We start from the raw sequence: 56,624 nt of genomic DNA on the forward strand, positions 1-56,624 counted from the left end.
ACTGCGATATGCTGGTGTTAGGGAAACACTGATCTGCCCTCGTGTAATTGGCGGGAGTAACTGCGGCGATTGTGTTGTCACACGCCTTGAGGAGAACGTGCAGTTCGCCGGAATCCCGCATGGCGGTTGAATCTGGCGGCGCCTGGAGAAGGAGCCCAAAACATGAAACGACCACAACACTTTTTTTGGGGTTTTGCATGCGTTGCCGGCCTGCTACTGGCGGGGCCGGCGCTGGCCCAGGATGCAGATTCCGCGTCTGACAGGCCGGGTGCCATGCACGCGCCCACTATCCCCGGTCCCTATGGCTACCCGGGAATGCACGGTCAGGGTGGACATCCTGGCGGGCCGGGCATGATGCATCGAGAGGCGGTCCCGGGGCCGTATGGTCAAGGCCCCCGGGGGGCTGGCCATAGAGGCATGATGTACGGGCCCATGGGTTCGGGCCCCCATGGTTCCGGGCATGGCTACGGGCCTGGTTACGGCTATGGCTACGGGTACGGCTATGGTCCCGGTTACGGCCAGCGGCCACATCACGGTCCCTATCACGGCGGGCCGATGCAGTACGGCATGCCGTATGGCCCCGGCGGGAAGGAGCGCATGCGCGACTTTGACCCGGACTTCGATCCCGAGGACCGCGAGGCGATGCGCGAGCACATGCGCGAACGCCAGGCCGAGCACGAAAAAATGCGCGAAGCACACCGCCAGGCTGCGGAGCGCGCGCGCGAGGTCTATCGCGAGGAAATGCGCCGTCACCGCGAGGCCATGCAAGAGCAGCAAGACGACGCCAACGGATCCTGAACCCTGGCGCGACCTACGGGGGCCGGGCGTTCGTCCAGCCCCGAATTCACATAGTCAGCTCCGACGGAGGTTTCGTCATGAGCCAGTCACGCAGTCTTCTCAAGGCCGGGGTCTTTGGCGCCCTGATGGCCGTCCCCTTCGCCGTTTCCGCGCAGTACGCACCTGGCGACAACTCTGGCCTTGCGCCTTACTCCGGGCCTGCCGGTCTGGGTGAGCGCCCCGCCTTTGAGAGCGAGCGGGGCCACGGTCTGGATCAAGCCCAGGCACCTGGTGGTGGTTCGGGTGGCGACCCGGGTGGCCCGGCTGGCGGTGCCCCTCCGGGTGGCGAGCCAGGGGGTCCCCCGGGTGGAGCGCCTCCGGGCGGTACCCCGGGCGGTGCACCGCCGCCTGGGCAGGACCGAGGCGGAATGCCGGGGCAGGGCGAACCGCCGCAGCAACGAGACCCGCAGCAGCGCGATGTCGAGCCGGGCGAGCCCCCGGGCGCGCGTGATCCCCAAGGTCGTGACCCGCAGGGCGCGCCGCCAGGACAAGGGCCGCAGGGCCAGCCGCCCCAAGGGCAACCGCCTCAGGGCCAGCCTCCGCAGGGTCAGCCACCTCAGGGCCAGCCTCCGCAAGGGCAACCGCCCCAGGGCCAGCCGCCGGGTGGTCAGGGCATGCCCCCTCGTGATGCCGAGCCCCCGGGTGGGGCCAGCGGGGATGGCCCCGGCGATCCTCCCCCTACCGAGGGTGGTATGGGTGATGAACCGTCCTTTGACGACGACACTGACCTGACCCCGGAGATGAACGATTGACCGTTCCGGGCGAATAACGCGCGGTGCGGACCGGCCGCTACAGAGGATGTAGGATTGAACTGGAAGGTAAATCGAAAGGTGACGCATGGATAACGCAGACAAGCCGCGAAGCTTTATCAACCGCTACTTCATCGTGATCGTGATCGTGCTCTGGTTCATCGCCTGGTCGGCACGTGACGTGCTGGCCCCGAGCGCCGAGGCGGTCCCCGAGGACGAGACCGCCGAGCAGGCCGACGCAGTGCCCGCCGACGATGCCGATGCGCAGGACGAGGCAGCCGCGAAGGATGAAGCCACGGAGGACGATGTTCGCCCTGGCCCGGCCCGTGAACTCGATGACGAGGGGGACCCCGATCCCATGACCGGGGCTGCGCATGATCAGCCGTACGTTCAGGAGGACGCGGAGGATGAGGCGGCTGCCGACCTGGCTACCGAGCGCGAGCCCGCGTTCGAAGGTGATGCAGCGGTCGAGGTGGACGCCGAGCGTGCCGCGCAGTCTGCCCAGGCGGCTCTGCAGGCTGGGCGTGATGCCTACTGGCGTGCGGGACCGCGCGCGGCGGTAGCGGTACTGCGCGAGGGGCTGGAGGCGCTGCCTAAGGATTCGGTGCAACGTGCGGATCTGTATGGCGAGCTCGGCAACGCGTTGTTTGCCATGCGCGATTTCGGGGCCGCGATGGATGCCTGGGAAGGTGCCCTCAAGGTGCTGCCCGAGAGCGAGCGGCAGCGTATGATCGAGCGCCTCGCCCCGGTTTACGACCGTCATCATGAGGAGGGTGCGGCGCACCTGGATGAGTATCGATAGAAGAACGTGAGCCAGTAAGCGTTTCTTCGGCGTTTTCGAACCTTTGTGAGGGAAACGCTGGATCGCCAGCGTTTCCCGGGGTCGTAACCCATACCGCGGACCACACAGGCGTGGGCGCAATGGGTATGATGAATGGAGCCAATTCACATCGCGGAGGCGTCCGGGCACGGAGTAGCTGTGTCTGCCGGGTGGCCGCCGCCGCAACGGAGTCCCCATGTTTAATCGTCCTGGTCGCCGCGTGCGCAAGCAGCTCAAGCTGCTGAGCGATCGCCTCGCCGAAGAAAATCCAGTCCTCAAAGGGGTTGTCGACCCCTTCCGTGATCTGGATCGAGTCGGCTATGCCTCGGGACTGTTGAATCCTCAGGAGGATTCTTACGCCTTTACGATCTCCTGGTGGCCGATGATTGCGGTGCTCGGGACGTTCTCGTCGGGCAAGTCGACGTTCATCAACGAGTACGTCGGGACCACTGTTCAACGCAGTGGTTCGCAGGCGGTGGACGACAAGTTCACCGTCATCAGCTATGGCGGCAGCGAGCGGGTGCAGGAGCTTCCGGGGTTGGCGCTGGATGGTGATCCGCGCTTCCCGTTCTACCGCGTCTCCGACGAGATCGAGCGTATTACCGATGGTGGTGGCCGCACCGTGGACCATTTCCTGGCGATGAAGACCGCCAATTCCGAGCGCCTGCGCGGGCGTATCCTGATCGACTCGCCCGGGTTCGACGCCGACGAGCAGCGTGCGACGATCCTGCAACTGACCGACCACATCATCGATCTGTCCGATCTTGTGGTCGTCTTCTTCGATGCGCGGCACCCGGAGCCGGGCGCGATGCGCGATACGCTGGAGCACCTGGTTAATCGGGTTGCCGAGCGCAACGACTTCAACAAGTTGGTGTTCGTGCTCAACCAGATCGATACCACCTGGCGCGAGGACAACCTGGAGGAGGTCGTCTCCGCCTGGCAACGTGCGGTCGTTCGCCAGGGGAATGCCACTGGCCGTTTCTACTGCATGTTCAACGAGAGCGCCGGGGTCGAGATCGGCGACGAGCAGGTGCGCGAACGCTACGAGGAAAAGTCGCAGCGTGATCGCGCGGAGATCCACGAGAAGATCCAGGAAATCAGCTCGTCACGCTCGTATCGTATCCTCGGCTCGCTGCAGGCGATCGCCGAATCCATCGAAATGGATGCGTTGCCTGCACTGCGAAGGGCACTGGAGCGGTGGCGGCGGCGGGTGTTTCAGTTCGATGCCGCCATGTTTGCGGTGATTGCCGTGATCCTGGGTGTGATCGGGTACAACACGGCGGGCGGATTCGGGCCCTGGATGGACGGTTCGGCCTGGGCGTCGATGGGCGAGCACCCGATCTGGACGTCGACCGGCATTGTTGTATTGGTCCTTGTGCTGGCCGGGCTCCACTTCTTTAACCGCCGCTGGATCGCCCGGCGCATCGCGCGCACGCTGCCGACCGAGTCGGCCGCCGGTAACTGGCGGGCGGCTTTCGAAAAGAACACGCGCCCGTGGCGCTGGATGCTGCGTCGCGCACCGCTGGGCCTGGGACGGCGCAAGATCGGCCGCCTGCATGCGTTGCGCGATCGCGCCGAGGCCTATATCCAGCGCCTGAACAACCAGTTCGTCGATGCCCGGCCCGTATCGCGTACGGGGGGCCGAGCCTCGGCTGCCGATGTGCATCGCTCGGCAGAACAGGCACAATCGGATACTGTATCGGAGTCGACCGGTGATGCTGTACATCAGTCAGCGGCCGCCGAGACGCCAGGGGACCTGACCGCGGAGCGCCCCGAAGCGCGTTAGTCAGGAGGACGCCGAGCGGCGTTTCCTTGTTTAGTCCGCGATGCATGGTTTCCTCGTCGGGGGGCGAGGGCCATGACGGAGTATCACCATGACGGTTGTCGCCTGGATGCTCTTCGCGCTGGCCATGATTCTGGTCCCGATCTCGGTCTGGGGCAGTTTGGCAGCGCTCGGGGTATGTGCGGGGTGTGCATTGATCCGGGACTGGCGCAAGGCGCGCCTGGCCTCGAAATAGCCAGCCCGCACTAGATCGAAATATTGGGGTCGCACGGGGCGGCCCCGATCCACAGGGGGGTGGGGTTACGCGCAGGGGGCTGTGGCGGACCATCCTCCACCACCAAGGAGGAGTGAATGAGCGATACCAAGAAATTGGCCATCATTGCGACCAAGGGCAGTCTGGACTGGGGCTATCCCCCGTTCATTCTGGCCTCGACCGCTGCCGCGCTCGGCTATGAAGTCGAAGTGTTCTTCACCTTTTACGGGCTGCAGCTGCTGCGCAAGAAGATGGATTTGCAGGTGACGTCGCTGGGTAACCCGGGGATGCCCATGCCTATGCCCATGCCGGTCATGCTCCAGGGGCTGCCGGGCATGCAGCGCATGATGACGACGATGATGAAAAAGAAGATGAAGGCGAAAGGCGTCTCCGATCTCGAGGATTTGCGGGAACTGTGTCAGGAGGCCGAGGTGCGCATGATCGCCTGCCAGATGACGGTGGATCTGTTCGATATGGACACCAGCGAGTTCATTGACGGCATCGAGTATGCCGGCGCCGCCGCGTTCTTCGAGTTCGCCGGCGAGTCGGACATCTGTCTGTTTATCTAGGCGGATGTGAAGCCCCGGGCGGCCCGTCCGCCTGTCCCGGCCCCGCGGCATCTGCCCGGGGCCGTTTTCGTTCTGGCAGGCCAAAATACTCCCGTGCCGGAACTTCTGGCGCGTTCGGCGGGACCACGTGGGTAAGGTTCCGAAGGATAGCCGTCGCATGGCGAGAGTCCCGAATCAGCGTTCGCGCCGGTCGTTTCTGCAGTGGATGGCCGGTTCGGCCATTGCCGCCGGTACCGGCTGGCCGCTCGCAGGCGCGGCCGGCGAGGGACGCGAACCGAACAGGAAGGCGATTCCCTCCTCGGGCGAGGAGATCCCCGTGATCGGCATGGGCACCTGGATCACCTTCAACGTCGCGGATGACCCGGATGCCCTCGCGCTGCGCACCGAGATTGTCGATACCTTCTTCCGGCGCGGCGGCGGCATGATCGACTCCTCGCCGATGTACGGGCGCGCGGAGGCGGTAGTGGGGCACTGCCTGCAGGAGCTGGGCCACCCCGAAGGGCTGATTTCGGCGACCAAGATCTGGACAGGTAGCACCGGCACAGGGCGCAACCAGCATGCGAAGTCGCTGGACCTGTGGGGCGTGGATACCCTGGATGTGCAGCAGGTGCACAACCTGCAGAACTGGGAGGCGCATCTGGAGACGATGCGCGAGAAGCGCGAGGCGGGCGAGATCCGCTATATCGGGGTGACCACCTCCCACGGGCGCCGCCACGACCAGCTGGAGCGCATCCTGGAACGCGAGGACCTGGACTTCGTACAGCTGACCTACAACATCCTCGACCGCGAGGTGGAGGAACGCCTGCTGCCGCTGGCCCGAGAACGCGAGGTGGCGGTCATCGCCAATCGCCCGTTCCGCCGCAAGGAGCTGATCAAGCGCTTCGAGAGCGAACCACTGCCCGATTGGGCGGGGGAGATCGACTGCGAGAACTGGCCGCAACTCCTGCTCAAGTTCATCGTCTCGCACCCCGATGTCACCTGTGCGATCCCGGCGACCTCGGTCGTGGAGCACATGCGGGAGAATATGGGAGCCCTCTACGGCCCGATGCCGGATGACGACATGCGCCAGCGCATGATCGAATACGTCGAAGCCCTTTAAGTCTCAAAGTTTACCGGGAGTGCGGATGCTGCCATTTGCCGCCGAAACCCTGCTGTCGATCTTCGGGCAATACAATCGCGCCATCTGGCCGCTGCACGGGGTCGCGGCCCTGATGGTGCTCGTTACACTGGCGCTGGCCCTTGTAGGCGGGCGCGGGGCCGGACGCGTCGTGGGCCTGCTGCTCGCTGTGATGTGGGTCTGGATCGGGGTCGTGTTCATCGGGGGTGTGCTTGCCGAATTCCATTTCTGGGCGGGCCGGCTGGCGGGCGTGTTCGTCGCGCAGGGCCTGATGCTCCTGTTCGCCCTCACGCTGCTGGGGCGCCACGGCTTTGGCTGGCCGGGTGGTGTGGCCGGCCTTGTCGCGATCGTGGTGATGGCCTATGCCATGGTCGGCCATGCCCTGCTGGAGGTCCTGCTCCTGGGGGTGTCCTGGGCCCAGGCCCAGTACGTGGGTGTCGCGCCGGGACCCACCATGCTGTTCACCCTCGGCATCCTGCTGCTGGCCCAGCCGCGCCCGTCGCTGATCCTGGCAATCATTCCCTTCCTCTGGACCCTGGTGACCGCCTACATCGCCTGGGAGCTGGGCATTTGGCTGGAGTATCTACCGGCCGCGCTGGGCCTGATCGCTTTCGTATTGTTGCTCGTTCGCCGGCTTTACCCGGGCGAGAGGGGCCTGTTTCGCTCCGATACTTTTGGCGCCCGGTCGCGGTCCCGTTAGGCTTGCCATTTCCCCCAGACAGAGGAGACCGTCATGTCCATCGAAGTGATCCATCGGCCGGAGCAGGACCATCTGGAACGCCTCGGCGTATTCGACTGGCCGGTCTGGGAAAAGGAGGTCTCGACCTTCCCCTGGCACTACGACGAGCGCGAGGTCTGCTACATCCTGGAGGGGCAGGTGACGGTCACCCCGGACGGTGGTGGCGAGCCGGTGACGGTCGGTGAGGGCGACCTGGTGACCTTCCCCGAGGGCATGGACTGCACCTGGGAGATCCACCGCGACATCCGCAAGCACTACCGCTTCGGCTGAGTGTATCGTCGCAGGTCCGACACGGACGCTACGACGTGGTGTGTCCGGTGGAGCGTGCTTGCGCACGAATGCAGGGCCTTTTCCAAACGGCGTAGGGTGCCGTTGAGCGTAGCGAAACGCGCCATTCCCCACGCCTTGTCCGACCCCTGATGCGTTTCGCTGCGCTCAACGCATCCTACGAGTAGGCGGTTGGTCGAACAGCGTTGCGAATCAGGTCGGTCAGTGCGTCTTGCCGGCCTTTGTGGGGTTCGCCGGTGCCTGCAGATGCGCCGGTGGTGAAATCAGGTTTCGTGTTCGCGGCCGAGGCCGCTCCCACAGGGCCTTCAGCGGGCGAGCCACTGGCTGTCGAGGCGGGTGCTGAAGGTTTCTTCGACGCGGCGCAGGTAGTAGAGCATGTCGACGGGCAGGTTGATGCCGTCGTGCATTTGCAGGGGGTAGAGGTCGGCGGCGATTACGCAGTCGGCGATGGAAGGGTGGCCGAGATAGAAGCGACTGGCCGCCAGGTGCTTCGCCAGTTCCGGCAGGCGGCTCAGTTTCGCGAGCTGGTTGTAGCCGTCGTAGCGGTCGTTGGCGAGTTCTTCCAGCGACAGGCCGAAGCGGTGCTGCACCTGGGCCTTGTAGTCGGCCAGGGTTTCGGCGCTCTCGCCGATGCCGTGGAAGCCCGGCGCCAGCGGGGCGTACAGCCGATCGAGCACCACATCGACCTTGCCGCGCCAGTCGACCAGGGCCTGCCAGGCATCCTCGGGGATTACGCCTTCCGCCAGGGGCTCGCCGGTCGGGAACAGGTGGTCGATGTCGCGCAGCGCCGTGAGCGTGTCGGTTACCAGGGTACCGTCATCCATCTGCAGGACCGGCGACTGGCGGGCCACGCCCAGCTCGAAGAAGGTCTCGTCGTCGAACCAGTCCAGCGCGACGGTTTCGAGCTCCACACCCTTGTAGCCACAGGCCAGGCGCAGGCGGTCGGCCTTTGCGTCGTGCGGGAAGTGGTAGAGCGTGGCCACGCGGCTACTTTCCGCGCTGGGCGTGGCTCAGGATGAAGTCCCACTGCTCCTGGGTGATGGGCATGACCGACAGGCGGTTGCCGCGGCGGACCAGCGGGCAGTCCTCGAGCTGCGGCTGCCGCTTCAGCCAGTCGAGGGTGATGATGTCGCCGAACTTTTCCTCGAAGGCGACGTCCACCCGCAGCCAGCGCGGGTTGTCCGGGTCGCTCTTCGGATCGTAGTGCGGGTCCTCGGGGTCGAAGGCGCAGGAGTCCGGGTAGGCCTCTTTCTCGATGCGCAGGATGCCGACGATGCCCGGTGGCTTGGCGTTGGAGTGGTAGAAGAAGGCCAGATCACCCTTCTTCATTTCGTCGCGCATCATGTTGCGCACCTGGTAGTTGCGGATGCCGTCCCAGGGCTCCACGCCCACGCGTTCCAGGTCATCGATGCTGAACTCGTCGGGCTCGGATTTCATCAGCCAGTAGGCCATGCGGGCTCCTTGTGCCGGATCGGGCGTGTGGGTCAGGTGTGCGTATTGTGCCGCGCACGGCGGGGCAGCGCATGCCAGCCGTCCTCGGTGACCACGCCGTCCAGTGGGACGTCCCATGGCTGGCTGGGGAGGGCCTCGACCCCCTGCAGGGCATGGGCCACGCCGATCAGCTTCGGGCGGTGGATGCCGAAGCGGCGACGGGCGAAGTAGCGGTCGTAATAGCCCGCGCCCATGCCCATGCGGTTGCCGGCATGGTCGAAGGCGACCAGCGGCAGCAGGACCACCTGCATCTCGCGGCGCCAGATGCGCGGGGCATCGGGGCAGGGCTCGGCAATGCCGAAGCCGTTCTGGCAAAGCGGCACGTCTGGCCCCCAGGCGTGAAAGTGCATGCGCCCGGGGCGTTTGGCATCCATCACCGGCAGGGCGATGCGGGTGCCGCGCCGGGCCAGGGACACGGTCAGGGGGGTCAGATCCACCTCGCCGCGCAGGCCCCGATAGGCACCGATGCAATGCGGTTGCCAGCGCTGGAACCAGCGCAGCAGGTGATCGCAGATCAGGGCGGAATGAATCTCGAGCCGCTCGTCGGACAGCGCGGCGCGCTCGCGGCGCAGGCGCAGTCGTAGCTGGCGCAGTTCGTCAGGCGTGAAGGAGGTCTCGTCCCTGGACATACGATCCGCAAAATAATGAGGTGGACGCGCCCCGCGGGCGCCGAAGTGACCATCGACCTTGAACCAGAGGTTCAGGTGGGAGAAGCCTCCGAATCTTAAGGCTTTCCGCTCGATGACGGACATGCGCAACGAAACGGAAGTGCTCGGTCCCGTGGTGAAGAATTAAGGCTCAAGGGTACCACCAGGCCACTTTCGCACGCCGCAGCGACGCGTCCGCCACCATTATGAACCAATCCCCCGGGGGTGTGCGCAACCATGATCACATCAGGGTTGCACGATCCACCCAGGACGGAATCCGGCCGCTTGGGAGACTCGCCGGTTTGGATGGGTTTTAGCAATCACGCTCGGGTGACGTAGGATTCGCGTTTTCCGGATGGATGCGAGCGGGCGGTGCGCGATCGAGTACCGGCCTTCTCCGGACTGTGCAGAGGAGCTCTATGGAATCGCCGCAGAAACTGATCCCGGGATACGCCAACGCCAAGGCGACGCGCCGGTATGCGGAGCACTACATCGCCGAGGGCAAGGCCGCCGAGGGCCACTACAGCGAGTTCTCGCGCGCCAAGATGCGCCTGTCCAGCCTGGGCATTGGCACCTTTGGCGGCGCCGCCACAGCCGAGGTGGATGCCGCGATCTCCGCCATCGTCGCCCGCGGGCTGACCGAAGGCATCAATGTCGTCGACACCGGTGCCCACTACCGCTATGGTCGTTCGCTGGCGGCCGTTGGGGCAGGCGTGCGTACGGCCCTGGAGGCTGGGGTCCCGCGCGAGGCGATGTTCCTGATCTCCAAGGGCGGATTCATGACGCTGCGCGGCGGGCCGCCGGACGACATGGATGCCTGGTTCCAGCGGGAGATCGAGTCCCAGGGCATGGGTACCCGGGACGATCTCGCCAAGGGCGCGCACCTGCTGACGCCAGAGTACATCCACTATCAGATGGAGCTGTCGCGCTCGCTGATGGGGGTCGAGACGCTGGATGCCTTCGTCATTGATCAGCCCGAGGTCCATATCCACGAGATTGGCAAGGAGGCGACCAACCGTAAGCTGGAGCCAGTGTTCCAGATGCTGGAGCGGGCGGCGCGGGAAAAGAAGATCCGCGCCTACGGGATCTCCACGTTCGAGGGCTTCCGCGAGGAGACCGATGCCGCCGTGTTTCAGTCGCTGACCTCCATGCAGGGGCTGGCCGAACGTGCGGCCCAGACCGTGACCGGCGACGACCACGCCCGGCACCACTTCAAGATCGGGATGCTCCCGTTCAACCAGGTGATGCTGGAAGGCTTTACCCGCTTCAACACCGCGACCGGGCAGGGCAATGTGGCCAGCCCGTTGCAGGCCGCGCACCAGCTGGAGGTGTACATGTTCGCCTCCCACTCCATGCTGAAGGGACACCTCGCCCAGCAGTCGGTGGAGGTGGTCGAACAGCAGCTGGCGAACCTGCCCAATCCGGCGCAGCGCGCGATGCAGTTCAACCGCTCCACGCCGGGCTTGGGCACCTCCCTGGTTGGTATGAGCACGCCGGAACACCTGGACGACATGCTGGCGGTGATGCGCGAACCGCTGCTGGAGAAAAAGGCCTACCTCGGGATGTTCAAGAAGGCCGAGGAGTAAGCCGGAGTCTGGTCTTCCCCTTGTGGGAGCGTGCTTGCACGCGAAGCCCCTGCCAAAGCCGGATGCAGGCAGGGGCTTCGCCGGCAAGCCGGCTCCCACACACAGGGTCCCGGGCTCCGGCTGCAATAGCGAATTCATGCACAAGGGTATGTCATGCAGGTTGATCTGAAGGCCCTCGAATTCCCCGCGATCCAGCGTCTGCTGGAGCGCCTGACCGCGACGCCCTACGGCGCGGATGCCGCGCGCGGGCTGGAGCCGGCACCGAACCTGGATGCGGCGCGCGCACTGCAGACCGCGGTGACCGTTGCGCGCCAGCGTCTGGATGCCGGGACCCTGCCGCGTCTGGGGCAACTGCCGGACGTGCGCGCGGCGCTGCGCCAGGCGTCCAACCCCGGGGCTGCGCTGCCGGTGCAGGCCCTGCACAACCTCCAGACAATCATGCGTCAGGCCCGCGAGCTGGCGGATCAACTGGCGGACACCCCCGAGATCTATCCGGCGGACCTGAACAAGCTGTATCCGCCCGAGGGGCTGGAAGAGCGCCTGTCGGCGTGCCTGAACCCCGGCGGGTCGCTGCGCGAGGACGCGAGCCCCGCGTTGATCGAGGCCTTCGAGCAGCGTGGGCGCCTGCGCTACGAGGTCGAGGCGGTGGTGAAAAAGCGCCTGGCGGCCTCCGATGTCGCGCAAAAGGGCGAGGACGCGCTGAAGGTGCAGTGGCACCAGGAACGCGCGGTGATGGTGCTGCGTGGCGAGGCGGCCAATGCGGTCAAGGGTGTGCGTCGCGGCACCGCGATGGGCGGGCGCGACCAGATCGTCGAGCCGATCGAGGCGGTGCCGCTGAACAACCAGTTGGATACGGTCAACAGCCAGATCAATACCGAGCAGCAGCGCCTGCTGCGCGAGCTGACCGACGTGGTGCGCCAGTATGGCGAGCCGCTGGAACTGATGCTGACCGCACTGACCTGGATCGACCTGGCATCCGCCGCCGCGCAGCTATCCGCACAGATGAATGCCCATGCCCCGCGGTTGGAGGCGGAGGCCGGGGTGGAGCTGATCGAGGCCTACCACCCGCTGCTGCTGTTGCAGTTCGCCGAGGGCAACGGGCCGCAGCCGGTGCCTCTGTCGATCCGGCTGGATGGCGAGCAGCCCCTGTTGCTGATCACCGGGCCGAATACCGGCGGCAAGACGGTCGCGCTGAAGACGCTCGGGCTGCTGGTCACCATGGCCTGGTGCGGGCTGCATATCCCGGCCGAGCAGGACTGCCGCATCGGGCGCTTCGATCAGGTGATGGTCGATGTCGGCGACCATCAAAGCCTGTTCCACCACCTGTCCACGTTTGCCGGCCATGTGGAGGTTCTGAAGCGGATTCTTGATCACGCGGGGTCGGAGACCCTGATCCTGCTGGACGAGCTGGGTACGGGCACCGACCCCGACGAGGGCGCGGCACTGGCGATGGCGATGCTGGACGAGTTGCGTGCGCGTGGCACGCGCGGGATTGTGAATACCCACCTGGCGCCCCTGAAGGACTATGCCGCCCAGCACGCGGGCATCGTGAACGCCTCGATGCAGTTCGATGCCGAGACGCTGTCCCCGACCTACCGGCTGCTGATTGGCGAGCCGGGTGTGTCCTTTGGTCTTACGATTGCCGAGAAGAACGGGCTGCCGGCCCAGCTGGTTGCCCGTGCGCGCGAGCATTTCGCCGAACTCCCCACCGCCCAGGCCGGGGGCGATGCCGGCAAGGCGTGAGCCCCGAGCGAGGCGTTACCACATGAGGTCGTCGGGGACGACGTAGTCCTTGTACGGGTCGTCGGGATCGGGCTCGGAACCGCCGCTTTCCTCGGCCGGGATAACCAGCGGCCATTCGGCATCCCGCTCGCGGATCTTGTCCGCTATATCGCGCGGGATTACGCGGAACCCCTTGCTCGGGTGCAGCTCCAGGCCGGCCAGCGCCGCGCGGCCGTCGACCAGGCGCTTGCGGGTGTCCTCGGTCACCGGCAGGTGGCGGACCTGCCCGTCGAACTGGAAGTGATAGTCGATCGCGGCGTCGCCAGTGGGGATCGGGGCCAGGTGCTGGTTCACCAGCTCGCGAATCTGCGCCCGGCGCGCGCGGCGTTCGGCCTTTTCCTGCCGTTCCTGGTTCTTCTCCCGCGAGCGTTGGGCCTGCTCGGCTTGACGAGCCGCAGCGGCGCTAGCCTCGGCGTCGGCGGGCTTGCCCTTTTTCTTTTTCGGTTGTGTCTTCTGGGCCTTGTGCTTCTGGCTCTTGGCCTTGCGCACCTGTTTTTCGTCCACCAGTCCGGCCTTCAGGAGCTGATTGCGCAGATCGTCCGACATGCCGCTTGCCTGTAGAAAATGTGTCGGGAGGATAGCCCGAACCTCTGCTATGTGCAGCCGACGTGTGTAAGTTCGGGTAATCCGTCCAGGATCTCGGTCATGGGAAGGGTGGGAAACAGCAGGTGTAAACGCCGCGCAAGATCGGGGGTCGCAGCGGGATTGCCCAGCGCCTGCGTGCGCTGACACAGTCGCATCGCAGCCGTGCGCTCGCAAGCCAGCTCCAGCCCTTTCACGGCGTCGTACAGGGCTTGGCGTTGTCGCTCATCGGGGCTGTTGGGCTTGAGACGGCGGCGCAGGGCGCGCACGCGCGAGGTGGTTTGCTCGCGCCAGCGCGCGGCGGCCTGCATCAGCGCCTGCCAGTCGTGTGTGTGTACTCGCCGTGGGTACCACAGGGCGAACAGGGCGAGGATGGCATCGACGTCATGGGCGTCCTGCCAGTGCAGCAGGCGTTTCCGTGCGGGGGCGCAGGCCCATATCCGCAGGGCGAAATCCCAGAAGCAGTCGAAGTCGTGTGGCCGGGCGGCCTCAGGCACTACTGGCGGCGGGCGTAAAGGTCACGCCGGCGGTGCTGCGCAGGGTCGTCGGCTCGAGGATCTCGAGATCCCGGGTGTGCAGGTTGATTACGCCCTGGTTGCGCAGCTGTGTGAACAGGCGGCTGATGGTCTCCTGGGTCAGCCCCAGGTGGTTCGCGATGTCGGCGCGCGACATCGGGAGGTAGAAGCGCTCGGTGGACAGGCCCCGTGCACGATGCCGCTCCGACAGGGTGACGAGGAATGTGGCCAGGCGCTGCTCCGCCGTGCGCTGCCCGAGCAGGGCATGCAGGCTTTCGTCCTGAGCCAGCCCCTGGCTCATCACGTTCATCATGTGCTGGCGGAATGTCGGAAGCCTGCCGGCGAGGTCGTCCACATGGGTGTACGGGACTGCGCAGACACTGGTGGATTCGAGGGCGACCGCGCTGACCGGATGTTTTCTGGAGTGGATCGCATCCAGCCCCAGCAGATCGCCTGCGAGGGCGAAGCCGGTGATTTGCTCGGTACCGTCGTCGCCGATCAGAACGGTCTTCAACGCCCCGGTGCGTACGGCAAACAGGGTGTCGAAGCGCTCGCCCATGCCGAACAGCAAGGCCCCCTTTTCGATCGGACGGCGTTGCTGCACGATCTCGTCGAGTTGCCAGAGTTCGTTTTGTGGCAGCCCCATCGGCAGACAGAGCTGGCGCAGGGTGCAGTGTTCGCAGGCTTGGGTCGGGCGCAGTGTCATGTGCTCAGGTTAGCGGTTTTGCCATCGGTGAGGGAAGGTGTGTGAGGCCCCCGTATAGAGGTTGCCCGTATGAGGAATTCCGGTATTGTGAGTGTGGAACCTTTTGGAGTGGCAGGGATCAGCCAATTCAGAGGCTTGCGGCGGAGCGAGTGCGATATCTAGACTCTGTTTAATATAGCAGGCGATTCGCATGGGAAGGGACGCAATGATCGAACGGATGCTGAACGAATACATGCACCACGGCACGCTGATCCTGCGCGAGCCGGACGGGAGCGAGCGCCGTTTCGGGCAGGGGGCACCCGAGATCACGCTGCAGGTCCATGATCGGGCGGCCCTCAAGCGCATCGCGCGAGATCCCGGGTTTCAGCTGGGCGAAACCTATATGGACGGGCTCTGGTCGCCGGGTCCCGAGGGCATCCGGGTGTTTCTGGATGTGGCCATGCGCAACTTCGCGCCCAGATTCCAGCGTCGTGTGCACCCGCTGGTGTGCATGTTTCGCGCGGTCCTCGAGCAGGGCAACCGTATCGCGCGCAGCTACCAGAACATCTCCCATCATTACGACGTGGACGAGTGGCTGTTCCGCCGTTTTCTCGACGAAGGCATGTTCTACAGCTGTGCCTATTTCGAGCGCCCGGACATGACCCTGGAGGAGGCCCAGCAGGCCAAGTGCGCGATGCTGCGCAAGAAGCTGGTGCTGGAGCCCGGTCAGCGGGTGCTGGATATCGGCTGCGGCTGGGGTGGGCTGGCCTTTCACCTGGCCGAGAACGCCGATGTCCAGGTGGACGGAATCACCCTGTCCCGGGAGCAGCTGCGAGTGGCCCAGGCCGAGGCGAAGCGCCGCGGGCTGGACGATCGCGTGCGCTTTTTCTATCAGGACTACCGCGAACACGACGACCAGTACGACCGGATCGTCAGTGTCGGCATGTTCGAGCATGTCGGCGTGCCCAATTACGGCACGTTCTTCCAGCGGGTGAACGACCTGCTCAAGGACGATGGCGTGGCCGTCCTGCACACGATTGGCCGCCAGGGGCCTCCGGGGACCACCAACCCCTGGCTGAGCAAGTACATCTTCCCTGGCGGTTATACCCCGGCACTGTCCGAGGTGATGGAGGCGTTGGAGCCGACCCCGCTGCATACCACCGATATCGAGTTCTGGCGGCTGCACTATGCGGAGACGCTCGCCGAGTGGTATCGGCGGTTCCAGAACATCCGTGCCGAGGCAGTGGGCCACTTCGACGAGCGCTTCTGCCGCATGTGGGAGTTCTATCTGGCCAGTTGCGAGGCGACCTTCCGCTGGTGGCGCCAGGTGGTGTTCCACATCCAGGTGGCCAAACAGCAGGATGCCGTGCCGCTCACCCGCGACTATCTGTATGCCGACGAGGCGCCCAAGGTGGTTTCGACGCCGCCGGGGGAGGCGGCAGTCCGGGGTCGCAGTGCTGCGTAGGGATTGCGGACTACTTCCTGGCTCCCTGAACATTTTTTCCTGACCGGGCACCCGCAACCTGTCTGTTTTCCCTACACTTCACGGAAACGCTGAGGGGGCAGGGACGACGCGTGTTTGGCAGGTTTCGCAAGCGGCAACAGCGGCAGGAGGCCCCCCAGGCCGCCAGTCCGAGCCAGGACCATGTGCTGATCGAGGCGGCCGGGCGCAGCCGGATCACCGAGGTCGCGGCGACCGCGCGCAAGGTGCCCTGGTCGCTCAACATGCTGCAGCTGCTGTGGGCGGCCGGCCCGGTGACCTTCCTCGCGATGCAGGGGGGCTATTTCCTGGGCTTTGGCCACGCCGCCCCGGCCCAGAATTTCATCTTTTTTGCCGTCTACACGCTGCTGTTCGGGGTGATTGGCCTGCTGGCGCGGTTTATTGCCGATGCCACGCGGGGCAAGCGGCAGGAGCGCTCACGCGATCAGCTGCGCAATACGATCGACTTTTTGCCGGACCTGCTGTTCGTGACCCGCGACCTGGCGATGGCCGAGATGGCGCCGGACATGCGGCGACGCAAGGCCGCCGAGGTTCTGCTTCATGAGGTGGATATCTCGCCGGAAGGCGTCGCGGTCGCGGTGCGCGAGATGACCGGCGATACCAGCCTCGCAGCAGCGGCCGAGCAGATCGAGATCTATCGTCGGCTGGGGCTGCGCTCGCGCGTCGCGGATCTGGTGGATGCCACTGCGGATGCTCGTCTGGCCGCGCTGGAAAAACTGCACCACGATGCCTCCGAACTGGCGGATCCGCTGCGCGACCGGCTTCAGGGCGTCGCGCCAACCCGTGAGGATGGCGTCCGGCGGATCGATCAATTTCTGGACCGCCTGTTTTCAGCGGCGGACTCGGATGACCTGTCGCGCTGCACACTGGATGATACGCAGGCCATGTTTGTACTGGCCTTCGAGATGGTCAACGGGCGGCAGATCCGGCGGCTGAGTTTCGAATGGTCGGGTGGTTGGCGGTTGGGGCATGCGCTGGATCGGCTGGAGTATCAGGGCAACCGTTTCCGCGTCGCTCAGGCGGGTGTGGTCAGTCGCCTGCGCTCGCTCGCGATGTTGCTGGCGCAAAGCCCGGCCAGTGGCCTGGATCCGCAGGTCCTGCGTTCGCCGACTCTGGGTATCGGGCGCGAGGTGCTGGATGCACTTTCGCAACTGGAACAGTCCCGCCCCGCTGTGAATTCGCCGGAAGGCCGCCTGCTGGGGCGGGCGCTGCGTCATGTCGAAGACCTGCGCGCGGCGCGGGACCAGCTCATGCAGGCGCAGAGTCGCTATACCGCCGCGGTCGAGCGCTGGGAGGCGCTGCGACGACAGCAGGTCGAGAGAAAGGGGCAGCAGAGCTGGTTCAAGCGCAGTGCGCGCGGTATCCGCGTGAGCGAGGAGGTGATCGAGCTGGCGGACGACCAGAAGCTGCGCCTGGCCGACCGGTTCTGTGAGTACCTGTCCGAGCTCGGCATCCGGCGCGAGGGCGACCTGTTCTACTTTGGTGGGCACCCACTGGATGCGGACACCGCCAAGCGCATCGGCATCCAGCTCGCACTGATTCTGGAGCCTCTGGTCGACCTGACCAACCCGAGTATCCAGCGCGCGATCTATGCGAATCCCGCCGCCTATCTCGGAGGCCTGTACGTCGGCATGAGTGCGGATGCCAAGGCGGGGTTGGGTTCGGCGATGGTGCGTATGGTGCGTCAGGATCTCAGCCGTATGGCGGAATGGCTGGCCCTGCGTCTGACGCGCATCTACCATCTGCCGCTGTCCGACTCCATGCGTGATTTCCTGGTACGGCAATATGGCGCCAATCCCGACCGCCTGGAGATGCTGGCCGCCCATCCGGTGGAGGAGGGCGCGCAGGCGGCGCCGGTGGCTTTGCGTGCCGAACGGTCGCCGGAATTTGACGCCATGCTGCAGGACAAGTCCTGGGGGCGGTTGCTCAAGAGCGGCGCACGTTATGTGCAGGCCGAGGCCCAGCGATCCTGACGCCGCGCATTTCCCGGGTCTGGTAATTTCTTGACCAACTGTGTAGGCTTTCGTGCGTTTTCTGGTGCCCCTCGGCGTGTCTCGCCGAGGGGTTAAACGGGAAGTTCGGTGAGCCCGCTACAGGTATCTGGATGCCTGCGGACGAATCCGACGCTGCCCCCGCAACGGTAATCGAGCGAGAGGCCATGACGGCCTCTGATGGTCGCGGCACACGCCACTGAACGGAATCGTTCGGGAAGGCGCCGCACCGGAACGCTCGTCAGCCCGGAGACCGGCCAGGGAATGATCGCGCGGCATGCGGCGGGCATGCGAGGCGGATGATCGGGCCTGGTCGCATAGCGGCTGTGCCCGGTCCCCCTCGTGTCTCTCTCCCCCCTGCCTGCGTGGTCCCGACGAATTTACGGCGTGCGGGCGGCTCGCCGGGAGACACGGACGACATGAAACGCACAGCACTTTCCACGGCCATCCTGCTGGCCACCACCCCGGTCCTCGCCGAGACGCCGGACGCCGATTCCGAAGCGCACACCCTCGACGTGGTCCAGGTCACGGCCGCGCGCGTCGCGCAGACGGTCGACGAGACCCTGTCCTCGGTCACCGTCATCGACCGCGAAGAGATCGAGCGCCTGCAGCCGCAGCAGTTCACCGACCTGCTGGAGGGCCGCGCCGGGATCGAGACCTCCCAGAACAGTGCGTTTGGCAAGACTACTTCGGTCTATACGCGTGGCACGAGTTCCGACCACACCCTGCTCCTGATCGACGGCGTGCGCATGGGGTCGGCCACCAGTGGCGGGGCAAGCTGGCAGTTCCTGCCACCGGAGGAGATCGAGCGCGTCGAAGTGGTGCGCGGACCGCGTACCAGCATCTACGGCTCCGACGCCATTGGCGGCGTGGTGCAGGTCTTTACCCGCGAGGGCCAGAAGGGGCCGCCCAGGGTCAACGCGTTTGTCGGGGGCGGCAGCTTCAACACCTGGGAAACGGGTGTGGGCGTCGCCGGCGGAACCGAGAACACGAACTACAGCTTCTCGCTCAGCCATTTCGAGACCGACGGCATCAATGTGCAGGATGACGTTGGAGACGATGACCGTGACGGCTACGACAACACCTCGCTTGCGACCAAGGTGACCCATCGACTAGACAATGGGATTGAGGTTTTCGGCAACGTACTGTACTCGGAAGGGGAGTCAGAGTTTGACAGTACGGAGGGAGATGACTACACCGACTTTGTCCATGCAGCCCTCCGTGCGGGGTTCCGCATCCCGGTGAATAACCGTTGGGATACTGAGCTGAGTGTTGCACATGCACGTGATGAAAATGATCGCTATGTGGATGGGGAATTCACATCGCGTTATGACACGAAGCGTGATTCGATCGACTGGTTGAACGAAATCGTCCTGTCGGACCAGCTGTTCCTCACGGCAGGCGTTGACGCCCGTGAGGACCGTATTCAGGTCGATGATCCTGGGCTAAGAGAGGGATTCGGTACGGACGAATATGAGGAGACCAGCCGCTACAACATTGGTGGGTTTGGGGTTCTCCAAGCCGATCTAGGCCGGCATACTTTGGAGGGTTCGTTACGATACGACGACAATGAACAGTTCGGTAGTAAAACTACCGGTCAAGTCGCCTGGGGATTCCAGGTCGCGGAAGCATGGCGACTGCGGGCTTCTTACGGGACAGCATTCAAGGCCCCAACGTTTAACGAACTTTACCATCCTGACATCGGGTTTTTCCGCGGCAACCCTGACCTTGATCCAGAGGAATCTGAAACTTTCGAAATAGGGGCCCGTTATTCGGCGGGATCCGGATATCTTGATTTGAGCGCTTTCGAGACACGAGTTGAAAACTTGATTGCAGGGTTCGCTCCACCGGAAAACGTTGAGGAAGCACGAATTCGGGGAGTCGAAGTGGATGGCCGATACGAATTTGGCCAATGGCTTTCAGGCGCTTCACTGACCCTACTGGATGCCCGAGACCGGGAAACGGGAAACGAGTTGCAGAGACGCTCTCCCATTACGGCCCGTATGGATCTCGATCGGAAGTTTCAGCGTTTCTCAATGGGCGGGTCGGTGATTGCGAAGAGCCGTTCGTATAACGACGCCAATAACGACGAGCGCCTTTCCGGCTACGGCCTGCTCAATCTGCGTGCGAGCTATCAGATTGCGCCGGAATGGCAGATTCAGGCTACGGTCAATAACGTGTTCGACAAGGACTACGAGACCGCCGGAGGGTACAACCAGCCGGGTCGGGCCGCTTTCGTCAAGCTGCGCTACCAGCAGAGGTGATGCATGGGTAATCGACTGTCAAAGATTGCGACCCGCACGGGTGACGAAGGCCGGACTGGCCTGGGGGATGGCTCGCGGGTGGGTAAGGACAGCCACCGCGTCGAGGCGTTTGGTGACGTGGACGAGCTGAACAGTGTCGTGGGCCGGGTCCTGGTCCACGATCTCCCGGAAGAGGTTCGGCGCGTGCTGGCCCTGGTTCAGCACGAGCTGTTCGACCTGGGGGCGGAGCTGGCGGTGCCGGGGCATCAGGCGCTACCGGATGCCTCTGTCGAGCGGCTCGATGTCGAGCTGGAAAGCTTCAACGCCGATCTGCCGCCGCTCGAGGAGTTCATCCTGCCGGGCGGTGGCCCGGCCACGGCCGACTGCCATATCGCCCGTACGGTATGCCGCCGTGCGGAACGTCGTCTGGTGGCGGTGAATCACCATGAGGCGCTGCGGCCGAGTTCACTGGCCTACATCAACCGCCTGTCGGATCTTCTGTTCGTGCTCTGCCGTGTGCTTGCACGTCACGAGAACGGCGCGGAAGTCCTCTGGCAGCCGGCCAACAAACGCGGCTGATTGCATCTGCCGTTGCTGGTTTTCGGGTGCCGTTTCCACGGCACCTTCCTGCGTATAACGGATTGGCGACGCCACCATTGCACCGGTGGCGTCGCCCCATCGAATTTTCTTCGGGGTTTATCGCATGTCCTTCTGGAAACGCAGCCTGGTCCTGCTGATCGTCGGCCTGTGGAGCACGCCCGTATGGGCAGGGCCCCAGATCGTCGGCATCGTCTCCGAGCGCTCGGCCCCCGAGGTGGCCGCCGGTGCGCATCGATTCCTGGAGGCCGTGCCGGATGCCGAGGTGGTGCTGCGCACGCCTGAGCAGCTGGCGGACAAGTCGGACTCGTCAATCCGGGCGTTGTGGCGCGATGCCGACGCGGTGCTCGTGGCAGCGGTGTTCGGGGACCAGGCCGGTCGTCTCGAACGTCTGCTGCGCGAAGAGGCACCGGCCGAGTCAGCGCCGATCCTTGCAATCAACAGCGAACGGCGCCTGACCGCGCTGTCCCGCATCGACGGCCAGGCGGTGCTGGAGGAGCTGGACGAGGAGGCCCGGACCGAACTGACCGAGAACCCTGAAGCGGGCGAGGATCCGCGCGAGCACCTGGCCCGGCAGCAGGAGCGCTTCTCAAACCAGGCCGACTGGCTAACCGGACGTGCGTTCTATCAGGGCCGCACACCGGAGAACATGGAGGGTCTGATGCGCTGGCTGGGCGCTCGGGGCGGGCACTCGATTGACGTGCCGGAACCGGATCCGCGCGAGACCATCCGCTATTACCGGGATGGCCAGTCGGTGGCCGACCCGGGGGATCTTGGCCTGGATGCCAGGCCGGCCGTGGCCGTGCTGGACCTGGATACCGGTGACCGTCCCGGTGACCGCGAGCTTCTGGATGCGACCTGCGAGGCGCTGGAGGCCCGGGATACCCAGTGCTTCGCGGTCCTCGCGCGCTGGGGTGGGGCCAGCCGCGAGGCAGTCGAGAACCTCGCCGCATCGGCGGCACCCGCCGAGCTGAGCGGGATCGTCAGCCTGCAGGACTTCGTAGTGGGCGGCGGTGGCAACCGCGAGGCGGTGGCCGAGGCCTTCGCCGAGCTGGATGTCCCTGTGGTCAAGGGGATTCGTCTGGCGGACGTGAGCGAGACCGAGTGGCGGCTCTCGCACGAGGGCATCCCCTGGGACAAGGTCCACTATCACGTGGCCATGCCGGAATTGCAGGGCGCCAGTCAGCCGATGGTGCTGGCGACTGCGGGCGAGCCCACGCAGGACGAACGCACTGGCGTGCGATTGGCGCTGCCCGAACCGGTGGGCGAGCGGGTGGAGGCCCTGGCCGACCGGATGCAGCGCTGGAACCGGCTGCGCCAGCTGGACAACACAGACAAGCGGGTCGCGGTCGTGTACTACAACCATCCGCCCGGTCGCCAGAACATTGGCGCCGACAAGCTGGATGTCCCGGAATCACTGCTGGAGATCCTGCAACGGCTGGAGGCCGCCGGGTATGACCTCGGGGACGAGGTGCCGGAGGATGCCGAGGCCCTGCTGGACATGATCCAGGACCGGGCGGTGAATCTGCCGGAACAGGCGGACGCGCTGGACGCGATCGCCGGCCGGGTCGCCTCGCTGGATCGAGATCAGTACCAGGCGTATTTCGACGGCTTGCCTGCCGCGGTGCAGGCGGAGCTGGTCGACGGACCGATCGGCTACCTGCAGGCGCGTCTGGAGGCGGCCAGGGACGCGGACAAGCACGAACTGGCGGAGGCCGCGCTGGACAGCGGTGTCGGCGATCTACGGCATATGCTCGAGAGCTACCCGCACGACGCCCAGGAACGGGCGCTGGACCTGCTCGCCCAATACGAGGCCGCCTGGGAGGCCACGCTGGCCGGTGAAGACGAACACGAAACCACCGAACAGCTGCGCAAGGCCCTGGTGCGTACAGGCATCCCGGGTCTGACCGGATGGGGCGAGCCGCCGGGCGAGGCCATGACGCGCGACGGCGAGATGCTCTTCCCCGGCATCGAGTTCGGCAACGTGTTCATCGGCCCGCAGCCGCCGCGCGGGTGGGAGGTCAGCGAGCGCTTGCTGCATGCGAACACGACCTTCCCGCCGACTCACCAGTACGCCGGTTTCTATCACTGGATTCGCGAGCACTTCGAGGCGGATGCGCTGGTCTACGTCGGACGTCATTCCACTCGCGAGTTCCTCCCGCGCCGCCGCGCGGGTCTCGCCCCGGACGACTACCCCGAGATCCTCGGCGGTGACCTGCCGATCATCTATCCCTACATCGTCGATGGTGTCGGCGAGGGCATCCAGGCCAAGCGGCGGGCGATGGGCGTGATGATCAGCCACCTGACGCCGCCGCTGGCGGCCACCGAGCTCTACGACAGCCTGCTGGAACTGCGCCAGCTGGTGGAGACCTACGAGGCCGCGGCCCAGCCCGATGCGGCCACCCGCTCGCGCGCCGCCCAGACGCTGCGCGAGCGTATCGACGAGCTGGGCCTGACCGAGACCATCGAACGCGAACTGGCGCGCGGCCATCACCATCACGGCCACGACGACGGAGATGGGCACCACGATGACCACTCCGACGGGCATGAGCAGGACGGTGGCCATGGACATGACGACCATGGCAGGGACGATGATCATGGGGATGACCACGGGCACGACCACGGTGACACTCCGCTCGCGGAGATGGATGAAGAGCTGCTGGTGCACGAGATCGGCCACTACCTGACCGACATGCAGGAGGACCAGATGCCGCTGGGTCTGCATGTGTTCGGTCGCGACTGGTCGGACGAAGCCGTGGACACGATGCTCGAGTCGATGGCCGGGGATGGTGAGGCCGGTGACGACTGGGACGCCAGGCTGCGGGGTTCGCCCGCCAGTGAACGCGCCCATCTGCTGGCCGCCCTGGAGGGTCGGTTCGTGCCACCGGGTCAGGGCAACGATCCGATCCGCACGCCGGATGTACTGCCCACCGGGACAAACTTCCATGCCCTGTCGGCGGACCTGGTGCCAACACGAATCGCCTGGGGCATCGGTCAGGAACTCGCCGCGGATGCCCGCGAGCACGGTGATCCGGAAGCGGATGGCAGTGAGGCCATCATCCTCTGGGCCTCCGACACCGTACGTGACGAGGGGGTGATGATCGCCTTCGGCATGGACATGCTTGGAATCCGGCCCGCCTGGAACAGTCGCGGGATCGTCGAGGGTCTGGAGCGCATGGATCTCGACGAGGCCGGGCGCGACCGTCGCCGGGATGCCCTGTTCACCACCTCCGGGCTGTTCCGCGATCTCTACGAGGACCAGCTCGTGTGGCTGGACCGGGCCGCACGGCTGGCGCTGGATGGCGCCTCGGAGACCATCCTCGAGGAGCACCCGGAACTGGAAGAGGCACTGGAAGCAGCCCTCGCTCCGCTGGCGGAGGATCTGCGCGATCCCGGCGGCGAGTCGTTGGCGCGTAATGATGTCGCCGCGCAGTGGGTGGAGGACACCGAGGCCTTGCGCGCGGCCGGACTGGACGGTGCCGCCGCCGGGGAGCAGGCCGCGTTGCGCGTGTTCGGCACCGCACCGGGGGCGTACGGCGCCGGGGTCAACCGCCTGGCGGACCGTTCCGGCGCCTGGGAGGATCGCGCCGAACTGGGCGCGGCCTACCTGCGCCGCATGGGGCATGCCTACGGCACAACGGCATCCGGCGATGCGGCACACGAGGCGTTCGAGTCGCGCGTGGCCGGGGTCGGGCGCACCTATCTGGGCCGTGCCTCGCACCTGTACGGGCTGCTGGACAACGACGACGGCTTCGATTTCCAGGGTGGGCTGTCCACTGCCGTGGAAAGCCTGCGCGGCGAGGTGCCGGACAACCGCGTGCTGCAGCATGCCGACCCGGACAACCCGCAGGTGGAGACGCTGGGGCGCGCGCTGATGCGCGAGCTGCAGGGGCAGAACCTGAACCCGCAGTGGATCGAGCCGCTGATGGATCACGGTTATGCCGGGGCCCGCACCATGGCCCGCGACTTCGTCGACAACCTTTGGGGCTGGCAGGCCACCAACCCCGAGATCGTGCGCTCCTGGGTCTGGGACGAGGTGCACGACATCTACCTGCAGGACCGGCACGGACTGGGCGTGGACGAATTTCTCGCCGACGGCCACAACGTGCATGTGAAGACCCACCTGCAGGCCGTGCATCTGGTGGCTGCCAGTCGCGGGTTCTGGGAGGCCGAGCCGGAGGTACTGGACGCCCTGTCCGAACGCTTCGCCGAATTGGTTGCGGAACACGGCCTGCCGGGCAGCGGGCACACGCGCCCCGACCACCCGATGCTGGACGAGGTGGCCGAGCGCCTGGAGGACCCCGAACTGCGCGAGGCCTTCGAGGCCGTGCGCGCGTCCGCGCAGATCGATCGTGCACAGGCGGAGGCCGACCCCAGTCGTGTCACCGAGATCCAGCCGCTGGAGGACCCGGACGCCCGGGAGATGCAGGAGATGCCGGAAGCGGCCGAGGCCGAGAGTGGCCAGGAGACCGGCGACGAGGCAGCCGGCATGCCCTGGCTTCCCTGGCTAGTCGCCGCCGCGCTGTTCCTGCTGCTGATTGGCGGTATCGCCGCAGGCCGCCGCCGATAACCGCCGCTTGGGCATCTCCTGTAGGAGGCCAGCCCCCTGGCCGATGGGCCGCCGGATATACCCCATCGGCCAGAGGGCTGGCCTCCTACACAGGAAGGTGAGAAGCGCTGAACAAAGGTTAGTGAGGTAAACGCGAATGCCGTTCTCGATCACGATGGAACTGATGGATACCGTAGTGCGCTGGCTGCTGGAGCCGGTGATTGTCGGCCTGCTGGTGCTGGTGGCGGTCGCCGTCTGGGAGTTTGGGCTCGCACTGGGCGAACGCTCCGGCGGGGTGCGCCGGCTGGAGGCCACCGGCGATGCCGAGCGCCTGGCCTACCGCGCACGGCGCCGCATTGACCGCGCGGATCTGCTGGCACGCATCGGCCCGATGCTCGGGCTGATGGGGACGCTGATCCCGCTGGGTCCAGGGCTGGCCGCGATGGGCCGGGGCGAACTGGAAATCCTCGCTCAGGCCGTTACGGTGGCGTTCAACACCACGGTGCTGGGGCTGCTGGTTGGCATCCTCGGTTTCCTGCTCGGACGCCTCCGGCGGCGCTGGTATGACGCCGCGATGGAGCGCCTGGAGGCGGCGGCATGAGGGTCCCGCACTACCGCGCCAGCCGCTTCGATGCCCCTGACGAGGAACCAATGGGGCCATTGGCCAACCTGGCCGACATCATGCTGGTGTTCGCCGTCGGCCTGATGGTGGTGATGGCCGCCTCGGGGAGTGGCCTGGAACCGGCCAGCGGCGGCGCCGAGATCGAACCAGGGCGCGAGATCCCGGACCCGCCCGAGGGTGCCGGCGAGGCCGGCTCCGGCTTCGAGTCGATGGGCCAAGTCTACCGTGACCCGGAGACCGGACGAATGATCCTGATCGGCGAGTAGGCCCGCCCCCTGCGCACCCCGAACAAGCAATGAACTCAAGGAGTACATCAACATGACCGACGACACCGAAGCGGCACGCGCCGAACGCCACGCCCAGCGCATGGCCCGCAAGAAGGAGATCGTGGATCGCAAGATTGCCGAGGCCCAGGAAGAAAAGGGCGTGTTCCTGATCCTGACCGGAAACGGCAAGGGCAAGAGCTCCTCCGGCTTCGGCATGGTCGCGCGCGCCCTGGGGCACGGCATGCAGGTCGGCATCGTGCAGTTCATCAAGGGTCAGTTCGCCACCGGCGAGGAAGCCTTTTTCCGGGGGCAGGACAACGTGCAGTACCACGTGATGGGCGAGGGCTACACCTGGGAGACCCAGGACCGCGAGAAGGACGTGGCGGCGGCCCGCGAGGCCTGGGCGCATGCCCGCGACATGCTGCGCGACCCGAACGTCGACCTGGTGCTGCTCGACGAGCTGCACATCGCGCTGAAATATCAGTACCTGGATGTGGACGAGGTGCTGGAAGATCTCGCCAATCGCCCGCCGATGCAACACGTGATCACCACCGGTCGCGCCGCGCCCAAGGCTCTGATCGAGGCCGCCGACACCGTCAGCGAGATCGGTGTGGTCAAGCACGCCTTCCAGGCCGGCATCAAGGCGCAGAAGGGGATCGAGCTGTGAGTGTGAGCTGCCCCGCCGCGTTCGTGGCGGCGCCGGCCTCGGGCCAGGGCAAGACCACGATCACCGCCGCCATCGCCCGCTACCACCGCAACCAGGGTTTGCGAGTGCGCGTGTTCAAGACCGGCCCCGACTTCCTCGACCCGATGATCCTGGAACAGGCCTCCGGGCATCCGGTCGACGCCTTGCATCTGTGGATGGTCGGGGAAGAAGCCTGTCGAGCGATGCTGTACGAGGCGGCCCAGGAGTCCGATCTGATCCTGGTGGAAGGCTCGATGGGGCTGTTTGACGGGGATCCGTCCGGTGCGGATCTGGCCCAGGCCTTCGGCTTGCCGATCCTGGCCATGGTGGATGCCAGTGGCATGGGCCAGACCTTCGGGGCGCTGGTGCATGGCTTGTCGACCTACCGTCCGGGCCTGTCGTTTGCCGGCGTGATTGCCAACCGGGTGGGCAGTCCCGGCCATGCGCGGATGCTGGAGGATTGCACCCCGGAGGCGATCCGCTTCTTTGGTGCTGTGCAGCGTAACGAGACGCTGAGTGTCCCGGATCGTCACCTGGGTCTGGTGCAGGCAGGCGAGATCGCCGATCTGGATGCGCGGCTGGAGGCGGCAGCGGCCGCGATTGAAGAGGCTGGGGTGACCGGACTCCCGGAGCCGGTGACCTTTCATCCAGAAACAATTGCGCCGACCGAGGCGGCGCTGTCCGGCGTGCGCATTGCGATCGCGCGGGATGCGGCTTTTGCTTTCATGTATCCGGCCAACCTGCGCCTGCTGGAGAAGATGGGCGCCGAACTGCGGTTCTTTTCCCCGCTTGCGGGGGACGGTTTGCCAGAGGCCGATGCCGTCTGGCTGCCGGGTGGCTACCCCGAGTTGTATCTGGATCAGCTGTCCGCCAATGCTGCCCTGAAGTCGGACCTGGAGGCCCATCATGCGGCGGGCCGCCCCATCCTGGCGGAGTGCGGGGGCTTTCTCTACCTGCTGGACGAACTGGCCGACCGCGAGGGCCATGCTGCGGCTATGGCCGGGCTGGTGCCGGGCAAAGCCCAGCTGGCGGACCGCCTGCAGGGTCTGGGTCTTCAGGCGGCCCCGCTGCCGGAGGGCGAGCTGCGCGGGCACACCTTCCATCACACCCACTCCGAGGTCGGGCTCGAGCCCTATGGCCATTGCTGGCGCGCGCGCGGGACGGGGTCGCAGGGCGAGGCGATCTATCGCGACGGCCGCCTGACCGCGACCTATCTGCATGCCTGGTTCCCCTCCAACCCGGAGGCCACGGCCCAGCTGTTTCGAGCATGAGTGATCGACCGCGGGACAATGTGACGCGGATCGAGCCCGGGGCGCGCGCCGGGGCCCGCCTCCCGTTGTGCGGCGAGCGAAAGCCCGGTTGCGTGGATCTGGTCGGGGCAGGGCCGGGCGATCCGGGCTTGCTGACACTGGACGCCGCCGCAGCGATGCAGCACGCCGATGTCCTGCTGCACGACCGCCTGATCCCGGAGGCGATCCTCGATCTGGCCAACCCGGAGGCGCAACGCCTGTATGTGGGCAAGGCCCGCTCACGGCACAGCTGCGATCAGGGGGATCTGAACGATCGCATGGTTGCACTGGCCCGGGAGGGGCACTATGTGGTGCGCCTGAAGGGCGGCGACCCGTTTGTCTACGGGCGGGGTGGCGAGGAGGCTGCCGCGATTGCCGCTGCCGGGGTGCCCGTGCGCATCGTGCCGGGGATTACCGCGGCGGGTGGTTGTGCGGCCTATGCAGGAATCCCGCTGACCCATCGCGATCATGCCTATCGCTGCCAGTTTGTTACCGCCCACCGGCGTGCCGGCGAGACCGATCTGGACTGGGCCTCGCTGGTCCATCCGCAGCAGACCCTGGTTGTCTACATGGGGCTGCATACCCTGGCCGAGGTCTGCGGCGAGATGATGGCGGCGGGTGCGGATGGCGCGATGCCGGCCGCGCTGGTTGAACAGGGGACGCGACCGGGCCAGCGTGTCATCGAAGGCGTTCTGGCCGATCTCCCCGCGCGGGTGGCGGATCTGGATATCCAGTCGCCGGCGCTGCTGATCGTGGGCGAGGTCGTGCGTCTGCGCGAGACGATCGCCATGCAGGGTGCCGAGTCCGTCCCGGGAGCGCATGAAACCGGCTGAGCAGAACAGCTCGGCGGGCGCCATGCGCCCGGAGACTCCCGAGACCAGCGGGCGTCTGCGCACGGGGCTGACCACCGGTGTGTGTGCGACCGCCGCCGCCGTTGCCGGCGCACGCTGGCTGCTGGAGGGGCGGCGGCTCGAGATGGTGGAAGTCATCCTGCCGAAGGGGCAGGTGGTGAGCCTGACACTGAACGACCTCGAACCCACTCCGGGTGGCGCGGTTGCCGGGGTCATCAAGGATGCCGGCGACGACCCGGATGCCACCCACGGGGCCCGAGTTTGGGTGGAGATAAACCTGTGCGGTGCGCCCGGTGTCGAGTTCGTGGCGGGTGCCGGGGTCGGGACGGTTACACGCCCGGGCCTGGTGCTGGAGCCGGGCGAGGCCGCCATTAATCCGGTCCCACGACGCATGATCCAGGGGCATCTGGAGACATTCGCTGCAGCCGCCGGGTACAGCGGGGGCTTCAGGGTTACGGTTGGCGTGGACGGTGGCGAGCGCATTGCCGGGCGGACCATGAACGCTCGCCTGGGGATCCTCGGGGGGCTCTCGATCCTGGGCACGACCGGCATCGTCCGGCCATTCTCCTGCGCCGCCTATATCGCATCCATCCATCAGGCCATAGACGTGGCCCGCGCCAACGGTTGTCCGCGCGTGGCCTGCTGCACCGGGGGTACCAGCGAGGCCGCGATGCGTGAACAGTACGGTCTGGACGACATGGCGCTGATCGAGATGGGGGATCTGTTCGGGGCGGCACTGAAGTATCTGAGGCGTCACCCCCTGCCCGCGGTGGTGCTGGCCGCGGGGTTCGGCAAGCTCAGCAAATTCGCGGCCGGGCACCTGGATGCCCACAGCCGCAAGTCACGCATCGATCTCGACGCGCTGGCGGAGGAGGCGGCGGATCTGGGAGGCAGCCAGGCACTGGTCGCGCGCATCCGCGCGGCCAATACCAGCGCCCAGGCGCTTGCGGATTGCCTGGAGCAGGGTGTGGAGCTGGCCGACCGTATCAGTGCGCGCGCCTGGCAGCGGGCGCGCGGGATGCTGCCGGAGACCACGGCGCTGGAGGTCTGCGCGGTGGATCGGGCCGGACGCATCGTCGGGTTTGCCGATGGTGCCGGGGGGCTCGCGCCATGACGGCCGCCGCGATTGCCCTGCAGTCGGTGGCCAAGCGCTACGCCGGTGGCCGGGTTGGGCTGGCGAACGTGGATCTGGAGGTGCCGGCGGGCAGCTTTTTCGGCCTGCTGGGGCCGAACGGGGCTGGCAAGACCACTCTGGTGGGGTTGTTGACCACGCTGGTGCGGGCGGATCGGGGCTCGATCCGCGTCTGCGGGTACGACGTGGCCACGCAGGCGGTTGCGGCGAAGGCGTGCATGGGCGTGGTACCGCAGGAGGTCAACTTCAACAGCTTCGAACCGGTGGGCGAGATCGTCGAGGCCCAGGCGGCTTACTACGGGCTGTCCCCAAGGCGGGCGCGCGAGCGAACCGGCGAGGTGCTGGAACAGGCGGGGTTGCTGGACCGGCGCGAACAGTCGGCCTGGGGCCTGTCGGGTGGCATGAAGCGGCGGCTGATGATTGCCCGGGCCCTGGTGCACCGCCCCCGCGTCCTGCTCCTGGACGAGCCGACGGCGGGGGTGGACCTGGAGGGGCGCCATGCCACCTGGGAGCTGTTGCGTGGCTTGAACGCGGACGGCGTGACGATCCTGCTGACCACCCACTACCTGGAGGAGGCAGAGACCCTGTGCGACACCCTGGCGATCCTGGATCAGGGCGAGATCGTCGCGCGCGGTGATACGGGCGAACTGCTGCACGGGCTGAACGTGCAGACCCTGGTGCTGGAACTGAGCATGCCGCTGGACGCGGCCCCGGCGCTGGACGGTTTGGCGATTCGTTTGAATGATCGCTGGACCCTGGAGGTCGACCTGCCGCAGGGCATGGAGGTGAATGACCTGTTCGACCGCCTGGGCGCAAGCGGGGTGCGTGTCGCGGGAGTCCGCAACAAGCGCAACCGGCTCGAGTCGCTGTTCCTGCAGCGCATCGCGGAACGCGCTGCCGCCCCGCCGGGGAGGGAGACATGAGGCTCGCGGCGTACGGATTTGCCTATCGCGGGATGGTGGTCAAACAGGTGCGGCGTTTCCTGCGCGCCTGGGTGCAGAACCTCCTGCCATCAGTGGTGACGACGGTCCTGTTCCTGGTGATCTTCGGTCACCTGATCGGGCGCGAGCTCGGCACCATGCGGGGGGTCGATTACGCTGATTTTATCCTGCCCGGCCTGATCATCCTGGCGGTGGCCACCAATGCCTACAGCAATGTGACACTGGCGTTCTACGGGGCGCGGCTGCAGCGACATATCGAGGAGCTGCTGGTCGCGCCGCTGCCCGCCTGGCTGATTGTGGCCGGCTTCGCCACCGGTGGTGTCATCCGGGGCCTGCTGGCCGGGGCGCTGGTCGCGCTGGTCGCGATTCCGTTTACCAATCTCCAGTTGCACCACCTGGCGGCCACGCTGGGGATCGCGCTGATCAGCGCCTTGCTGTTCGCCCTGGCCGGGCTCCTGAACGGCCTGTATGCGCGCAGCTTCGACCATACCTCCGTGGTGGCCACGTTCGTGCTGACCCCGCTGATCTACCTGGGCGGCCTGTTCTACCCGGTAGAACGGATGCCCGAGCCCTGGCAGTCCCTGGCCGTACTCAACCCGCTTTATTACATGATCGAGGGCTTTCGCTACGGCCTGCTGGGGACCGGCTCCTTTGCCTGGGCCGCGACCTTCTGGGTCCTCGCAGGGGCAACCCTCGTCGTTGGCGTGCTGGCCTGGGCCCTGGTCGCCCGCGGCGTGCGGATCCGGACATGAGTGGGGGCGGGGTGCAGCGATGAGTGCCGATCATTCGCGGGTGCGCCGGGCCTGTCCGGGGGTGGCCGCGCCGATGGCCACCGGGGACGGTCTGTTGATGCGGGTGCGTCACCCGATCGAGGGGCTGGATGCGGGGCAGGCGGAGACCATTGCGGAGGTGGCGCGGCGTTGTGGGTCCGGTGTCCTCGAGCTGACCAGCCGCGGCAATCTGCAGCTGCGTGGTTTGGACGCGGCGGGCCTGGAGCCGGCGCGCGCCGAGCTGGAGGGGGCGGGGTTGGCAGATCGCGATCCTGCGGCGGAGGCGGTGCGTAATGTCCTGGCGGCCCCGGTGACGGATATCGACCCGGAGGCGGCCATGGATGTGCAGCCGGTCGCGCGGGATCTCGTGCGAGCACTGGGGGAGCACCCGCGCTTGCGGGCATTGCCCCCGAAGGTGGGGGTGGTGGTGGAGGCGGGTGGCGGTTTGCCGCTGGATGGGGTGCCGGCGGATTTGCGACTGGAGGCCTGTACGGCGCTGGGAGGGGTGTGGTTCCGAGTGGCCTTGGGGGCGTCCAGTCGCACGGCCACGGTGCTGGGCTGGACACGCGCGGAGAATGTGGTGGACGTCGCCCTCGCGGTGTTCGAACGCTTCGTTGCGTTGCGCGAGGGCGATGTGGATCCGCCGGGACGGCTCGCGGGTGCCGTAGCCCGATGGGGCCCGGAGGCGTTGACGCCGCCCGGGCTGGAGCGGGTGCTCCCGGGCGGGGACTGGGTCGCGGCGCGGATCCCCGAATACGCGGATGCCGGGATGGGGACGTGCCTGAACGGGCGCGCCTTCGGGATCGCGTTTCCGTTCGGTGCCCTGCGCGCCGAGGCGCTGCAGGGGCTGGCCGAGCACATTCGGGCGCACGACGGACGCCTGCGCCTGACACCGTGGCGCAGCCTGCTTCTGACCGGGGTACCTCCTGTGGAGCCGGACCGTGTCGCCGAGTGGGGTGGCGTGACCGATCCGGACGACCCGCGCCTGGCGGTGAGTGCCTGTATCGGGCAGACGGGTTGCTCCGCGGGCAGTACCGCCACGCGGGCGGATGCCGAGAGGGCCGGGGTCGCTGCCTGCGGGTTGCTTGCGGGGGGCGGGCAAGTACATGTGAGTGGCTGCGACAAGCACTGTGGGCGTCCCGCGAATGCGCAGGTCCTGCTCACGGCGTGGGAAGGCCGCTATGAGCTCTCGCTGCAACGCGCCCCCGCGCGATGGGAGACCGTGCTGACGAGGCTGGCGCCGGGGCAGGTCGAGCCGGCCCTGGCAGCCCTCGATGCCATCGCCCGCGAAGAGGGTGGCCGGCATGAGTCGGGGCTCGAGGCCCTGCAACGGTTGGAGGGAACAGCGCTGACGAGACGTATGAACGCGATGATGAACAACGGAGATCCAGCATGACGCAGAGCGATACGGCCGGGGCCGTACCCGACTATATCCGCGACGGGGCGGCCATCTATCGGGAGTCGTTTGCGATTATCCGATCCGAGGCGGAACTGGACCGCTTTCCGCAGGAGCTGGTGCCCGCGGTGGTGCGCATGATCCACGCCTGCGGCATGACCGACCTGCCACGGGACGTCGGGTTTTCGGCCGGCGTGGCCCGGGCGGCCACTGATGCGCTGGCCGCCGGCGCGCCGATCCTGTGCGACAGCAACATGGTGGCCCACGGGATCACTCGGACCCGGCTACCGGCGGACAACCCGGTGATCTGCAGCCTGCGGGAGGAGGGTGTGGCGGCGGCCGCCGAACGCCTGGGTACCACGCGATCGGCGGCCGCCCTGGAATGGTGGCGACCGCATCTGGAGGGTGCGGTCGTGGCCATCGGGAATGCACCCACGGCCCTGTTTCACCTGCTGGAGATGCTGCACCAGGGCGCGCCACGTCCGGCCGCGGTACTCGGTATCCCGGTGGGCTTTGTCGGTGCGGTGGAGAGCAAGGAGGCGCTGGCCGCCAGCCCGCTGGACCTCGAGTACCTGACCATCTTCGGACGTCGCGGTGGCAGCGCCATGGCCGCGGCGGCCATCAATGCCTTTGCGAGTGACCGGATATGACGACTTCTCCCCCTGTGAATGGATCCCCGGAGGCGGGCTGCCTGTATGGAGTCGGCACCGGGCCTGGCGATCCCGAGCTGCTGACGTTGAAGGCCGCGCGTCTGATCGCACAGAGTCCGGTAGTGGCCTACTTCTGCCGCCGTGGCGGGCGCGGTCAGGCGCGTGCGATCGTGGATGCCCACCTGGGTACCGGCCAGTGCGAGATGCCGCTGGAGTACCCGGTGACCAACGAGATTCCGCACGGCTCCGAGGAATACCGCCGCCGCATCGAACAGTTCTTCGACGCCTGTGCCGAGCAGCTGGCGGCCGAACTGGAAGCCGGGCGCTCGGTCGTGGTGCTGAACGAGGGCGACCCGTTCTTCTACGGCTCCTTCATGCACGTATACCTGCGGCTCAAGGAGCGCTTTCGCACGAGTATTGTGCCCGGAGTGACTTCGATGATGGCCTCTGCCGCCCAACTGCCAACTCCGTTGACCATGCGCGATGACCTGCTGACGGTGATCCCGGGCACGATGCCGATCGACGATCTGCGCCAGGCCCTGCAGGGGACGGATGCAGCGGTCATCATGAAAGTGGGGACCCATCGCGATGCGGTGGTCGGTGTCCTGCAGGAGCTGGGGCTGAGTGAGCGCGCCTGGTACGTGGAACGCGCGAGCACCGCCGAGGAGCGGGTCCTGCCGCTGTCCGAGATCCCGGAACGGGTGCCCTATTTCTCGATGATCGTGATCCCCGGGCGCGGGGTTCGGCGATGAGCGGGGATGGCGGTCCGGTGGTCGGTCGGTTGAGTGTGGTCGGGGTGGGTCCGGCGGGGCCGGAATGGATCACACCGGAGGTCGCTGCCCGTCTCGAAGCGGCCACCGATCTGGTGGGGTACGGGCCGTACCTGGAACGGATTGCGGGCCCTCATCACCGTGTTCACGCCTCGGATAACCGCGAGGAACTGGCGCGTGCGATGCACGCCCTGGACATGGCCGCGGAGGGGCGGGACGTGGTCGTGGTCTCGGGGGGCGACCCGGGCGTATTCGCCATGGCGGCGGCGGTCTTCGAGGCGCTGGAAGGGGCGCAGGCACAACGCTGGGCGGGAGTCGAGGTGGACGTGACTCCCGGGGTCTCGGCGATGCAGGCCGCCGCCGCGCGGCTGGGTGCGCCGCTGGGCAACGATTTCTGCGTGATTTCGCTGTCGGACAACCTCAAGCCCTGGTCGCTGATCCAGCGCCGGGTGCGGCTGGCGGCCGAGGCCGACTTCGCCATGGCGTTCTATAACCCGATCTCGCGCGCGCGACCATGGCAGCTTGGGGAGGCCCTGGGCATCGTGCGCGAGGCCCAGGGTCCGGACACCCTGGTCATGCTGGCCACCGCGGTGGGACGCGGCGAACGCGAAGACGTGCAGATCTCCACTCTCGGCGAGGTGGACCCGACGATGGCGAACATGAGCACGCTGGTGATCGTTGGCGCCGCCTCCACCCGGGTGCTGGAGCGCCCCTCCGGCCGGCGCCACGTGTACACCCCGCGTTATGTCGAGTCGGCGGAGTCGCGGTGAACGCGCGCGAGGCCTTCCAGCCACTCCAGGGCCGCCTGCGGGGCGTGGAAGCGGGGCACCCCGGGGGCGTCCGGCGGCCGGTCCACCATCACCACCGGGATGCCGCGTTCGCGGGCCGCCTGCAGCTTGGGGGCGGTGGCCTCGCCGCCGCTGTCCTTGGTGACCAGCACGTCGATAGCGTGGGTCTCCAGCAGCCGGTGCTCGTCGGCCAGGCTGAATGGGCCGCGGGCCCGCAGCCAGGTGACCCGGGGCAGCGCCGGCAACGGTTCGGGCGGGTCGATGGTGCGGATGACGTAGTCCAGCTCGGGCGCCGCCTCGAAGGCCTCCAGGTGCTGGCGCCCGGTAGTGATGAGCACGCGCCGGCCGAGGCCGGGGAGCGCGCAGGCGGCGGCCTCCAGGTCGGGCACGCGCAGCCAGTGATCCCCGGGGCCGGCCTGCCACGGCGGCCGGGTCAGCCGGGCCAGGGGTACGCCGGCGTGGCGCGTGGCGGCGACGGCATTGGCCGAGATCTGCCGCGCGAACGGGTGGGTCGCGTCCACCAGGGCGTCGACCGCGTGTTCGTGCAGCCAGGCGGCAAGGCCCTCGGCGCCGCCGAACCCGCCGGTGCGCCGCGGCAGTCGCGAGGGCGCGGGCCTGCGCGTGCGTCCGGCCAGCGACACGGTGGCGTGCAGCCGCGGGTGGCCGTCCAGCAGCGGTTCCAGCGCCGCGGCCTCGGTGGTGCCGCCCAGCAGCAGGATCTGCCGCGGGCGCGCCGCCCGGGGGCTGGAGTCAGGAGATGAACGGGAGCTCATGAGGATGACCAGTCTAGCCACGAACGAGGAGCGAGCGCCATGGCTGAATATCGTCGGCGTGGGCGCGGAGGGGCTCGCCGGGCTGGCCCCGGATGCCCGCATGGCGCTGGACACGGCGGCGACGGTGATCGGCGGCGCACGGCATCTGGAGATGCTGCCGGAGCGGCCGGGGCAGGAGCGCCTGGTGTGGCCGTCGCCGCTGGAGACCGCGCTGGACTGGATCGAGGCGCGCGCCGGGCAGCCGCTGTGCGTGCTCGCCAGCGGCGACCCCTTCTGGTTCGGGGTGGGCGCGACCCTGATGCGGCGTTTTCCGGCCGCGCAGACCTGCGTCTGGCCGGCGCCCTCGGCGTTCAGTCTGGCCGCCGCGCGCATGGGCTGGCCGCTGCAGCAGACCCGCTGCCTGTCGGTGCACGGCCGGCCGATGGAGGCGCTGCGGCCCTGGCTGCATGACGGCGCGCGGCTGCTGATCCTGAGCCGCGACGGGGATACCCCGGCGGAACTGGCGCACTGGCTGACCGGGCTCGGCTTCGGCGATTCCACCCTGACCGTACTGCAGTCCCTGGGTGCGGACCGCGAGGCGGCGGTCCGCGAGCGCGCCGGGGCCTGGCCGGAGGTCGCGATCGAGGCGCTGAACACCGTGGCGCTGGAGTGCCGGGCCGATCCGGCGGCGCAGGTGCTGGCGGCCAGTGCCGGCCGGCCGGAGGCGCAGTTCGAGCAGGACGGACAGATCACCAAGCGCGAGGTGCGGGCGGTGGCGCTGGCCCTGCTGGCGCCCGGACGCGGCGAGCGGCTGTGGGACGTGGGCGCGGGCTCCGGTGCCATCGGCATCGAGTGGATGCTGGCGGATCCGGCCAACACCGCCGTGGCCATCGAGCCGCGCGCGGAGCGCCTGGAACGCATCGCGCGCAACGCGAGCACGCTGGGGGTGCCGACGCTGCGGTGCATCCACGGGCGGGCGCCGGGGGCACTGGGAGACCTGCCGCCACCCGATGCGATCTTCATCGGTGGCGGGCTGACCACGCCGGGGCTGGTGGAGCACTGCATCGGCCAACTGCGCCCGGGCGGGCGGCTGGTCGCCAGCAGCGTGACCGTGGAAGGGGACGCGGTGCTGGCGGCGGCGCACGAGCGCCACGGCGGCGAGCTCACGCGGATCAACGTCAGCCGCGCGGAGCCGCTGGGCGGCATGGCCGGCTGGAAGCCGCTGCGGCCGGTGACCCTGTGGTCGCTGCGCCGGAGCTGAGGGAAACGCCGAGCGGGGCGCGTGTCCGGGTGACCCCCGGGGTCGGCTTCGCCTCGGCCTGCACGGCCGGCGAGCTGGAGGCATTGGTCCGCGAGGTGCTGGCCGAGGCGCACGCCGTGTTGCGGGCGGGGGGCGGCGAGGCGATCGAGATCCGGCAGCTGGCGGCCCCGGGGCACAAGGGCGACAGCCCGGTGCTGTGGACGGCCGCGCGCGACCTGGAGCTGGAGCCGGTGTTCGCGTCGGCGGCCGCGCTGGCCGCGCGCGACGCTGCCTTGTCCACGGACTCGGCGCGCTCGCGTGCCGTCGCCGGGGTCGGTTCGGTGGCGGAGGCGGCGGCGCTGGCGGTGGCCGGCGACGGGGCGCGCCTGCTGCTGCCGCGGCGGCTCTCGGCACGGGCGAGCTGCGCGGTGGCCGTGCGGACGGTGAACGGGACAGACGGGAATTTCGAGGAGTTTTGATGACGGTTCATTTTGTCGGAGCGGGGCCCGGTGCGGCCGATCTGCTGACTTTGCGCGGGCGCGATCGTATCGCGGCCTGCCCGGTATGCCTGTATGCCGGTTCGCTGGTGCCGGAGGCGGTGCTGGAGCATGCCCCGGAGGGGGCGCGCGTGGTCAACACCGCGCCGCTGACGCTGGACGCAATCATGGAGGAGATCGAACGCGCCCACGCGGCGGGCCAGGACGTGGCGCGCCTGCACTCCGGCGATCTTTCGGTCTACAGCGCGCTGGGCGAGCAGATCCGTCGGCTGGAGGCGGCCGGGATCGATTACAGCATCACGCCCGGCGTGCCGGCATTCTCCGCCGCCGCCGCGACCCTGGGGCGGGAACTGACGGTGCCGGAGGTGGCGCAGTCGGTGGTGCTGACGCGCACGCCGGGACGGGCGTCCTCCATGCCGGAGCGCGAACGGCTGGCGAGCTTTGCCGCCACCGGGGCGACCCTCGCGATCCACCTGTCGCTGCACAATATCGAGACCGTGGTCGAGGACCTGCGGCCGCACTATGGCTGCGACTGCCCGGTGGCGATCGTGTTTCGCGCCAGCTGGCCGGACGAGAGCGTGGTGCGCGGTACGCTGGGGAATATCGCGGAACGGGCGCAGGCCCTGACCACACGGCGCTCGGCGCTGATCCTGGTGGGCCCGGCGCTGGACCCGGGCGATTTCCGCGACAGCGCGCTGTACGACCCGGCGCATGTGCGCCGTTACCGCGGCATGGACGGGGACTAAGCGGTGGCGCCCCTGATCTTCCGCAGGCAGGGATAACGCCGGTGGGTGTTGTGGGACACGGGGCTTTTCGCCTGCAAGCAGGCTCCCACATCGCCAGGAACCTGTAGGAGTCTGCTTGCAGGCGAAGGCGGTTTCTTCCCGATCAGGGTCACGGCAAGGGGCCGCCATGCGGCGGCCCCTTGGTTCCCGGCCGGTTTAGCGGCGGCGGTAGTTGTCGTGGCAGGCCAGACAATGGTGGCGCACGCCGTTCAGGGCCTCGGTGGCGCGAAGCTGGAAGTCTTCGTTCTCCAGGTCGTCGGCCGACTCCACCTTGCGCTGCAGTCGTTCGGCGGCCTCGCGGTAGGCTGCCTTGTACTCGGAGAACTCCGGGGCCTCCCAGGCCGCGGGCAGGGCCCCGGGTTCGCCGTCCCGCGCCGGTGTCTCGCGTGCGAACCAGGTTTCGATGTCGTCGGCGCGGCGCGCCAGTTCCTCGGCCAGACCGGGCAGACGTTCGGCGAATGGTGCGTCATAACGCAGGATCTGCTCGATGCTGCGGTAGGTGGCCGAGGTGCCCTGCATGCTCTGCTGACGGAAGCGCTGGAAGGCCTCGGTCGCATCCACTTTGGCCGGATCGTCCAGGGTCTCGTCATAGTCGCCCCAGGGGCCCGGCATTGTGACAGTGACCTCCGCGGTGGCCGGGCTGCCGGTGGCAGCCAGCAACAGGATCGCAAAGAGGATGGTTCTCAACGGGTGGTGGATCGGTTGCATCCAGTTCATGTCGATTCTCCCGGTCATTTCTCAGAAGCGGAACTGGTGCTGCAGGTGCAGCTCCCAGTCCGAGGTGTCGGTGTCGCGGTCCAGCCACATCAGTTGGGTCTTGTGCCGCTGGCCACGGTGATACCAGTTGAGGCCGGCACCCCATTCACGCTGCCAGCGCTCGTCAGTGCCAAGATCGTCGCCTGCGTCGTGGCGCAATACGGCGTGGCGCGCGGCGAACTCCAGTCCCTCCACCGGCAGCGACTGCGCCAGTTCCAGTTCGGCCCCCAGGTCGTGGTAGCTCGCGGTGCGGTCGGGGGAGACATCGCGGCGGAAGGCCGCCAGCGACAGCGAGGTATGGGCGAACTTGACCACCGCGTCGGCGGTGGCGGTGATCCAGTCGGCGCGTTGGTTGGCCACCGTGTCTTCGATGCCGCGGCTCCAGTCGCGCAGGTGGTTGCGGCTGGCGGCCTGTACGCCGGCGCCCAGGGCGACGGTGCGCTCCACGGCCTGGCCTAACGTGGTGTTGTCACGTGGGACTGCGCCGACCGGGGCCCACGCGCCGCGCGCGCTGAACAGGTGGCCGGATGTGGAGGGGCGATCGTCGCGCTGATCCAGACGCCCGCGACCGTCAAACACGCCGATGGCCCATGCCCGGTTGTCGCCGGCGCCGCCCAGCAGGGCGATACCGGTGTCGCGGCCGGCCGGAACCTCGAACTGGTTGCCGGCGATGCTCAGTTCGGTGAACAGGCGGTTGGGTCCGCCGATATCCCGCGACAGGCCGAAGGGGACCGTAAACTGGCCAGCCCGCAGGCCCAGGTGTTCACCCAGTGCGTACTGCAACCAGATGTCGCGCATGGACAGCTCGCCGCTGCTGAAATCCGGCTGCAGGCGGAAGCTCAGATCGGGGTGGAACAGGGTGCCCGAGGTGTCCAGCCAGGCACGACGGAAGTCGAATTCGCTGCTGGAGCCATCCGGGTCTCGTTCGTAGCTGTAGCGGCCCTGGATCAGCGGATCCAGGGTGACCTGCAGGCCGTCTTCCGCGTCGCCGAATTCGAAGCCGGCTTGTGCCGGCGCGATGCCCGCGGCCGTCATCAGGCACAGGGTGGCCAGGGCCGGGACGGCATGCTGTCCCGGTCGGAGATGGGTATGGTTCATTGTTGGGTTGCTCCCTTGGACGCGCGACCCCGCACGCCGTGGATGAAACGACGCCGGAAGCTGGACAGGGAGCAGGGGAGGCCGGGCGATGCGAGCACGCCGGACTGGCCCGCTCGGCCGCCCACCGCGGCGTCGGGTGTCGTCCAGGCCGGTCTCCGGACTCGCGAAGTGGATGCGCGATGCATCCAGGGCGGATCGCCTTCCCGCGGGCATCCCGGGGATGCGCCGCAGTGGCATTGGATCCGCCCGTCTCCGCCTACCGTTGCGGGGGCAGTGCCGGCCTTGCGAATGTCGATTCGCGCACCGGCTTCCCGATTATCCCCGGCGGCTGAGCGCCGGGGCACCTAGAGAGGGGCGAACCGTAATGGAGGGAAAAGGGGGGGTCAAGTTTGTCCGGGTATCCCGGGAAACGGTGTAGTGGGGGCGAACCCGGCTCCCCTGGAGGCTGATAATTGATGCAGATCATCTCCGGGGCGGATTTTGATCGCGACCAGGTTTCCGCGTCTGTAGGGTGGGTTTTAAGTGGTTTGGACCGAGTCTATTTCGGTTCGCGCCGATATCCGCTTCTCAGATGTCTGTTACTCATCTGTTACTCAAGGGAGACCTGTATGAAAACGCTTTCCGGATTCCGCATGACGGCGCTGGCGGCTTGTGCAGCCGTCGCGTTCGGGGCCGCAGCCCCGGCCGTGGCCGATACCGACTATTCCGAATACCGCGACGTGTTCGAGCCGCTGCCGGCGCTGCCGCCGATCCCGGCGGACAACTCGATGACCAAGGAGAAGATCGAGCTGGGCAAGATGCTGTTCTTCGAGCCGCGCATCTCCAGCTCCGGCGTGATCTCCTGCGCCACCTGCCACAACCCGGCGCTGGGCTGGGCGGACCGCATCCCGCGCGCGGTGGGCCATGACGGCCAGGTTGGCGAGCGCAATACCCCGACCGTGCTGAATTCCGGCTTCTTCACGGCCCAGTTCTGGGATGGCCGCGAGGACGATCTGGAAGGCCAGGCCCTGGGCCCGATCCAGGACGCGATCGAGATGGCGATGCCGCTGGAGGAGGCGATCGCGCGCCTGGAGGAGTTCAACGAGTACCAGGAGAAGTTCGAGGCCGCCTATCCCGATTATGACGGCGACAACGTGATCAATACCGACCACGTGGCCAAGGCCCTGGCGACGTTCCAGCGCACGCTGAACACCCCGAATTCGCCGCTGGATCGCTGGCTGGTCGGGGACGAGGGTGCGATGAGCGAGCAGCAGATGCGCGGGATGAAGCTGTTCGCCGATAACGGCTGCGTGGCCTGCCACAGCGGACCGGCGTTGACCGACAGCAACTTCCATCGCATCCAGGTGCCGGGCTCGGAAGACAAGGGCCGCTATCTGGTCACGGGCGATGAGGCCGACAAGTTCGCGTTCAAGACCCCGACGCTGCGCAATGTGGCGCTGACCTACCCCTACATGAACAACGGCGAGACCGCGACGCTGGACGAGGCGATCCGCATCATGGGGCAGGAGATGCTGGGCATGGAGTTCAGCGATGACGAGGTCGCGGACATCGAGGCCTTCATGCACGCACTGACCGGCGAGATGCCGCGCTTCGATATCCCCGCGCTGCCGTAACTGGCCGCACTGGGATCGGGTGTTACAAGCCCCCTCCGGAGACGGAGGGGGCTTTTTCGTGGGTGCGTTTATTCGACCGTGATAGTGATCTTTTCGGACACAACCGGTGGGTCGAAGCTAATGTGGCGGTAGTCCATGAACAGCAACTGCAGGGTGTACTCGCCGGGTTCCAGTTCCAGCTCGCCCTCGGTCTGTCCACCACCGAAATGACGCTTGTGGTCGGAGAAGGGCAGCGAGGCATCCAGGTCCACCTCGTCGAGTGGCTTGTTCACCAGCAGGTGGTGGTGGCCGGTGTTGTCCATCTCCACGCCGGCCGGCGCGACACCCATGCCGCGCAGGCCCATCTGGACACGCACTGGACTTTCGAGCGTTTCGCCATCCTGTGGACTGATGAAATAAACCTCGGCCCCGTCCGGTGGCGCAATGCGGTCGGTCGCCATGGCATTCCCGGCCAGCGCCAGGCCGCCGGTCAGTGCCAGTAACGTGGAAAGTCGGGTGAGCGTGGGATTCATGAAGGCTCCTTTGGCCCGCGTTCGGGCATCCGTGTGGTCCCAACTCCAGTATAGACCGCGGTCCCTGCGGCAGCCCCGCGGCGTTCTGCTACCCTAGGCGCCTTCAAATTCCACCTTCCTCAGGAACGAGTGCTTCGCATGACTTTTCGTACCCGTTTTGCCCCCAGTCCGACCGGCTATCTCCATATTGGCGGTGCCCGCACCGCGCTGTTCTCCTGGCTGTATGCGCGTCACCACGGTGGCGAGTTCGTGCTGCGCATCGAAGACACCGATCTGGAGCGCAGCAATGCGGAATCGGTCAACGCGATCCTTGAGGGGATGAACTGGCTGGGGCTGACTTACGATCACGGGCCGTTCTATCAGACGGAGCGTTTTGATCGGTACAAGGAGGTAATCGACCAGCTGATGGCCGCAGGTCACGCCTATCGCTGCTACTGCACGAAGGAAGAGTTGGATGCGATGCGCGAGGAGCAGAAGGCGCGCAAGGAAAAGCCGCGCTACGACGGTCGCTGCCGCGCGCGCACCGAGCCGCGCGAGGGCGTGGAGCCGGTAATCCGTTTTCGCACGCCGGACGAGGGGGTAACCATCGTCGACGACATGGTGCGCGGCAAGGTCGCGTTCCAGAACAGCGAGCTGGACGACTTGATCATCGCCCGCTCCGACGGCTCGCCAACCTACAACCTGACGGTGGTGGTCGACGACATGGATATGGGGATCACCCATGTGGTCCGTGGCGATGACCACTTGAACAACACCCCGCGCCAGATCAACATCCTGAAGGCGCTGGACGTGGAACCGCCGCGCTACGGCCACCTGCCGATGATCATGGGCCCGGACGGTGCCAAACTGTCCAAGCGCCACGGGGCGGTCTCGGTGATGCAGTACCGCGACGAGGGCTATCTGCCGGAGGCCCTGCTGAATTATCTGGTGCGCCTGGGCTGGGCCCACGGCGACCAGGAGATCTTCTCGGTGGACGAACTGGTGCGCCTGTTCGATATCGAGGACGTCAACCAGTCCGCCTCGGCGATCAACCCGGACAAGCTCCTCTGGCTCAACCAGCACTACATCAAGACCCTGGACCCGGACCATGTGGCGTTGGAGTTCGGCTGGCACCTGGGTCAGTTGGGTATCGATCCGTCCAGCGGCCCGGCGATGCGCGACGTGGTGATCGCTCAGCGCGAGCGGGCGCGTACCCTTCGCGAGATGGCCGAGAACAGCGTGTACTTCTACCGCGAGTTCGAGGACTACGACGAGAAGGCCGCGCGCAAGCAGCTCACCGCCGAAGCACTCCCGGTGCTGCAGACGCTGCATGACGGTTTCAGTGCGCTGGGAGCCTGGGAGAAGGAGCCGCTGCACGAGGTCGTGGTGCACACCGGCGAGCGGCTGGATCTCAAGCTGGGCAAGGTCGCGCAGCCGCTGCGTGTGGCCCTGACCGGCGGCACAGTATCGCCGCCGATCGACGACACCCTGGTGCTGATTGGGCGTGAGCGATCACTGGCTCGGATCGAGCGGGCGCTGAAGAAAATTTCGGCGGAAGCGGGTTGACACTCCAGGGGGTGCTGGCTACAGTACGCGCTCGCCTGACACGGGGCCATAGCTCAGCTGGGAGAGCGCCTGCATGGCATGCAGGAGGTCGGCGGTTCGATCCCGCCTGGCTCCACCAAATTCGGGTGTAAGCGAGTTCACCGATGCATCGTTTTGGGGTTATATCCATCTGGGTGGGTCTGGTGATTGCAGTGGTTGGGCTGTTCGGCGGTTTCGGGCTGATGTTCACCGGGGAGCAAACCTGGTCCAAGCCCCTGATTGCGGCGGTTCCGATCGGATTTCTTCTGGTGTTTACTGGTGTTGTAACCACGATCATTTATCGTGAGACCGCCGGAGGTCACAGAAGCGGCCGGCCCCAGGGCCCGCCAAACTAGCAACAAGACGTTGCCTCTGCGTCCCCATCGTCTAGAGGCCTAGGACACCGCCCTTTCACGGCGGCGACCGGGGTTCGAATCCCCGTGGGGACGCCATTATTTCGAGAAGGCCCGAATCGAAAGGTTCGGGCCTTTTCTTTTGTGCGCGCCGGTACCCGTGCTGGCGCGGGACCGGTTCAGGCGAGCTGCGGGTTTTGCTGCAGCGCCTGCTCGGATGGGTGTCGTCGGGGGATGATGCAGTGGTTGATGCGCAGGAGTTCGCGTTCGCTCCACTGGCGCCAGACGTCATCGCGAGCAAAGCGGGCATAGTCGAGCAGGGTTAATCGTTCGATATTCGGGTTGCCGTGGTCGTGGGCCAGACGTCGTGCCCGCTCCAGCTCCTGCCAGCCCTCGTTGTCGGTGCCGTCGCTGCGTTCCAGTAGCGCATGCGCCCGCAGTCGCCGGATGGCGGGTTCGAAGCCGTGATCCCCTCGTTTCAGGCAGTTGGTCAGTGTATCGGTGGCGATCTGCAGGCGTTCCGAGGGCTTGGCGCCGGTTGCATGCAGGGCGTCGAGCAGGAAGAGCTGAAAGATGGTGCTGACGCCATCCATGATGTGGCGCAATGCATCTGCCTGTTCCCGGAGTGGCGCCACAGCCGAGGGGTCGCCCTGGCGCGCGAGGGCCCAGTGCTGTAGTGCCAGGCCTGAGGCCCGCCAGAGGGGATAGTCATAGTCCTCGGCAATCGCGAGCGCGCGGCGGGCGGAGGTCAGGGCTTCGTCAGGGTCGTCGGCGAAGAAGCCAAGCGCTGCCCGGAAGGCGTAGACAAAGGCCTCGGTGGGGCGGTGTTCCAGCGCTGTGGCCTCGGCGCAGGCCGCATCCATTTCATCCCACGCGCGAGCGTGGTTGCCGAAGAAGAGGAGCGTCCAGGCCATGAAGCCGCGTGAGCTGATCGCAGGGTTTTCGGTGTGGCGCGCGACCAGGTGTGGGTGGTCGTCTTCGCGGTACAGGGCGAGCGCCTGGGTCTGGTGTTCCAGCGCCAGCGGCAGCTGGCCACTCCAGAAGTGCGTGTTGCCTTGTACATAGTGAGCGGCGATCCGTAGCAGGCGGTCGTTCGACTGCTCTGCGACCTGTTCCATGTCGTTGGCCAGGCGGTGGGCTTCATCAAAGCCATGCCAGGATCCGGCACCGTGCCAAAGTCCCCAGAGCACACGGAAGTACTGCACCGCGTCTCGCTGGGGCGCGGTGATGCCCAGCGTACGCTCAAAGATCGCGTGCACCGTGCGCGAGCCGTATCCCAGCAAGGCGAGGTTTGAGGCACCCAGTCCGCCCAGGGCTCGCTGGGTCTGCGCATCGCGTTCTTCCGACGGTTCCCGCTCACCCAGCTCGCGATCGAGGCAGCTGAGCGCGTCTTCGAAGTAGTGCGAGGCCTCCAGCAGCATGCCCCGGGCGAACGCCGCCTCTCCCGCCTCGAGCCAGGCGGGCACCGCCTCCTCCACACGCCCGGCGTGATAGAGATGGCTGGCCACCTGGCCCCAGTCGATACTGCTTGTGCCTCCATCGTCACGCAGGAGATCGGCCAGGCGGCCGTGAAGACGCGTTCGTTCGGCCACCAGCATGGATTCGTAGGCGGCCTGCTGAAACAGCGCGTGACGGAACCGGTAGCGCACACCGTCCAGGACGCCGACCGGCTCGATGAATCCGCGGCCGGTGAGGCGGCTGAGCTGGCGGCGGATCACGTCGGCCGGCTGCTCCAGGAGGTGACTCAGGATGCGCGTATCAAAATCGCGTCCGATTACGGCCGCGGCGTGGGCCAGGTCACGCGCGGTCCCGGTTTGTTCCAGACGTGCCACCAGCAGATTAGCCAGCCCGGGCGGCAAGGTGTCGGGCAGGGTCCCGGTGCGCGCCGCTTCGAGGGTGTAGCGCGTCAGCTCCTCGAGAAAAAGCGGGACGCCCTCGCCGCGCTCGATGAGTTGTTCGCGCAGGTGTGTCGTCAGGCGATGCTGGGTGTCGCAACGCTCGATGAGTTCATGTGCAGCCTGGTCGGGCAGGGCGTGCAGTCGCAGGTGCTCGAGCGGGATATCGCGCCAGTTGGAGCGAAAACTCATGCGGGCCGTGAGCAGGGTCAGCAACGGGCGGTCATGCAGGCGCTGATACAGGCGTCGGAGGAATTCGGCCGTGCCGGAATCCATCCAGTGCAGGTCGTCGCAGATCAGCAGGATGGGGCCTCGTTGGGCTCGGCGCCGGGCGAGTTCGACGAGGACGTCAATGATGTGATCCCGGTCGAGACCCTGCGCGGCCAGTGCTTCGAGGCCGTTGCTGTCCGGGTGTGTGAGCCAGTGCGCCAGGGCGTCGGCGATGTCCGCATCGAGTGACCGAGCGGTGCCGAGGGCACGTGCCAGTCGGCGCTGGCGGCTGGCATTCATGCTGCCGAGCCCAAGCCAGGTGGCGAACGCTTGACGCACGGGCGTCAACAAGTGCCGCGCGCGGTCCTCGCGGCACTTCAGCAGGAAGCGCGAGCGCGCCTGGCCGCGGATGCGCTCGTCGAGGTGTCGTGCGAGACGGCTCTTGCCCAGGCCGGCTTCACCCTGAATCAGTACATAGTGTGGTTTGTGATGTTCGAGTGTCTGGCGCCAGATCATGTGCAGGCGCTCAAGCTCCTCTGTGCGTCCTGCCAGAGGAGTGAGGCCACCTCGGGCGTGCTGGGCATCGACGCGATCCAGGGGGCCGGGGTCGCCGGTGACGCGCTGGCTTCCTTCGAGTACTCCCGTGCCTGCGTGAGGGCTGAACAGAAAATACCCCGAGACGCGCTGGTGCACGGATGGCGAGACCACGAGCGTCCCCGTGTCGGTCGAACGTGCCAGAGCCTGTGCGCGCTGGCTGAGCAGGCCAGCGGGGTCGGGGGTGTCCGGGTCGACCCCGGTTACGATGAGGTCGGTATCGACGCTTATGCGCAGCTCGCAGTCGCTCGGGGCTGTTTGCAGGACTTGCCAGGCGGCGTGGACGGCATCGACGGTGGCCTGCTCGCGACCTGCAGGATAGCCAAAATAGGCGAGGAGGCCGCTGCCAGGGGCCCGAACCACATGCCCCCGATGGTTCAACAGGACCAGGTCCAGTTGCTCCAGGGTGTGTTGCATGCGTTCATTCTGCAGCTCGACGTCAAGCTCGGCGTCCGCCTGGACCAGGCAGGCCACAACGGTGACCCGGCGGCGCTCGGCACGCAGAGAGGCTGTTTCGGGTGTGGCAGTAGAAGACACCGTTGCCGGTGTCTTTGGTGTTGGGGCCAGGATTTCGTCGCGGGTTCGCACCAGCAGGTGGCCAGGGCCATCGACCGCCTGGCGCTCCAGGCGGCCAAAGTGTTCCAGCGCCCGCTCGCGGTTACCCATGCCGGCCAAGGTCAGCATGACCAGGCGGTGCAGGGCCTCTTCATGGGGCTCCATCGCCAGCAGTCGCTGGAGTTCGGTGAGCAGGGCTTCGGCGTCTGCGGAGTGGCAGAGATCGTCGAGATTTTCCTCGATCAGGAGGAGCAGCTGGGACCAGTAGTGGTCGCGCTGTGTCTGTGCCCAGGCGGCGAGCTCGGGGAGATCCTGGAGTGCGCGCACGGGATCAAGAAAGGGGCCATGGTAGTGGCGGATACTCGCGAGAGTTTGTGCGGCCAGTTCGTTGCAGCTCAGGTGGCTGCGGTCGGCCCGCAGGCGGTGCAGGGCGAGGAAATCGATCTCGGTGCCGGGCTGAAGCTGGAAGTGGACGTAGCGCGGTGTGGCCTCGAGCAGGGCGGCGGGCGGATCCGGCAGTTGCCGCCGCAGTTGAAATAGCCCCTGGCGCAGGTTGACACGTGCGCTGTCGCTGTCCAGCTCGGGCCAGAACAGGTGCGCCAGTTCCTGGCGTGGCACGCGCCGTGGGCATTCGGCCGCCAGGTAGGTCAGCAACAGCCCCAGCTTGGTGCCGGACAGGGCGGGCACATCACGGCCCTCGACCCGCACGCCGACTGTGCCGAAGGTCGTGATCTCCAGATGAGCCAACCATCCCCCCTGTCGCAAACGCCGGGCGCATGCCAACGGGCGTCGTCGCCGCTGTTGCCGATGCCCGGGTGGTTATTGCGTGTCTTGCCCGCGCTGTCTGGCCGCGAGACGAAATCACCCGGATTGTACCGGGATTTGAGGTGCTGGGTCAGTCGATCCGGATAGTGGTGTATCCCTGCTGCTCGTAGCCCATGATGGACAGGAAGGTGTTGCCCACCAGATTGACGCCCGGGATCAGGTCGTCCTGGCCGAGATCGAAGCGACGGGTGGCGATGTAGCAGGCCTCCATGTGGACACCATCCAGCTCCTGGATGTCGGCCAGGCGGTCATGGATGTGGCGTACCGCCGATACGTCCTCGATCTCCAGGTGGTCGGTGTCGCGTGCAATCAGCGCGGCGGCACCACCGCGAAACGCGAACACCATGTTCGGTTCCAGACCCTGGCGCACCATGTCCTCGTGGGTCTCCTCGATAACGCTCAGCCGGGCAATCAGGCGTTCGGGATCGCCAATGGTGATGTCCCAGAGGATCTGGCCGTGTTCGATGCCTGCGAGTGCACGCTCGTCGGATGGCTTTTCCGCCGCCACCGGACCCGTGAGCAGGAAGGCCAGCAGGACAGTTCCGATCATGCCGATCAGCCGGTATTTCATGGCGAGCTCCTTGCCGACCCAGAGCCGGTTTCTGCGGTGACTATGCCTCAAGTTTAGGGCATGGGGACCCGTGTGCACACGAGTTCCCATGCCCAGCCTGCTTCGGGGGGCCGGTTGGATGGCCCCCGCGCGGGCGATTTAGTGCCCGTGGTAGCCCTTGTGCAGGTACTCGACACCCTCGAGGTTTTGCACCTGGATCTCGCGCACCGGGATGAAGCGTGCAGTGCCGGGCCCGACGATCTCCTCGGTCACTCGGATGCGGTACGGGGCTTTCGAATTCAGGACCTGCCCGACGTATTGCTTGCCCTCGTGGGTCACGCGTACCGGGGTCGTCTTGTCGTGGCGGCTGAAGTTGTAGCTAACGCCTTTGGGGTAGTTCAGGTTGCGTTCGGAAAAGGTCATGTCTGGGCCTTGCTGGATGACTTGGTTTGACTGGTTGATGTGTTCTTGATGGCCTCGAAGGCCTCCAATGCGGCCTGGCGGCTGGCTTTCAGGTCGACGATCGGGTCGGGATAGCCCAGGGTGCCGCCGGCGCCCGGGGCGTGAATATACCGTGTTTCGGTCTTCTTGAGCACCGGCAAAAAGCGTCGCACGAATCGGCCGTCCGGGTCGTATTGTTCCCCTTGGCGTTGTGGGTTGAAGATTCGGAAATACGGTGCGGCATCGGCGCCGCAGCCACCGGCCCACTGCCAGCCCAGAGTGTTGGAGGCAAGATCGGCGTCGACCAGGGTGTCCCAGAACCAGCGGGCGCCGTGCACCCAGTGCAGGCGCAGGTTTTTGGTCAGGAAGGATCCTACGACCATGCGCAGGCGGTTGTGCATCCAGCCGGTTTCCCACAGCTGGCGCATCGCCGCGTCCACGATCGGGATTCCGGTGCGGCCCTGTTGCCAGGCGGCGAGGTCGGCCTCCGATTCGCGCCACGGGAAATCCTCGAAGCGCGGGTTCAGGGGCTGTTCCGGCGTGTGCGGGAAGTGATAGAGCACATGGTGCGCAAAGTCGCGCCAGCCGAGTTCGCGCACGAAAGACTCGGGCCCCTTGTGCTCCAGGCTGATGTTGGCATCGCGCAGGGCGCGCAACACTTGCCGCGGCGAAACCTCGCCAAAATGCAGATGCGGTGACAGCCCGGAGGTGCCGTCCTGGTCGGGGCGGTCGCGGCTGTCGGCATAGCCTGTGATCGACTGCCCGAGGAACCGCTCCAGGCGTGCCTGGGCGCCGCGTTCGCCGGGTGCCCAGGTGGCGCGCAGGCCGGCGGCCCAGTCGATTCGGGGCAGCAGTGCCAAGTCGTCGAGCGTCAGGGAGGCCGGTGGTTTTTCGGGCCCCGGCAGGCGAGAAGGGGCGGGGAGCGGGTCCTGTTCAATCCCGCGCTGCAGGCAGGCGCGCCAGAACGGGGTGAAGACCCTGTACGGGCCGCCCTGGCCGGTCTCGACGTCCCAGGGCTCGATCAGCAAGGCCGCGTTGAAGCTGCGAACCTCCAGGCCGTCGGCACGCAGCCCGGCCTTGATCCCCTGATCGCGCAGGACGCGGGCCGGTTCGTATACGCGGTTCCAGTACACGGCCTCGGCGCCCGTCTCGACGACCAGCTCGCGCAGGGTGTCGAGGCTCGGGCCGGCGCGAACGACCAGAGGGCTGCCGGCCTTGTTCAGCGCCTCGTTGAGCGACTGCAGGCTGTGGTGCAGCCACCAGTTGGAGGCGGCCCCGGGGGCCCACTGCAGGTCCTCGTCCGGGGCATGAATGAAGACCGGGATCACGGGCCCGCCACGTTCGGCGGCGGCTTGCAGTGCGGGCTGGTCGGCCAGGCGCAGGTCCTGGCGCAGCCAGACGAGGGTGGGTCCGGGCATCAGAGTCGCTCCCCCTGCTGCAGCCGTTCGCGGATCGCGGCGGCCTGTGTGCGAATGGCCTGAAGGCGTTCGGTGTCCATCTTCTCGATGTGCTTCCACTGCAGCGCGGTGCGCGGATGATTCGCGAAGCGTTCGCGGTGGCGATCGAGGAAGTCCCAGTAGAGGGTTGTGAACGGGCAGGCGTCGTCGCCGAGCGCCTCGGTCGGGCGGTAGCGACACTGTGTGCAGTAGTTGCTCATGCGCTGGATGTAGCGCCCGGTGGCGACATAGGGCTTGGAGGCCATGCGGCCGTCATCGGCGTATTGCGACATGCCGATTACGTTCGGCATCTCCACCCATTCCACCGCATCGACGTAGATGCCCAGATACCACCCGTGAATGGCGGTCGGTTGTACCCCCAGCAGCTGCGCGAACAGGCCGGTGACCATCAGGCGCTGGATATGGTGGGCATAGCCAAGACGCAGGGTCTGTCCGACGGCTTCGCGCAGGCAGCGCATCTCGGTGTCGGCATCCCAGTACAGCGCCGGCAGGGGTTCCCCGGCTTCGAGCGCGTTCCAATCGTGCCAGCGCTCGCCGAAATGGAAATACAGGCCGCGCACGTATTCGCGCCAGCCCAGGATCTGGCGGACAAAGCCTTCCACTGCGGCCAGCGGGGCATGGCCACGGCGCCAGGCGTCCTCCGCTGCAGCGATTACCTCGCGCGGGCTGAGCAGGTGCAGATTCAGGGCGGCGGACAGGCGGGCGTGGTACAGCCAGGGCTCGCTGCTCCACATCGCGTCCTGGTACTGACCGAAGTGTGGCAGCCGGTGGGCGATGAAATCGTCCAGCGCCTCGCGCGCATGCGCGGGTGTGACTGGCCAGTCGAAGTCCTCGCAGCGGCCGGGGAGGTCGGGCAACTGCTCGGCGACGATCTGGATGACCTCGCGCGTGACGGCGTCGGGCGGGAAGCGTCTCGGTGCGGGCAGTAGGCCGGGACCTTCGCGGCCGAAATGCCCCCGGTTCTCGGCGTCGAAGTTCCACTGGCCGCCGGCGGGCTCGCCGTCATCCATCAGCACATCAAGACGGCGGCGCTGGTCGCGGTAGAAATACTCCATGCGCAGTTGCTTGCGGGTCCCGGCCCACTCGGAAAATGCCTCGAGCGATACCAGGAACAGCGGGTCGGGCAGGATGGTGAGCGTGACCCCGGCTCTGCGGCAGGCCGTCTCCAGCTCGCGCTGTACGCGAACTTCGCCGGGTTGCAGGACCTGAACTTCGCGCGGACGCAGGCGGCGCAGATCGGCCTCCAGGGCGGACTCGAGCGTGTGATGCCCGTGGTCGCCCAGGGCATGGTAGTGCAGCGCCCATCCGTCCTCGCGCTGGCGCCGGGCGAAGTGGCGCATCGCCGAGAGAAACATTACGGTACGGGCGGCGTGCGACGGGACATGCAGCGATTCGCCCGGCACCTCGGCCATCCAAAGGGCGTCGCGGGAGGGGTGCAGGGTTTCCTGCACGGGGTGCGGCTGGGCGAGCTGGTCGCCGAGTACCACCAGCAATTTCGTCGGGTGGTCGTTCGCGCTCGGAGGTTGGCCGGAGTCCACGAGCCGTGGTGGACCGGCTCAGTGAGGCAGTTGTCGGCTGAGGAGTTCGGCCGCTTCGAGCGGCGCGCCGGGCAACACTTCGATTTCGCGCTGGTGATTCACCTGGGAGAGTTCGAGCGCCGCGGAACCCGCCAGATAGCAGCGAGGCCCGGGGCGATTCAGGATAGCCTCGATGCGCGGCAGTTCGGGGGAGCGCATCAGCTGCGAGGAGCCGTGGATTATCACGGCAGGCGCGGACTGGCGTTTCACCAGCGCCTCAAGGGCCTCGGGGCTGGTCGCGTCAAACAGGGGCAGTGTTTTGAGGCCTCGCCGGGCGCAGGCCAGTTGCAGGAGCATGCCGCCAACCTGCTGGTGCCCGCCGCCCAGGACCAGGCAAGGAATGGCGGGACCTTCGCAGGCCCGGATCGCTGCGCGCAGCTGATCGGCAAAGGCCGCGGTGGCCCAGGCCGCGAAAACCGCCAGGCGAACCTCGCCTTCGGGCGAGTGCCGCGATTCTTCCCGCAGGCGCCGATAGACCTCGAGAAAGGCGCTTTCATGCACGCCGTTCCAGCCGTGGCGCATAACCAGGCGCGCGTAGGTCCTCTCCAGCTGAGCCGTGTCCAGTTCCGCGGCAGAGGAATAGAGCGCCTCGGCCAGTGGGTCGAGCGTGTGAGGGGCGATACCGGGTTTGCTGGTGCCCGTGCGATTGCGGCTGGCGGATGCTTCGGATTGGGTATGCGACGAGGGGGGCGGTTCCACCGTTGCGCTTTCGCTGGCCAGGACACGATGGACCTGGGAGACCGGAATCCCCTGATCGAGCAGCTCCAGGATGCGCTTGATGCGGGCAATGTCGTCTGCGCTGTATAGCCGATGACCCTTGGGGGTGCGCATCGGGCGAATCAGCCCGTAGCGACGCTCCCAGGCGCGCAGAGTGACGTCATTGATCCCGGTCTCCGCGCACACGTGGCGGATGGGATAAAGACCTTCCTGTTCGGATGTGCCCAATTGTGTCGCGCTGGCCATAGGTTAATTGTACAGCATCTGTACGGATCATGTACTGCGTATTCGGGCCGAGCATCGGCCGTACTGATGGTTGCCGTCAACCCCGGCCTCGACCGCTCCCCCCGCGATTGGCCACCAGGCCTTCATGGGGGGGGTCTGTTGGAATGAACCCGAACGGGGTTTAGTCCCCTAATAGGGCAAAGGATCCCATACGGAGGCGAACCATGCCGCAGGACGGACACAGAGCGCGACATCCGGTCATTCGGGGAGGTTCTATGCTGGCCGTGATTACAGCCCTGTCCTGGGCTGTGGCCATGCCGGTGCAGGCCAATCCCGAAATGGCAGAGAGTATTTCCCCGTACCTCAGATTGCATGTCGACGACCCGGTAAAGTGGCGTGCCTGGGATCCTGCGCTGCTGGAGAAAGCCCGCGAGGAACAGCGCCCGTTATTGATCTCGAGTGGGTATTACTCCTGCTATTACTGCCACGTCATGCAGGAGGAGAGCTTCCAGGACGAAGGCATCGCCGAGCGCCTGAACGAGCATTTCATCCCGGTCAAGGTCGATCGCGAGGTGAACGGTGCGCTCGATACCTATCTGCTCGAGTTTCAGCGCGCCACCGCCGGGGCGACTGGCTGGCCCCTGAACGTGGTGGTCACGCCCGAGGGGTACGCGCTGACCGGTGTGGTGTATGCCCCGCGTGATCAGTTCGCGGAGTTCCTGGATGGCATTGCCGACCGCCTCGAGGCCGACTATGACCGGCTTCTGGATCTCGCCCGACGCGGCAGTGACGAGCTCTCCGAGCAGCTGCGCAAGGGCGAAGAGCCCATGTCCGACAGCCGGGCGGCGCGTCTGCCGCAGGTCCTCTGGAACGCGATGGAACGCGAGGCCGATGACCTCCAGGGTGGGTTCGGGAGTTCAACCAAGTTTCCGCACTCGCCGTGGCTGCGCGCGATGCTCGAAGCCGAGCAGGCCGGCAAGGCGCCGAACTGGGTCCCGGAGTTTCTCGAGATCACCCTGGACGAGATGGGCGGGTCCGGATTGCGTGACGTACTGGGTGGCGGGTTCTTTCGTTATTCCGAGTCGCCGGACTGGGACGAGCCACATTTCGAGGTGATGCTGGAGGACCAGGCCCAGCTGGCCTGGCTTTACCTCAAGGCGGGTACGCATTTCGATCGTGACGACTGGATCGATATCGGCCTGGAGAATCTCGATTTCGTGAAGCGCGACATGGCCCTGCGCGAGGATGATCTGGGCGAACAGGCCGACGTCGGTCCCGATGGCTTTCGTGGGTTCGCCGCCAGTCTTTCGGCTATCGACGAGCAGGGGCGCGAGGGCGGCGCATACCTGTGGCCGGAGGAGGATCTCGACGCGGCGCTGGCGGATCACGAGAACCCGGAACTGGTGCGGGCCTATTTCGGGATGGAAGGCGCCTCGGTGTTCGACCTCGGATACCTGCCGCGTGGAGGCGATTCCATCACGCAACTGGCCGAGCGCTTCGAGCTCGACGAGGAGGTGGTGCAGGAGCAGGTGGACAGAGGCCGCGAGGCCCTGATCCAGGCTCGCGAGGAGCGCGGTCTGCCGCGCGACGAAAAGGTCCTGACCGGGGCGCACGGGCTCCTGCTGTCTGCGCTGGCGCTGGCGGCGGACCACGACGAGCGCTTCGAGGAGGCCGGAGAGGCCGTGCGCTCGTGGTTGCTGGAGGTGGCCGAGTCGCCTGATGAGTTGCCGACGCTGATGGGCCTCCCGAGCGAGGATGCCGGTGAGGCGACGCTGAACGATTACGCCTATGTTGCCCAGGGGCTGCGTGACTGGGATTCGACGCGCGACAGTGGTGATCGCGACAACGCAATCGCCTTGCTGGAGACGGCCTGGGAGCGTTTCCGCGACGACGACGGCTTTCGGTCCGAGCCGGAACCCCCGCTGCCCGGGATGATCTCGCAACGCTTCCATCCGGCGGTTCATCGGCCGTCGCCGACCACTCTGATCCTGCGGATGACCGAAGAGTGGCTGGAGCACAGCGAGACGCTCAAGACGGCCTTCGAGGAGTACGACCTGCGCCCGGGGCGCGGAGTCGAGGGGCAGCCCAAGCATCATGCGCGGCTGATCCTCTGGTTCGAGGACCGCGACTGATCGCCAGCGCCCGGCGTGTGGCGCACCTGTCCGGGGCCGTTGAGGCTGGGCCTGGTTCGTCTTTCAGTGTTTACGGTGGCTTCGGTCCGCATACTGCCGTGCGCTCACTCGCGAGCGCGCCGCGAGGTACTTCTTTGCTCGTGCAAAGAAGTACCCAAGAAACACGCCCGACTGCCGCGACCCCGGCCCGCTGTGCCGGGGTTTCCCTCGCTCCGAGGGTTTTCGCGGGCGGCGCTGAAACTCGCTGCGCCTTCGGCTTCGCTCAGACAGTCAGCGCCCCCGTTTCTATTTTGAATCGTCCCGCGAAAACCCTCTCCACTCGGCGCGACGACAACGGGGGTGAAGGTCCAAACAACGGCTGTCCCAGCGGCGTAGCACATGGATAGAGGCCGGGTCTTCCGACATCTTAGGCACGCGCGGCCTACGGCCATGGCGGTCCGCGCCCGCAAGCGGGCGCTAAGGGTAGGATGCCGATGAGCGCAGCGAATCGCATCAGGGTTGCCCCGACGCCGGAACGGTGCGTTTCGCTACGCTCAACCGCACCCTACGAAGGCTAGATTGACTGCAGGCATGGGGATACCTTCTGTTTTGACCTTCGTCCCCCGTATGAAGCCCCTTGCGGAAGGGTTCTCGGGACGGAAGATTCAAAATAAAAACGGGGGCGCTGACTGTCTGAGCGAAGCCGAAGGCGTAGCGAGTTTCAGCGCCGCCGGCCCGAGGGCCCTGGAGCAAGGTTCCCGGGCGGAATCCGGGTGCGCCTCGACGGGTACTTTCTTGGGCTAGCAAGAAAGTA

Annotated in this window: 52 protein-coding genes, 2 tRNA genes, 1 other RNA gene and 2 riboswitches (1 of these 57 running past the window's edge); of the genes, 37 read left to right on the top strand and 18 right to left on the bottom strand. The window is 66.7% G+C overall.

Going from position 1 to position 56,624, the window contains the following annotated elements; all coding sequences use genetic code 11:
- A protein-coding gene (locus tag F467_RS0106185; protein ID WP_018138691.1) for a hypothetical protein crosses the window boundary here: on the top strand, positions 1-32 show its final stretch. It extends 769 nt beyond the left edge of the window; only the last 32 of its 801 coding nucleotides appear in the window; its start codon lies beyond the left edge, outside the window; its stop codon occupies positions 30-32.
- Between the two features lie 523 nt (positions 33-555).
- A complete protein-coding gene (locus F467_RS0106190; protein ID WP_017925927.1) occupies positions 556-798 on the top strand; it encodes a hypothetical protein in 243 nt (80 codons plus the stop codon).
- 86 nt (positions 799-884) lie between these two features.
- On the opposite strand, the gene F467_RS13905 is transcribed toward F467_RS0106190, so the two are convergent.
- On the bottom strand, positions 885-1,676 hold the full coding sequence (locus F467_RS13905; RefSeq protein WP_018138693.1) for a hypothetical protein: 792 nt from the start codon (positions 1,674-1,676) through the stop codon (positions 885-887).
- Here F467_RS13905 and F467_RS0106200 point away from each other — a divergent pair.
- The 7 genes from F467_RS0106200 (at position 1,675) to F467_RS0106230 (ending at position 7,137) form a co-directional block, all read left to right on the top strand.
- Positions 1,675-2,388 (top strand): hypothetical protein, encoded by a 714-nt coding sequence (locus tag F467_RS0106200; RefSeq protein ID WP_018138694.1) that lies wholly within the window; start codon positions 1,675-1,677, stop codon positions 2,386-2,388. The genes F467_RS13905 and F467_RS0106200 overlap by 2 nt on opposite strands.
- Positions 2,389-2,602: 214 nt before the next feature.
- A complete protein-coding gene (locus F467_RS0106205; RefSeq protein ID WP_018138695.1) occupies positions 2,603-4,192 on the top strand; it encodes a dynamin family protein in 1,590 nt (529 codons plus the stop codon).
- Positions 4,193-4,280: 88 nt separating this feature from the next.
- Positions 4,281-4,424 carry a hypothetical protein gene (locus tag F467_RS13740; protein ID WP_018138696.1) on the top strand — a complete coding sequence of 48 codons (144 nt, stop codon included), beginning with the start codon at positions 4,281-4,283 and terminating at the stop codon, positions 4,422-4,424.
- A gap of 116 nt (positions 4,425-4,540) precedes the next feature.
- Complete coding sequence (locus F467_RS0106215) at positions 4,541-5,011, top strand: DsrE/DsrF/DrsH-like family protein (protein WP_018138697.1); 471 nt, start codon at positions 4,541-4,543, stop codon at positions 5,009-5,011.
- 205 nt (positions 5,012-5,216) lie between these two features.
- Positions 5,217-6,110 carry an aldo/keto reductase gene (locus F467_RS0106220; RefSeq protein ID WP_026182208.1) on the top strand — a complete coding sequence of 298 codons (894 nt, stop codon included), beginning with the start codon at positions 5,217-5,219 and terminating at the stop codon, positions 6,108-6,110.
- Positions 6,111-6,135: 25 nt separating this feature from the next.
- Positions 6,136-6,828 (top strand): DUF6064 family protein, encoded by a 693-nt coding sequence (locus F467_RS0106225; RefSeq protein WP_018138699.1) that lies wholly within the window; start codon positions 6,136-6,138, stop codon positions 6,826-6,828.
- A 33-nt stretch (positions 6,829-6,861) separates the two neighbouring features.
- Complete coding sequence (locus tag F467_RS0106230) at positions 6,862-7,137, top strand: cupin domain-containing protein (RefSeq protein ID WP_018138700.1); 276 nt, start codon at positions 6,862-6,864, stop codon at positions 7,135-7,137.
- 323 nt (positions 7,138-7,460) lie between these two features.
- Here the strand turns inward: F467_RS0106230 and F467_RS0106235 are convergent, their stop codons facing one another.
- The 4 genes from F467_RS0106235 to ssrS form a co-directional block, all read right to left on the bottom strand.
- A complete protein-coding gene (locus tag F467_RS0106235; RefSeq protein ID WP_018138701.1) occupies positions 7,461-8,138 on the bottom strand; it encodes a glutathione S-transferase family protein in 678 nt (225 codons plus the stop codon).
- A gap of 4 nt (positions 8,139-8,142) precedes the next feature.
- The gene (locus F467_RS0106240; RefSeq protein ID WP_018138702.1) at positions 8,143-8,607 is read right to left on the bottom strand and encodes an EVE domain-containing protein; all 465 of its coding nucleotides are present in this window, start codon (positions 8,605-8,607) and stop codon (positions 8,143-8,145) included.
- 32 nt (positions 8,608-8,639) lie between these two features.
- Positions 8,640-9,275, bottom strand: a complete 636-nt coding sequence (locus tag F467_RS0106245; protein WP_038038657.1) for a 5-formyltetrahydrofolate cyclo-ligase — start codon at positions 9,273-9,275, stop codon at positions 8,640-8,642.
- A 25-nt stretch (positions 9,276-9,300) separates the two neighbouring features.
- Positions 9,301-9,486: non-coding RNA, 6S RNA (gene ssrS / locus F467_RS13400), on the bottom strand.
- 226 nt (positions 9,487-9,712) lie between these two features.
- On the opposite strand from ssrS, the gene F467_RS0106250 reads away from it, so the two are divergent.
- Both F467_RS0106250 and F467_RS0106255 read left to right on the top strand, forming a co-directional pair.
- Positions 9,713-10,879, top strand: a complete 1,167-nt coding sequence (locus F467_RS0106250; RefSeq protein ID WP_018138704.1) for an aldo/keto reductase — start codon at positions 9,713-9,715, stop codon at positions 10,877-10,879.
- 153 nt (positions 10,880-11,032) lie between these two features.
- Positions 11,033-12,622 (top strand): DNA mismatch repair protein MutS, encoded by a 1,590-nt coding sequence (locus F467_RS0106255; protein WP_018138705.1) that lies wholly within the window; start codon positions 11,033-11,035, stop codon positions 12,620-12,622.
- A gap of 15 nt (positions 12,623-12,637) precedes the next feature.
- Here the strand turns inward: F467_RS0106255 and F467_RS0106260 are convergent, their stop codons facing one another.
- Genes F467_RS0106260 through fnr form a run of 3 tightly spaced genes read right to left on the bottom strand, consistent with a single transcriptional unit; the run spans position 12,638 to position 14,464 of the window.
- The gene (locus F467_RS0106260; RefSeq protein WP_018138706.1) at positions 12,638-13,207 is read right to left on the bottom strand and encodes a DUF2058 domain-containing protein; all 570 of its coding nucleotides are present in this window, start codon (positions 13,205-13,207) and stop codon (positions 12,638-12,640) included.
- Positions 13,208-13,254: 47 nt separating this feature from the next.
- The gene (locus F467_RS0106265) at positions 13,255-13,740 is read right to left on the bottom strand and encodes a TIGR02444 family protein (RefSeq protein WP_018138707.1); all 486 of its coding nucleotides are present in this window, start codon (positions 13,738-13,740) and stop codon (positions 13,255-13,257) included.
- The gene (gene fnr / locus F467_RS0106270; protein WP_018138708.1) at positions 13,733-14,464 is read right to left on the bottom strand and encodes a fumarate/nitrate reduction transcriptional regulator Fnr; all 732 of its coding nucleotides are present in this window, start codon (positions 14,462-14,464) and stop codon (positions 13,733-13,735) included. Before fnr ends, F467_RS0106265 begins: the two co-directional genes overlap by 8 nt.
- A 205-nt stretch (positions 14,465-14,669) precedes the next feature.
- Between fnr and F467_RS0106275 the strand changes: the two genes are divergently transcribed.
- From F467_RS0106275 to cobJ, 17 genes are all read left to right on the top strand, one after another.
- Positions 14,670-15,908, top strand: a complete 1,239-nt coding sequence (locus F467_RS0106275) for a cyclopropane-fatty-acyl-phospholipid synthase family protein (RefSeq protein WP_018138709.1) — start codon at positions 14,670-14,672, stop codon at positions 15,906-15,908.
- A 110-nt stretch (positions 15,909-16,018) separates the two neighbouring features.
- Complete coding sequence (locus tag F467_RS0106280; RefSeq protein WP_018138710.1) at positions 16,019-17,917, top strand: hypothetical protein; 1,899 nt, start codon at positions 16,019-16,021, stop codon at positions 17,915-17,917.
- 45 nt (positions 17,918-17,962) lie between these two features.
- Positions 17,963-18,212, top strand: a riboswitch (cobalamin riboswitch).
- 142 nt (positions 18,213-18,354) lie between these two features.
- Complete coding sequence (locus F467_RS0106285) at positions 18,355-20,199, top strand: TonB-dependent receptor domain-containing protein (protein WP_018138711.1); 1,845 nt, start codon at positions 18,355-18,357, stop codon at positions 20,197-20,199.
- Between the two features lie 3 nt (positions 20,200-20,202).
- On the top strand, positions 20,203-20,757 hold the full coding sequence (locus tag F467_RS0106290) for a cob(I)yrinic acid a,c-diamide adenosyltransferase (protein ID WP_018875220.1): 555 nt from the start codon (positions 20,203-20,205) through the stop codon (positions 20,755-20,757).
- 124 nt (positions 20,758-20,881) lie between these two features.
- The gene (locus F467_RS0106295) at positions 20,882-25,345 is read left to right on the top strand and encodes a cobaltochelatase subunit CobN (protein WP_018138713.1); all 4,464 of its coding nucleotides are present in this window, start codon (positions 20,882-20,884) and stop codon (positions 25,343-25,345) included.
- A gap of 136 nt (positions 25,346-25,481) precedes the next feature.
- On the top strand, positions 25,482-25,925 hold the full coding sequence (locus F467_RS0106300) for a MotA/TolQ/ExbB proton channel family protein (RefSeq protein ID WP_018138714.1): 444 nt from the start codon (positions 25,482-25,484) through the stop codon (positions 25,923-25,925).
- The gene (locus tag F467_RS0106305; RefSeq protein WP_018138715.1) at positions 25,922-26,212 is read left to right on the top strand and encodes a DUF2149 domain-containing protein; all 291 of its coding nucleotides are present in this window, start codon (positions 25,922-25,924) and stop codon (positions 26,210-26,212) included. Before F467_RS0106300 ends, F467_RS0106305 begins: the two co-directional genes overlap by 4 nt.
- A 52-nt stretch (positions 26,213-26,264) precedes the next feature.
- Positions 26,265-26,879: a cob(I)yrinic acid a,c-diamide adenosyltransferase gene (gene cobO, locus F467_RS0106310; protein ID WP_018138716.1), complete on the top strand. Its 615-nt coding sequence runs from the start codon at positions 26,265-26,267 to the stop codon at positions 26,877-26,879.
- Complete coding sequence (locus tag F467_RS0106315) at positions 26,876-28,168, top strand: cobyrinate a,c-diamide synthase (protein ID WP_018138717.1); 1,293 nt, start codon at positions 26,876-26,878, stop codon at positions 28,166-28,168. Before cobO ends, F467_RS0106315 begins: the two co-directional genes overlap by 4 nt.
- Complete coding sequence (cobA, locus tag F467_RS0106320; protein WP_018138718.1) at positions 28,165-29,019, top strand: uroporphyrinogen-III C-methyltransferase; 855 nt, start codon at positions 28,165-28,167, stop codon at positions 29,017-29,019. The genes F467_RS0106315 and cobA overlap by 4 nt, the downstream gene beginning before the upstream one ends.
- Before the next feature lie 22 nt (positions 29,020-29,041).
- Complete coding sequence (locus F467_RS0106325; protein WP_026182209.1) at positions 29,042-30,151, top strand: cobalt-precorrin-5B (C(1))-methyltransferase; 1,110 nt, start codon at positions 29,042-29,044, stop codon at positions 30,149-30,151.
- Positions 30,148-31,092 carry an ABC transporter ATP-binding protein gene (locus F467_RS0106330; protein ID WP_018138720.1) on the top strand — a complete coding sequence of 315 codons (945 nt, stop codon included), beginning with the start codon at positions 30,148-30,150 and terminating at the stop codon, positions 31,090-31,092. Before F467_RS0106325 ends, F467_RS0106330 begins: the two co-directional genes overlap by 4 nt.
- Positions 31,089-31,862 (top strand): ABC transporter permease, encoded by a 774-nt coding sequence (locus F467_RS0106335; protein ID WP_018993136.1) that lies wholly within the window; start codon positions 31,089-31,091, stop codon positions 31,860-31,862. The genes F467_RS0106330 and F467_RS0106335 overlap by 4 nt, the downstream gene beginning before the upstream one ends.
- Before the next feature lie 19 nt (positions 31,863-31,881).
- Positions 31,882-33,276, top strand: a complete 1,395-nt coding sequence (gene cobG, locus F467_RS0106340) for a precorrin-3B synthase (protein WP_018138721.1) — start codon at positions 31,882-31,884, stop codon at positions 33,274-33,276.
- Positions 33,273-33,926, top strand: a complete 654-nt coding sequence (locus F467_RS0106345; RefSeq protein ID WP_018138722.1) for a precorrin-8X methylmutase — start codon at positions 33,273-33,275, stop codon at positions 33,924-33,926. The genes cobG and F467_RS0106345 overlap by 4 nt, the downstream gene beginning before the upstream one ends.
- A complete protein-coding gene (locus F467_RS0106350; RefSeq protein WP_038049631.1) occupies positions 33,923-34,678 on the top strand; it encodes a precorrin-2 C(20)-methyltransferase in 756 nt (251 codons plus the stop codon). The genes F467_RS0106345 and F467_RS0106350 overlap by 4 nt, the downstream gene beginning before the upstream one ends.
- On the top strand, positions 34,675-35,466 hold the full coding sequence (gene cobJ, locus F467_RS0106355; RefSeq protein ID WP_018138724.1) for a precorrin-3B C(17)-methyltransferase: 792 nt from the start codon (positions 34,675-34,677) through the stop codon (positions 35,464-35,466). The genes F467_RS0106350 and cobJ overlap by 4 nt, the downstream gene beginning before the upstream one ends.
- On the opposite strand, the gene F467_RS0106360 is transcribed toward cobJ, so the two are convergent.
- The gene (locus F467_RS0106360; RefSeq protein WP_018138725.1) at positions 35,439-36,257 is read right to left on the bottom strand and encodes a cobalt-precorrin-6A reductase; all 819 of its coding nucleotides are present in this window, start codon (positions 36,255-36,257) and stop codon (positions 35,439-35,441) included. The genes cobJ and F467_RS0106360 overlap by 28 nt on opposite strands.
- A gap of 4 nt (positions 36,258-36,261) precedes the next feature.
- On the opposite strand from F467_RS0106360, the gene F467_RS0106365 reads away from it, so the two are divergent.
- From F467_RS0106365 to cobM, 3 genes are read left to right on the top strand one after another with little or no spacing between them, the layout of a single operon-like run.
- On the top strand, positions 36,262-37,497 hold the full coding sequence (locus F467_RS0106365; RefSeq protein ID WP_018138726.1) for a bifunctional cobalt-precorrin-7 (C(5))-methyltransferase/cobalt-precorrin-6B (C(15))-methyltransferase: 1,236 nt from the start codon (positions 36,262-36,264) through the stop codon (positions 37,495-37,497).
- A 29-nt stretch (positions 37,498-37,526) separates the two neighbouring features.
- Positions 37,527-37,955, top strand: coding sequence for a cobalamin biosynthesis protein (locus F467_RS0106370; protein WP_018138727.1), 429 nt, complete (start codon positions 37,527-37,529; stop codon positions 37,953-37,955).
- Positions 37,955-38,719 carry a precorrin-4 C(11)-methyltransferase gene (gene cobM / locus F467_RS0106375; RefSeq protein ID WP_018138728.1) on the top strand — a complete coding sequence of 255 codons (765 nt, stop codon included), beginning with the start codon at positions 37,955-37,957 and terminating at the stop codon, positions 38,717-38,719. The genes F467_RS0106370 and cobM overlap by 1 nt, the downstream gene beginning before the upstream one ends.
- 195 nt (positions 38,720-38,914) lie before the next feature.
- Here cobM and F467_RS0106380 read toward each other — a convergent pair whose 3' ends face one another.
- Positions 38,915-39,475, bottom strand: a complete 561-nt coding sequence (locus F467_RS0106380; RefSeq protein ID WP_018138729.1) for a cytochrome c — start codon at positions 39,473-39,475, stop codon at positions 38,915-38,917.
- A gap of 21 nt (positions 39,476-39,496) precedes the next feature.
- On the bottom strand, positions 39,497-40,612 hold the full coding sequence (locus F467_RS0106385; protein ID WP_012982223.1) for a porin: 1,116 nt from the start codon (positions 40,610-40,612) through the stop codon (positions 39,497-39,499).
- 128 nt (positions 40,613-40,740) lie between these two features.
- A riboswitch (cobalamin riboswitch) is annotated at positions 40,741-40,975 on the bottom strand.
- 269 nt (positions 40,976-41,244) lie between these two features.
- Between F467_RS0106385 and F467_RS0106390 the strand changes: the two genes are divergently transcribed.
- A complete protein-coding gene (locus F467_RS0106390; RefSeq protein WP_018138730.1) occupies positions 41,245-42,225 on the top strand; it encodes a cytochrome-c peroxidase in 981 nt (326 codons plus the stop codon).
- A gap of 68 nt (positions 42,226-42,293) precedes the next feature.
- On the opposite strand, the gene F467_RS0106395 is transcribed toward F467_RS0106390, so the two are convergent.
- Positions 42,294-42,737 (bottom strand): DUF4399 domain-containing protein, encoded by a 444-nt coding sequence (locus F467_RS0106395; RefSeq protein WP_018138731.1) that lies wholly within the window; start codon positions 42,735-42,737, stop codon positions 42,294-42,296.
- A gap of 138 nt (positions 42,738-42,875) precedes the next feature.
- Between F467_RS0106395 and gltX the strand changes: the two genes are divergently transcribed.
- The 4 genes from gltX (at position 42,876) to F467_RS0106415 (ending at position 44,752) form a co-directional block, all read left to right on the top strand.
- Positions 42,876-44,282 (top strand): glutamate--tRNA ligase, encoded by a 1,407-nt coding sequence (gene gltX / locus F467_RS0106400; protein ID WP_018138732.1) that lies wholly within the window; start codon positions 42,876-42,878, stop codon positions 44,280-44,282.
- 42 nt (positions 44,283-44,324) lie between these two features.
- Positions 44,325-44,400 (top strand) — tRNA-Ala (locus F467_RS0106405).
- Positions 44,401-44,425: 25 nt separating this feature from the next.
- Entirely contained in the window at positions 44,426-44,656 is a 231-nt protein-coding gene (locus F467_RS0106410; protein ID WP_012982227.1) for a hypothetical protein, read from the top strand.
- A 20-nt stretch (positions 44,657-44,676) separates the two neighbouring features.
- A tRNA-Glu gene (locus F467_RS0106415) sits at positions 44,677-44,752 on the top strand.
- 80 nt (positions 44,753-44,832) lie between these two features.
- On the opposite strand, the gene F467_RS0106420 is transcribed toward F467_RS0106415, so the two are convergent.
- From F467_RS0106420 to F467_RS0106445, 6 genes are all read right to left on the bottom strand, one after another.
- On the bottom strand, positions 44,833-48,654 hold the full coding sequence (locus F467_RS0106420) for an AAA family ATPase (RefSeq protein WP_018138733.1): 3,822 nt from the start codon (positions 48,652-48,654) through the stop codon (positions 44,833-44,835).
- Between the two features lie 148 nt (positions 48,655-48,802).
- Positions 48,803-49,303, bottom strand: a complete 501-nt coding sequence (locus F467_RS0106425; protein ID WP_018138734.1) for a hypothetical protein — start codon at positions 49,301-49,303, stop codon at positions 48,803-48,805.
- 138 nt (positions 49,304-49,441) lie between these two features.
- Entirely contained in the window at positions 49,442-49,705 is a 264-nt protein-coding gene (locus tag F467_RS0106430; RefSeq protein ID WP_018138735.1) for a hypothetical protein, read from the bottom strand.
- Positions 49,702-51,141, bottom strand: coding sequence for a deoxyribodipyrimidine photo-lyase (locus tag F467_RS0106435; protein WP_018138736.1), 1,440 nt, complete (start codon positions 51,139-51,141; stop codon positions 49,702-49,704). The genes F467_RS0106430 and F467_RS0106435 overlap by 4 nt, the downstream gene beginning before the upstream one ends.
- Complete coding sequence (locus F467_RS0106440) at positions 51,141-52,673, bottom strand: cryptochrome/photolyase family protein (protein ID WP_018138737.1); 1,533 nt, start codon at positions 52,671-52,673, stop codon at positions 51,141-51,143. Before F467_RS0106440 ends, F467_RS0106435 begins: the two co-directional genes overlap by 1 nt.
- 63 nt (positions 52,674-52,736) lie before the next feature.
- Positions 52,737-53,720 (bottom strand): MerR family transcriptional regulator, encoded by a 984-nt coding sequence (locus F467_RS0106445; RefSeq protein WP_038038618.1) that lies wholly within the window; start codon positions 53,718-53,720, stop codon positions 52,737-52,739.
- A 254-nt stretch (positions 53,721-53,974) separates the two neighbouring features.
- On the opposite strand from F467_RS0106445, the gene F467_RS0106450 reads away from it, so the two are divergent.
- Positions 53,975-55,831 carry a thioredoxin domain-containing protein gene (locus F467_RS0106450; RefSeq protein ID WP_018138739.1) on the top strand — a complete coding sequence of 619 codons (1,857 nt, stop codon included), beginning with the start codon at positions 53,975-53,977 and terminating at the stop codon, positions 55,829-55,831.
- Positions 55,832-56,624: the final 793 nt, after the last annotated feature.

Source organism: Thioalkalivibrio sp. ALJ12, assembly GCF_000378305.1.
Taxonomy (GTDB): domain Bacteria; phylum Pseudomonadota; class Gammaproteobacteria; order Ectothiorhodospirales; family Ectothiorhodospiraceae; genus Thioalkalivibrio.

Coding starts and splice junctions, on each gene's coding strand:
- F467_RS13740 (WP_018138696.1), top strand. CDS start 4,281: ATGACGGTTGTCGCCTGGATGCTCTTCGCGCTGGCCATGATTCTGGTC.
- gltX (WP_018138732.1), top strand. CDS start 42,876: ATGACTTTTCGTACCCGTTTTGCCCCCAGTCCGACCGGCTATCTCCAT.
- F467_RS0106325 (WP_026182209.1), top strand. CDS start 29,042: ATGCGCCCGGAGACTCCCGAGACCAGCGGGCGTCTGCGCACGGGGCTG.
- F467_RS0106260 (WP_018138706.1), bottom strand. CDS start 13,207: ATGTCGGACGATCTGCGCAATCAGCTCCTGAAGGCCGGACTGGTGGAC.
- F467_RS0106225 (WP_018138699.1), top strand. CDS start 6,136: ATGCTGCCATTTGCCGCCGAAACCCTGCTGTCGATCTTCGGGCAATAC.
- F467_RS0106290 (WP_018875220.1), top strand. CDS start 20,203: ATGGGTAATCGACTGTCAAAGATTGCGACCCGCACGGGTGACGAAGGC.
- F467_RS0106285 (WP_018138711.1), top strand. CDS start 18,355: ATGAAACGCACAGCACTTTCCACGGCCATCCTGCTGGCCACCACCCCG.
- F467_RS0106395 (WP_018138731.1), bottom strand. CDS start 42,737: ATGAATCCCACGCTCACCCGACTTTCCACGTTACTGGCACTGACCGGC.
- F467_RS0106365 (WP_018138726.1), top strand. CDS start 36,262: ATGACCAGTCTAGCCACGAACGAGGAGCGAGCGCCATGGCTGAATATC.
- F467_RS0106435 (WP_018138736.1), bottom strand. CDS start 51,141: ATGCCCGGACCCACCCTCGTCTGGCTGCGCCAGGACCTGCGCCTGGCC.
- F467_RS0106345 (WP_018138722.1), top strand. CDS start 33,273: ATGACGCAGAGCGATACGGCCGGGGCCGTACCCGACTATATCCGCGAC.
- cobO (WP_018138716.1), top strand. CDS start 26,265: ATGACCGACGACACCGAAGCGGCACGCGCCGAACGCCACGCCCAGCGC.
- F467_RS0106250 (WP_018138704.1), top strand. CDS start 9,713: ATGGAATCGCCGCAGAAACTGATCCCGGGATACGCCAACGCCAAGGCG.
- F467_RS0106430 (WP_018138735.1), bottom strand. CDS start 49,705: ATGACCTTTTCCGAACGCAACCTGAACTACCCCAAAGGCGTTAGCTAC.
- F467_RS0106450 (WP_018138739.1), top strand. CDS start 53,975: ATGCTGGCCGTGATTACAGCCCTGTCCTGGGCTGTGGCCATGCCGGTG.
- F467_RS0106295 (WP_018138713.1), top strand. CDS start 20,882: ATGTCCTTCTGGAAACGCAGCCTGGTCCTGCTGATCGTCGGCCTGTGG.
- F467_RS0106220 (WP_026182208.1), top strand. CDS start 5,217: ATGGCCGGTTCGGCCATTGCCGCCGGTACCGGCTGGCCGCTCGCAGGC.
- F467_RS0106425 (WP_018138734.1), bottom strand. CDS start 49,303: ATGAAATACCGGCTGATCGGCATGATCGGAACTGTCCTGCTGGCCTTC.
- cobJ (WP_018138724.1), top strand. CDS start 34,675: ATGAGCGGGGATGGCGGTCCGGTGGTCGGTCGGTTGAGTGTGGTCGGG.
- cobA (WP_018138718.1), top strand. CDS start 28,165: ATGAGTGATCGACCGCGGGACAATGTGACGCGGATCGAGCCCGGGGCG.
- F467_RS0106305 (WP_018138715.1), top strand. CDS start 25,922: ATGAGGGTCCCGCACTACCGCGCCAGCCGCTTCGATGCCCCTGACGAG.
- F467_RS0106255 (WP_018138705.1), top strand. CDS start 11,033: ATGCAGGTTGATCTGAAGGCCCTCGAATTCCCCGCGATCCAGCGTCTG.
- F467_RS0106245 (WP_038038657.1), bottom strand. CDS start 9,275: ATGTCCAGGGACGAGACCTCCTTCACGCCTGACGAACTGCGCCAGCTA.
- F467_RS0106205 (WP_018138695.1), top strand. CDS start 2,603: ATGTTTAATCGTCCTGGTCGCCGCGTGCGCAAGCAGCTCAAGCTGCTG.
- cobM (WP_018138728.1), top strand. CDS start 37,955: ATGACGGTTCATTTTGTCGGAGCGGGGCCCGGTGCGGCCGATCTGCTG.
- F467_RS0106275 (WP_018138709.1), top strand. CDS start 14,670: ATGATCGAACGGATGCTGAACGAATACATGCACCACGGCACGCTGATC.
- F467_RS0106380 (WP_018138729.1), bottom strand. CDS start 39,475: ATGAACTGGATGCAACCGATCCACCACCCGTTGAGAACCATCCTCTTT.
- F467_RS13905 (WP_018138693.1), bottom strand. CDS start 1,676: ATGCGTCACCTTTCGATTTACCTTCCAGTTCAATCCTACATCCTCTGT.
- F467_RS0106200 (WP_018138694.1), top strand. CDS start 1,675: ATGGATAACGCAGACAAGCCGCGAAGCTTTATCAACCGCTACTTCATC.
- F467_RS0106350 (WP_038049631.1), top strand. CDS start 33,923: ATGACGACTTCTCCCCCTGTGAATGGATCCCCGGAGGCGGGCTGCCTG.
- F467_RS0106445 (WP_038038618.1), bottom strand. CDS start 53,720: ATGGCCAGCGCGACACAATTGGGCACATCCGAACAGGAAGGTCTTTAT.
- F467_RS0106360 (WP_018138725.1), bottom strand. CDS start 36,257: ATGAGCTCCCGTTCATCTCCTGACTCCAGCCCCCGGGCGGCGCGCCCG.
- F467_RS0106390 (WP_018138730.1), top strand. CDS start 41,245: ATGACGGCGCTGGCGGCTTGTGCAGCCGTCGCGTTCGGGGCCGCAGCC.
- F467_RS0106230 (WP_018138700.1), top strand. CDS start 6,862: ATGTCCATCGAAGTGATCCATCGGCCGGAGCAGGACCATCTGGAACGC.
- cobG (WP_018138721.1), top strand. CDS start 31,882: ATGAGTGCCGATCATTCGCGGGTGCGCCGGGCCTGTCCGGGGGTGGCC.
- F467_RS0106240 (WP_018138702.1), bottom strand. CDS start 8,607: ATGGCCTACTGGCTGATGAAATCCGAGCCCGACGAGTTCAGCATCGAT.
- F467_RS0106300 (WP_018138714.1), top strand. CDS start 25,482: ATGCCGTTCTCGATCACGATGGAACTGATGGATACCGTAGTGCGCTGG.
- F467_RS0106410 (WP_012982227.1), top strand. CDS start 44,426: ATGCATCGTTTTGGGGTTATATCCATCTGGGTGGGTCTGGTGATTGCA.
- F467_RS0106385 (WP_012982223.1), bottom strand. CDS start 40,612: ATGAACCATACCCATCTCCGACCGGGACAGCATGCCGTCCCGGCCCTG.
- F467_RS0106335 (WP_018993136.1), top strand. CDS start 31,089: ATGAGGCTCGCGGCGTACGGATTTGCCTATCGCGGGATGGTGGTCAAA.
- F467_RS0106330 (WP_018138720.1), top strand. CDS start 30,148: ATGACGGCCGCCGCGATTGCCCTGCAGTCGGTGGCCAAGCGCTACGCC.
- fnr (WP_018138708.1), bottom strand. CDS start 14,464: ATGACACTGCGCCCGACCCAAGCCTGCGAACACTGCACCCTGCGCCAG.
- F467_RS0106215 (WP_018138697.1), top strand. CDS start 4,541: ATGAGCGATACCAAGAAATTGGCCATCATTGCGACCAAGGGCAGTCTG.
- F467_RS0106190 (WP_017925927.1), top strand. CDS start 556: ATGCAGTACGGCATGCCGTATGGCCCCGGCGGGAAGGAGCGCATGCGC.